The sequence below is a fragment of the Streptomyces sp. NPDC007875 genome, assembly GCF_042868035.1.
Lineage (GTDB): Bacteria > Actinomycetota > Actinomycetes > Streptomycetales > Streptomycetaceae > Streptomyces > Streptomyces antimycoticus.
The window spans coordinates 171,859-229,286 of sequence record NZ_JBIADZ010000013.1; the positions used below are offsets into that span (position 1 = coordinate 171,859).

The 57,428-nt window shown below is 71.8% G+C and carries 46 protein-coding genes and 1 riboswitch (1 of these 47 running past the window's edge); of the genes, 14 read left to right on the plus strand and 32 right to left on the minus strand.

The window, feature by feature from the left end; translation table 11 throughout:
• Positions 1-335: 335 nt before the first annotated feature.
• Together ACFYOY_RS26650 and ACFYOY_RS26655 are read right to left on the minus strand one after the other, a co-directional pair.
• Positions 336-1,583: a HAMP domain-containing sensor histidine kinase gene (locus ACFYOY_RS26650; protein WP_351879275.1), complete on the minus strand. Its 1,248-nt coding sequence runs from the start codon at positions 1,581-1,583 to the stop codon at positions 336-338.
• A 6-nt stretch (positions 1,584-1,589) separates the two neighbouring features.
• Positions 1,590-2,243, minus strand: coding sequence for a response regulator transcription factor (locus ACFYOY_RS26655; protein ID WP_014055413.1), 654 nt, complete (start codon positions 2,241-2,243; stop codon positions 1,590-1,592).
• A gap of 359 nt (positions 2,244-2,602) precedes the next feature.
• Here ACFYOY_RS26655 and ACFYOY_RS26660 point away from each other — a divergent pair, with 359 nt between their 5' ends.
• Positions 2,603-2,776, plus strand: a complete 174-nt coding sequence (locus ACFYOY_RS26660; protein ID WP_014055412.1) for a hypothetical protein — start codon at positions 2,603-2,605, stop codon at positions 2,774-2,776.
• A gap of 191 nt (positions 2,777-2,967) precedes the next feature.
• Here ACFYOY_RS26660 and ACFYOY_RS26665 read toward each other — a convergent pair whose 3' ends face one another.
• Positions 2,968-3,768 (minus strand): inositol monophosphatase family protein, encoded by an 801-nt coding sequence (locus ACFYOY_RS26665; protein ID WP_351879279.1) that lies wholly within the window; start codon positions 3,766-3,768, stop codon positions 2,968-2,970.
• 52 nt (positions 3,769-3,820) lie between these two features.
• Complete coding sequence (locus ACFYOY_RS26670; RefSeq protein ID WP_351879282.1) at positions 3,821-4,972, minus strand: ferrochelatase; 1,152 nt, start codon at positions 4,970-4,972, stop codon at positions 3,821-3,823.
• A gap of 118 nt (positions 4,973-5,090) precedes the next feature.
• On the opposite strand from ACFYOY_RS26670, the gene ACFYOY_RS26675 reads away from it, so the two are divergent.
• Positions 5,091-6,347: an MFS transporter gene (locus ACFYOY_RS26675; RefSeq protein WP_351879285.1), complete on the plus strand. Its 1,257-nt coding sequence runs from the start codon at positions 5,091-5,093 to the stop codon at positions 6,345-6,347.
• The gene (locus ACFYOY_RS26680; protein WP_351879288.1) at positions 6,301-7,626 is read left to right on the plus strand and encodes a D-arabinono-1,4-lactone oxidase; all 1,326 of its coding nucleotides are present in this window, start codon (positions 6,301-6,303) and stop codon (positions 7,624-7,626) included. Before ACFYOY_RS26675 ends, ACFYOY_RS26680 begins: the two co-directional genes overlap by 47 nt.
• Positions 7,627-7,630: 4 nt before the next feature.
• Here the strand turns inward: ACFYOY_RS26680 and ACFYOY_RS26685 are convergent, their stop codons facing one another.
• Positions 7,631-8,464 (minus strand): hypothetical protein, encoded by an 834-nt coding sequence (locus ACFYOY_RS26685; protein WP_388590068.1) that lies wholly within the window; start codon positions 8,462-8,464, stop codon positions 7,631-7,633.
• A gap of 356 nt (positions 8,465-8,820) precedes the next feature.
• Here ACFYOY_RS26685 and sepH point away from each other — a divergent pair, with 356 nt between their 5' ends.
• A complete protein-coding gene (gene sepH / locus ACFYOY_RS26690; RefSeq protein ID WP_388590071.1) occupies positions 8,821-9,888 on the plus strand; it encodes a septation protein SepH in 1,068 nt (355 codons plus the stop codon).
• An 88-nt stretch (positions 9,889-9,976) separates the two neighbouring features.
• Here sepH and ACFYOY_RS26695 read toward each other — a convergent pair whose 3' ends face one another.
• Positions 9,977-10,813, minus strand: coding sequence for a sulfurtransferase (locus ACFYOY_RS26695; protein WP_351879297.1), 837 nt, complete (start codon positions 10,811-10,813; stop codon positions 9,977-9,979).
• A 288-nt stretch (positions 10,814-11,101) separates the two neighbouring features.
• Between ACFYOY_RS26695 and ACFYOY_RS26700 the strand changes: the two genes are divergently transcribed.
• Complete coding sequence (locus ACFYOY_RS26700) at positions 11,102-11,875, plus strand: VOC family protein (protein ID WP_388590074.1); 774 nt, start codon at positions 11,102-11,104, stop codon at positions 11,873-11,875.
• Between the two features lie 47 nt (positions 11,876-11,922).
• On the opposite strand, the gene ACFYOY_RS26705 is transcribed toward ACFYOY_RS26700, so the two are convergent.
• From ACFYOY_RS26705 to ACFYOY_RS26720, 4 genes are all read right to left on the minus strand, one after another.
• A complete protein-coding gene (locus ACFYOY_RS26705) occupies positions 11,923-12,567 on the minus strand; it encodes a thymidine kinase (protein ID WP_351879303.1) in 645 nt (214 codons plus the stop codon).
• Between the two features lie 43 nt (positions 12,568-12,610).
• Positions 12,611-13,852 carry a nucleotide pyrophosphatase/phosphodiesterase family protein gene (locus ACFYOY_RS26710; RefSeq protein WP_351879306.1) on the minus strand — a complete coding sequence of 414 codons (1,242 nt, stop codon included), beginning with the start codon at positions 13,850-13,852 and terminating at the stop codon, positions 12,611-12,613.
• Positions 13,852-14,448, minus strand: coding sequence for a DUF5998 family protein (locus ACFYOY_RS26715; protein ID WP_237511827.1), 597 nt, complete (start codon positions 14,446-14,448; stop codon positions 13,852-13,854). The genes ACFYOY_RS26710 and ACFYOY_RS26715 overlap by 1 nt, the downstream gene beginning before the upstream one ends.
• 62 nt (positions 14,449-14,510) lie before the next feature.
• Positions 14,511-17,351 (minus strand): GNAT family N-acetyltransferase, encoded by a 2,841-nt coding sequence (locus tag ACFYOY_RS26720; RefSeq protein ID WP_351879309.1) that lies wholly within the window; start codon positions 17,349-17,351, stop codon positions 14,511-14,513.
• 190 nt (positions 17,352-17,541) lie between these two features.
• Here ACFYOY_RS26720 and ACFYOY_RS26725 point away from each other — a divergent pair, with 190 nt between their 5' ends.
• Complete coding sequence (locus ACFYOY_RS26725; RefSeq protein WP_020867963.1) at positions 17,542-17,823, plus strand: HPr family phosphocarrier protein; 282 nt, start codon at positions 17,542-17,544, stop codon at positions 17,821-17,823.
• Between the two features lie 184 nt (positions 17,824-18,007).
• On the opposite strand, the gene ACFYOY_RS26730 is transcribed toward ACFYOY_RS26725, so the two are convergent.
• The 4 genes from ACFYOY_RS26730 to ACFYOY_RS26745 all read right to left on the minus strand — a co-directional run bounded on the left by ACFYOY_RS26730 (position 18,008) and on the right by ACFYOY_RS26745 (position 23,047).
• Entirely contained in the window at positions 18,008-18,751 is a 744-nt protein-coding gene (locus ACFYOY_RS26730; protein WP_388590080.1) for a GntR family transcriptional regulator, read from the minus strand.
• 261 nt (positions 18,752-19,012) lie between these two features.
• Complete coding sequence (locus ACFYOY_RS26735; RefSeq protein WP_388590083.1) at positions 19,013-19,807, minus strand: M23 family metallopeptidase; 795 nt, start codon at positions 19,805-19,807, stop codon at positions 19,013-19,015.
• Between the two features lie 12 nt (positions 19,808-19,819).
• Positions 19,820-19,984: riboswitch (cyclic di-AMP (ydaO/yuaA leader) on the minus strand.
• Between the two features lie 298 nt (positions 19,985-20,282).
• The gene (locus ACFYOY_RS26740) at positions 20,283-21,689 is read right to left on the minus strand and encodes a pitrilysin family protein (protein WP_351879318.1); all 1,407 of its coding nucleotides are present in this window, start codon (positions 21,687-21,689) and stop codon (positions 20,283-20,285) included.
• The gene (locus ACFYOY_RS26745; protein ID WP_351879321.1) at positions 21,686-23,047 is read right to left on the minus strand and encodes a pitrilysin family protein; all 1,362 of its coding nucleotides are present in this window, start codon (positions 23,045-23,047) and stop codon (positions 21,686-21,688) included. The genes ACFYOY_RS26740 and ACFYOY_RS26745 overlap by 4 nt, the downstream gene beginning before the upstream one ends.
• 313 nt (positions 23,048-23,360) lie before the next feature.
• On the opposite strand from ACFYOY_RS26745, the gene ACFYOY_RS26750 reads away from it, so the two are divergent.
• Entirely contained in the window at positions 23,361-25,814 is a 2,454-nt protein-coding gene (locus ACFYOY_RS26750) for a DNA topoisomerase IV subunit A (RefSeq protein ID WP_351879324.1), read from the plus strand.
• Between the two features lie 213 nt (positions 25,815-26,027).
• Here the strand turns inward: ACFYOY_RS26750 and ACFYOY_RS26755 are convergent, their stop codons facing one another.
• Positions 26,028-26,378, minus strand: a complete 351-nt coding sequence (locus tag ACFYOY_RS26755) for a sel1 repeat family protein (RefSeq protein ID WP_351879327.1) — start codon at positions 26,376-26,378, stop codon at positions 26,028-26,030.
• Positions 26,379-26,656: 278 nt separating this feature from the next.
• Between ACFYOY_RS26755 and ACFYOY_RS26760 the strand changes: the two genes are divergently transcribed.
• From ACFYOY_RS26760 to ACFYOY_RS26770, 3 genes are all read left to right on the plus strand, one after another.
• Complete coding sequence (locus ACFYOY_RS26760; protein ID WP_351879329.1) at positions 26,657-27,631, plus strand: sucrase ferredoxin; 975 nt, start codon at positions 26,657-26,659, stop codon at positions 27,629-27,631.
• A 202-nt stretch (positions 27,632-27,833) separates the two neighbouring features.
• Entirely contained in the window at positions 27,834-29,504 is a 1,671-nt protein-coding gene (locus tag ACFYOY_RS26765) for a sensor histidine kinase (RefSeq protein ID WP_351879332.1), read from the plus strand.
• Positions 29,501-30,202 (plus strand): response regulator, encoded by a 702-nt coding sequence (locus tag ACFYOY_RS26770; protein ID WP_351879335.1) that lies wholly within the window; start codon positions 29,501-29,503, stop codon positions 30,200-30,202. Before ACFYOY_RS26765 ends, ACFYOY_RS26770 begins: the two co-directional genes overlap by 4 nt.
• Positions 30,203-30,255: 53 nt before the next feature.
• Here the strand turns inward: ACFYOY_RS26770 and ACFYOY_RS26775 are convergent, their stop codons facing one another.
• From ACFYOY_RS26775 to ACFYOY_RS26785, 3 genes are all read right to left on the minus strand, one after another.
• On the minus strand, positions 30,256-31,863 hold the full coding sequence (locus tag ACFYOY_RS26775; protein ID WP_351879338.1) for a cation acetate symporter: 1,608 nt from the start codon (positions 31,861-31,863) through the stop codon (positions 30,256-30,258).
• Positions 31,860-32,312, minus strand: coding sequence for a DUF485 domain-containing protein (locus tag ACFYOY_RS26780; protein ID WP_388590090.1), 453 nt, complete (start codon positions 32,310-32,312; stop codon positions 31,860-31,862). Before ACFYOY_RS26780 ends, ACFYOY_RS26775 begins: the two co-directional genes overlap by 4 nt.
• 219 nt (positions 32,313-32,531) lie before the next feature.
• Positions 32,532-34,655 carry a DNA topoisomerase IV subunit B gene (locus ACFYOY_RS26785; RefSeq protein WP_351879341.1) on the minus strand — a complete coding sequence of 708 codons (2,124 nt, stop codon included), beginning with the start codon at positions 34,653-34,655 and terminating at the stop codon, positions 32,532-32,534.
• A gap of 441 nt (positions 34,656-35,096) precedes the next feature.
• On the opposite strand from ACFYOY_RS26785, the gene ACFYOY_RS26790 reads away from it, so the two are divergent.
• The gene (locus ACFYOY_RS26790) at positions 35,097-35,327 is read left to right on the plus strand and encodes a hypothetical protein (protein ID WP_030842698.1); all 231 of its coding nucleotides are present in this window, start codon (positions 35,097-35,099) and stop codon (positions 35,325-35,327) included.
• A 165-nt stretch (positions 35,328-35,492) separates the two neighbouring features.
• Here the strand turns inward: ACFYOY_RS26790 and ACFYOY_RS26795 are convergent, their stop codons facing one another.
• From ACFYOY_RS26795 to ACFYOY_RS26820, 6 genes are all read right to left on the minus strand, one after another.
• Positions 35,493-36,323 (minus strand): serine protease, encoded by an 831-nt coding sequence (locus tag ACFYOY_RS26795; RefSeq protein WP_351879344.1) that lies wholly within the window; start codon positions 36,321-36,323, stop codon positions 35,493-35,495.
• A 176-nt stretch (positions 36,324-36,499) separates the two neighbouring features.
• A complete protein-coding gene (locus ACFYOY_RS26800; protein ID WP_351879347.1) occupies positions 36,500-38,071 on the minus strand; it encodes an RNA polymerase sigma factor in 1,572 nt (523 codons plus the stop codon).
• 462 nt (positions 38,072-38,533) lie between these two features.
• Entirely contained in the window at positions 38,534-39,487 is a 954-nt protein-coding gene (locus ACFYOY_RS26805; protein WP_351879350.1) for a FadR/GntR family transcriptional regulator, read from the minus strand.
• 186 nt (positions 39,488-39,673) lie between these two features.
• On the minus strand, positions 39,674-41,890 hold the full coding sequence (locus tag ACFYOY_RS26810) for an ATP-binding cassette domain-containing protein (protein WP_388590095.1): 2,217 nt from the start codon (positions 41,888-41,890) through the stop codon (positions 39,674-39,676).
• 130 nt (positions 41,891-42,020) lie between these two features.
• On the minus strand, positions 42,021-42,782 hold the full coding sequence (locus tag ACFYOY_RS26815; protein WP_351879356.1) for an NUDIX domain-containing protein: 762 nt from the start codon (positions 42,780-42,782) through the stop codon (positions 42,021-42,023).
• Between the two features lie 255 nt (positions 42,783-43,037).
• Positions 43,038-44,684: a DUF4192 domain-containing protein gene (locus tag ACFYOY_RS26820; RefSeq protein ID WP_388590098.1), complete on the minus strand. Its 1,647-nt coding sequence runs from the start codon at positions 44,682-44,684 to the stop codon at positions 43,038-43,040.
• A gap of 110 nt (positions 44,685-44,794) precedes the next feature.
• On the opposite strand from ACFYOY_RS26820, the gene ACFYOY_RS26825 reads away from it, so the two are divergent.
• On the plus strand, positions 44,795-46,960 hold the full coding sequence (locus ACFYOY_RS26825) for a RecQ family ATP-dependent DNA helicase (protein ID WP_388590101.1): 2,166 nt from the start codon (positions 44,795-44,797) through the stop codon (positions 46,958-46,960).
• Between the two features lie 227 nt (positions 46,961-47,187).
• Positions 47,188-47,805 carry a hypothetical protein gene (locus ACFYOY_RS26830; RefSeq protein ID WP_351879364.1) on the plus strand — a complete coding sequence of 206 codons (618 nt, stop codon included), beginning with the start codon at positions 47,188-47,190 and terminating at the stop codon, positions 47,803-47,805.
• Positions 47,806-47,959: 154 nt separating this feature from the next.
• Here ACFYOY_RS26830 and ACFYOY_RS26835 read toward each other — a convergent pair whose 3' ends face one another.
• From ACFYOY_RS26835 to abc-f, 5 genes are all read right to left on the minus strand, one after another.
• Complete coding sequence (locus ACFYOY_RS26835) at positions 47,960-48,619, minus strand: hypothetical protein (protein WP_351879367.1); 660 nt, start codon at positions 48,617-48,619, stop codon at positions 47,960-47,962.
• A 68-nt stretch (positions 48,620-48,687) separates the two neighbouring features.
• Positions 48,688-49,389, minus strand: a complete 702-nt coding sequence (locus tag ACFYOY_RS26840; protein WP_119991718.1) for a ribonuclease HII — start codon at positions 49,387-49,389, stop codon at positions 48,688-48,690.
• Positions 49,390-49,582: 193 nt separating this feature from the next.
• Entirely contained in the window at positions 49,583-50,476 is an 894-nt protein-coding gene (locus tag ACFYOY_RS26845) for an ADP-ribosylglycohydrolase family protein (protein WP_388590106.1), read from the minus strand.
• A gap of 11 nt (positions 50,477-50,487) precedes the next feature.
• Positions 50,488-51,147 (minus strand): histidine phosphatase family protein, encoded by a 660-nt coding sequence (locus ACFYOY_RS26850; protein WP_351879373.1) that lies wholly within the window; start codon positions 51,145-51,147, stop codon positions 50,488-50,490.
• A 9-nt stretch (positions 51,148-51,156) separates the two neighbouring features.
• Positions 51,157-52,803 carry a ribosomal protection-like ABC-F family protein gene (gene abc-f / locus ACFYOY_RS26855; protein WP_388590109.1) on the minus strand — a complete coding sequence of 549 codons (1,647 nt, stop codon included), beginning with the start codon at positions 52,801-52,803 and terminating at the stop codon, positions 51,157-51,159.
• A gap of 121 nt (positions 52,804-52,924) precedes the next feature.
• On the opposite strand from abc-f, the gene ACFYOY_RS26860 reads away from it, so the two are divergent.
• Positions 52,925-53,551 (plus strand): TetR/AcrR family transcriptional regulator, encoded by a 627-nt coding sequence (locus tag ACFYOY_RS26860; RefSeq protein WP_351879379.1) that lies wholly within the window; start codon positions 52,925-52,927, stop codon positions 53,549-53,551.
• Positions 53,552-53,629: 78 nt separating this feature from the next.
• Here the strand turns inward: ACFYOY_RS26860 and ACFYOY_RS26865 are convergent, their stop codons facing one another.
• From ACFYOY_RS26865 to nrdR, 3 genes are all read right to left on the minus strand, one after another.
• On the minus strand, positions 53,630-54,238 hold the full coding sequence (locus ACFYOY_RS26865; protein ID WP_351879382.1) for a YdbC family protein: 609 nt from the start codon (positions 54,236-54,238) through the stop codon (positions 53,630-53,632).
• Between the two features lie 156 nt (positions 54,239-54,394).
• A complete protein-coding gene (locus ACFYOY_RS26870) occupies positions 54,395-57,256 on the minus strand; it encodes a vitamin B12-dependent ribonucleotide reductase (protein WP_388590113.1) in 2,862 nt (953 codons plus the stop codon).
• Positions 57,257-57,370: 114 nt separating this feature from the next.
• Positions 57,371-57,428: the 3' portion of a transcriptional regulator NrdR gene (gene nrdR, locus ACFYOY_RS26875; RefSeq protein ID WP_351879388.1), read on the minus strand. Its footprint extends 464 nt past the window's final position; the window shows 58 of its 522 coding nt (coding positions 465-522); the start codon falls outside the window, past its right edge; it ends in the stop codon at positions 57,371-57,373.

Genomic DNA, 57,428 nt, shown 5'->3' on the forward strand with positions numbered 1-57,428 from the left:
ACCCGAGGCGGAGATTTTGCCTCACATCAAGGTCTGTTACTCAATCGACACCCAACCGCACCCCTGAAGAGGTGATCGGGTTGGATGGCCATCGGGACCGTACACGGTCCGAATGTCGCACTCGCATGCGCCATGACGTGTACTTCCCGTGATCACGGTCCCCGAAAACCCGGATTTTCCCGGCTTTCCGTCAACCGCGACGATCACGCAGAGTATATGGCCGGAAAATCGCCCATGTGATCGATCACACAGCCTACCTCGGGTGGGCGGATCACGAAAATTCCGCCCAAAGCGAACACCTCCCGGGCAGGCCCCCGGCCTCGGATTTCCCGGCGTCAGACCGGGAGCACCACCCGCATCACCAGGCCACCTCCCTCGCGCGGCTCCGCCGCGATCCTGCCGCCGTGAGCGCGCGCCACCGACCGCGCGATCGACAGCCCGAGACCGACGCCCTTGTCGCTGCCGGTGCGCTCGGTACGGAGCCTGCGGAAGGGTTCGAAAATGTTGTCCATCTCGTAGGCGGGGACCACCGGACCGGTGTTCGCCACCACCAGCACGGCCTGACCCGGCCGGCTCTCGGTGGTGACCTCGACCCAGCCGTCCTCCGCGATGTTGTACCGCACCGCGTTCTGGACGAGGTTCAGCGCGATCCGCTCCAGCAGCACTCCGTTGCCCTGGACCACCGCCGCAGCGCGCTGTCCGCGCAGCTCCACGCCCTTGCCCTCGGCCTCCGCCCGGACCTGCTCCATCGCCTGGGAGGCCACCTCGGCGAGATCCACCGGCTTGCGGTCGACGATCTCGTTGTCGCTGCGGGCCAGCAGCAGCAGGCCCTCCACCAGCTGCTCGCTGCGCTCGTTGGTGGCCAGCAGGGTCTTGCCCAGCTGGACCAGCTCCGGGGACGCCTGCGGGTCCGAGAGCTGCACCTCCAGCAGGGTGCGGTTGATCGCCAGCGGGGTGCGCAGCTCGTGCGAGGCGTTGGCGACGAACCGCTGCTGGGCGGTGAATGCCCGGTCCAGGCGCTCCAGCATCTCGTCGAAGGTGTCGGCGAGCTCCTTGAGCTCGTCGTCCGGGCCGTCCAGCTCGATCCGGCGGGACAGGTCCGAGCCCGCCACCTGGCGCGCGGTCCGGGTGATCCGGCCGAGCGGCGAGAGTACCCGCCCGGCCATCGCGTAGCCGAAGGCGAAGGCGATCACGGACAGGCCCAGGAGGGCTATCAGGGAGCGGCGCAGCAGCCCGTCCAGGGCCAGCTGGCGCTGCTCCTTCATGCAGGTGTTCAGGACCGCGTTGAACTGGTCCGGGCTGCTCTGGCCGATGATCTCGGGGCAGGTGTTGTTGGTCGGCTGGACACTGCCGCCGACCAGTTTGAACGGCAGCTCGTTGCCGACGTGCAGGGCCTGGGCGGCCAGCAGGTAGATGATCGTCAGCAGCACCACCCCGGCGATCAGGAACATCCCGCCGTACAGCAGGGTGAGCCGTATCCGGATCGTGGGGCGCAGCCAGGGATTGGGGCGCGAGGCGCCCTGGGGGTCCCAGCTGGGCTTGGGCGGTGCCGTGGGCGGCAGCGGGGTCGGAGTCGTCGCCATGCCGGATCAGATCCGGTAACCCGAGCCGGGGACGGTGACGATCACCGCGGGCTCGCCCAGCTTGCGGCGCAGGGTCATCACGGTCACCCGCACCACATTGGTGAACGGATCGGTGTTCTCGTCCCACGCCTTCTCCAGCAGCTGCTCCGCGGAGACCACGGCGCCCTCACTGCGCATGAGCACCTCCAGGACCGCGAACTCCTTCGGCGCCAGCTGGATCTCCTTGCCGTCCCGGAACACCTCGCGGCGGTTGGGGTCCAGCTTGATCCCGGCGCGCTCCAGCACGGGCGGCAGGGCCACGGTCGTCCGGCGGCCGAGCGCACGCACGCGCGCGATCAGTTCGCTGAAGGCGAAGGGCTTGGGCAGATAGTCGTCCGCGCCGATCTCCAGGCCCTCCACGCGGTCGCTGACGTCGCCGGAGGCGGTGAGCATCAGGACCCGGGTGGGGATGCCGAGTTCGACGATCTTGCGGCAGACGTCATCGCCGTGCACGAGGGGCAGGTCCCGGTCGAGGACGACGACGTCGTAGTCGTTGACGGCGATGCGCTCCAAGGCGGCGGCTCCGTCATACACGACGTCGACGGCCATGGCCTCCCGGCGTAGTCCGGTGGCCACCGCATCGGCGAGCAGCTGCTCGTCCTCGACGACGAGTACGCGCACGTCGTTAGTCCTTCCTTGATTGCCGCACTGGGCATGATCTCGCCAAACTCGATGATTGTTCGGCGCCTCCATCCTGCCTCGAAGTCTCATAAACCGGCGGTAAGAGGGATCGCCCCCGGGATCCCGGGGACCGATCATGGACGCGGCGGCGGGGACGGATGCGGCTGGAACGCCGAATTCAGATTCTTTCGGGACCCGAGGTTTCCGCCCAGGACGGGGTGGGGAGGACGACTGCACACCCGCGATCACGCCTTGTCTCCGGCATCTCTCACTGTCATTGCCGTCGGCAAGGGCCACGCACGTGATCGTCCCGCCGTCGGCACACCCCCGTGCCACCGACCCACGACGAGGGGGCGCACATGGACGCGTTCACCGCAGGCATTCTGCAGCGCATAGAGAACACCAAGACCGATCTCATTCGCGCCCGTGAGACGGGCGACGACTTTCTTGTGGACGTGGAGCAGTCGGAGCTGGAAGACCTCCGTCGCCTCGCCGCCGAGCACGGTGTCGAAGTAAGCGCCTCGTTTGCTTGATCCCTTGTGGATTCCGGACCCGATCCAGATCCGGTTTCCCTCCTTGTAGCCGATTCCCATTCACCTCCGGATGGTGATCCAGAAAACATCCGGTAACCACGCCGAAGCGCCCCGGTGTCCTCATGACGCCGGGGCGTTTCCGCGTGTGGACGGGGGGTGTGGGCCGGGGGCGTGCGGACCCGGGGGCGGGATCAGTCGTGCCAGGCGCCCAGGTCGTCCAGAAGCCCCCTCAGCGGCTCGAAAAGGCCGGGGGCGGCGGCAATGGTCAGCTCCGTGGAGACAGGGACGCCAGGCCGCCCTCCGGTGAGCGCGCCCGCCTCCCGCGCTATGAGCGCACCGGCCGCGAAGTCCCAGGGGTTGAGTCCGCGCTCGTAGTAGCCGTTCAGCCGGCCGCAGGCCACATCGGACAGGTCGATGGCGGCCGATCCGCCGCGCCGGATGTCCCGCACCCGCGGCAGCAGCCCGCCCAGGACCCTGGCCTGCCCGATGCGGCGCTCGCGCACGTACCCGAAGCCGGTGCCGATCAGCGACTCCTCCAGCGGGGCCGCGGGGCGGCAGTGCACCGGCTCCCCGTTCAGCCGGGCGCCTTGGCCCAGGACCGCCTGAAAGGTCTCGCCGCGCATCGGGGCGGTCACCACCCCGACGACCGTCTCGCCGTCCTTCTCGGCGGCGATGCTGACCGCCCACGACGGCAGGCCATAGAGGTAGTTCACCGTGCCGTCGAGCGGGTCGATCACCCAGCGCACCCCGCTGCTGCCCTCGCTGTCGGCGCCCTCCTCCCCGAGCACTGCGTCCTGCGGGCGGCGGCGCGCCAGGAGGTCGGTGATCAGCTTCTCGGCGGCGATGTCCATCTCGGTCACGACGTCGATCGGGCTGGTCTTGGTGGCCGCCACCCCGAGGTCGGCCGGGCGGCCGTCGCGCAGCAGGTCCCCCGCGCCACGGGCGGCCTCCAGCGCCGTATCGAGGAGTTCGGTCATGAGCGGGTCGGTCATCGTGCTCCTTAGCGGATTGCCCGGACGGGCAGCGGCGGTGGCGGGGGGACGCTCAGTCCGAGCCCGCGGCGGCGGGGCGGGGCGAGCGGGCCGGACAGCAGCCCACCGGGCACACGTCATGGCTCGGGCCGAGAGCGCCCATGGCGCAGCGCTCCGGGGCAGCCGCGGCCCGGTCCTCGGCGAAGCGCTCGGTGGCCGCGCGCTCCAGCACCAGATCGCGCACGCCCGCGGCGAACCGCGGATCGGCGCCGACGGTCGAGGCGCGGGAGACCGGCAGACCGAGCTCGGCGGCCTTGGCCGTGGCCTCGGTGTCGAGGTCGTACTTGACCTCCATATGGTCCGAGACGAAGCCGATCGGGACCATGACGACGGCGGGCACGCCCTCGCCGTGCAGCTCCTCGAGGTGATCGCAGATGTCCGGCTCCAGCCAGGGGATGTGCGGCGCGCCGCTGCGCGACTGGTAGACCAGCCGCCAGGGGTGGTCGACGCCGGTCTCCTCGCGCACCGCGTCGGCGATCAGCCGGGCCACATCGAGGTGCTGGGCGACATACGCGCCCCCCTCCCCGTCCTCCGTGTGCGCCGCCACCGGGCCCGAGGTGTCGGCGGCGGCGGTCGGGATGGAGTGCGTGGTGAAGGCGAGGTGGGCCCCGGCGCGGCGCTCCTCGGGCAGCTCGGCGAGGGCGGCCAGCGTGGCGTCCACCATGGGCCGCACAAAGCCGGGGTGGTTGAAGTAGTGCCGCAGCTTGTCGACGCGCGGCAGCGGCAGCCCCTCGCCCTCCAGGGCGGCGAGGGCGTCCGCGAGGTTCTCGCGGTACTGGCGGCAGCCGGAGTACGAGGCGTAGGCGCTGGTGGCCAGCACCAGGATGCGGCGGTGGCCGTCGGCGGCCATCTCGCGCAGAGTGTCGGTCAGATACGGCGCCCAGTTGCGATTGCCCCAGTAGACCGGCAGGTCCAGGCCGTGCTCGGCGAAGTCCTTGCGCAGCGCGTGCAGCAGCTCGCGGTTCTGCGCGTTGATCGGGCTGACCCCGCCGAAGAGGAAGTAATGCCGGCCGACCTCCTTCAGCCGCTCGCGGGGGATGCCCCGCCCGCGCGTGACGTTCTCCAGGAACGGCACCACGTCCTCGGGGCCTTCAGGCCCGCCGAAGGAGAGCAACAGCAGTGCGTCATAGGGGTCGGGAGAAGGCTGTACTGACTGATCCGGCATGCTTCCGATCCTGCCACCAGCCGCTGACAGGCGGGAAACGGCCCTGCGCGAACCAGGGGCATGCCCGTAATCTGTATCAGCTCGTACGATCCTTACCCTGCTCACGGCGGAGCCTGCCTTGCCCAGTACCAGCCCCTATCGTGCGATCTTCGCCGCCCCCGGCGCCAAGGAGTTCTCCGCGGCCGGCTTCCTCGGGCGGATGACGCTGTCCATGGCGGGCATCGGCGTGGTCACCATGGTCTCCGAACTCACCGGCCGGTACGGGCTGGCGGGCGCCCTGTCGGCCACGCTGGCGCTCTCCGCCGCCTCCATCGGCCCGCAGATCTCCCGGCTGGTCGACCGGCACGGCCAGCGCCGGGTGCTGCGCCCGGCGACCCTCGTGGCGCTCACCGCCGTCTGCGGGCTGCTGCTGAGCGCGCACCGGGGCTGGCCGGACTGGACGCTGTTCGTCTTCGCCGCCGGGGCCGGCTGTGTGCCCAGCGTGGGCTCCATGGTGCGGGCCCGCTGGGCGGCGATCTACGGGGACTCCCCGCGCGAGCTGCACGCCGCGTACGCCTGGGAGTCCATCGTCGACGAGGTCTGCTTCATCCTCGGGCCGGTCATCTCGATCGGGCTGTCCACCACCTGGTTCCCGGAGGCGGGCCCGCTGCTGGCCGCCTGCTTCCTGGCGGCCGGGGTCTTCTCGCTGACCGCGCAGCGGGCCACCGAGCCCGTACCGCATCCGCGCGGGCAGCACACCGGCCGTTCGGCGCTGCGCTCGCGCGGGCTCCAGGTGCTGGTGGCCACCTTCGTGGCGACCGGCGCGATCTTCGGGGCGATCGACGTGGTGACAGTGGCCTTCGCCGAGGACGAGGGCCACAAGGGCGCGGCGAGCCTGGTCCTGGCGGTGTACGCGCTGGGCTCCTGTCTCGCGGGCGCGATCTTCGGGCTGCTGCGCCTGAGCGGATCGGTGTCCCGTCGTTGGTTGTGGGGTATTTGTGCGATCGCCGTGAGTATGATCCCGCTCCAACTGGTCGGGAACCTGCCGTTCCTGGCCGTGGCGCTCTTCGTCGCGGGCCTGGCCATCGCACCCACGATGGTCACCACCATGGCCCTCGTCGAACGCCACGTACCACGCGCGCATCTGACCGAGGGGATGACCTGGGTGAGCACCGGGCTCGCGGTCGGGGTGGCGCTCGGCTCGTCGGCCGCCGGATGGGTGGTGGACGCGGCCGGCGCCCGGGCGGGGTACGCGGTGCCGGCCGTGGCCGGGGTGTTCGCGGCGGCGGTGGCGTTCCTCGGGTACCGCCGGCTCCGGCCGGCGCCACAGCGGGAGGGGTCGGGTGCGGATGGCCGTCAAGACCATGAAGACCGTACGGAGCAGCGTGTGGCGTAACTGGGCCGGGAATGTGACGGCCCGCCCGGTGCGGAGCGTCGCGCCGTCGTCCACTCAGGAGCTGGCCGAGGTGGTCCGCCGGGCCGCGGCGGAGGGGCTGAAGGTGAAGGCGGTGGGCTCCGGGCACTCCTTCACCACCGCGGCCGCCACCGACGGGCTGCTGATACGCCCCGACCGCATGGCGGGCGTGCGCGGGCTGGACCGCGAGGCGGGGACCGTGACCGTCGCCGCCGGCACTCCGCTCCGGCAGCTCAACGAGACGCTGTCGGCCCATGGGCTGTCACTGGCCAATATGGGCGACATCATGGAGCAGACGGTGGCCGGGGCGACCGCCACCGGCACCCATGGCACCGGCCGGGACAGCGCCTCGATCGCCGCCCAGATCAAGGGCCTGGAGCTGGTGACGGCGGACGGTTCAGTGCTGCGCTGCTCGGCGACGGAGAACCCGGAGATCTTCGCGGCCGCCCGGATCGGGCTCGGCTCGCTCGGCGTGGTCAGCGCGATCACCTTCGCCGTGGAACCGGAGTTCCTGCTCACCGCGCGCGAGGAGCCGATGCCCTTCGACCGCGTCATGGCCGATTTCGAAAGGCTCGTGGCCGAGAACGAGCACTTCGAGTTCTACTGGTTCCCGCACACCGGCAACTGCAACACCAAGCGCAACAACCGCAGCACCGGCCCCGCCGCCCCGGTGGGCCGGGTCAGCGGCTGGGTGGACGACGAGCTGCTGTCCAACGGCATCTTCCAGGTGGCCTGTTCGGTGGGCCGGGCGGTCCCCGCCACCATCCCCGGAATCGCCAAAATCTCCAGCCGCGCCCTGTCTGCCCGGACCTACACGGACATCCCTTACAAAGTCTTCACCTCTCCGCGCCGAGTGCGCTTCCTGGAGATGGAGTACGCCGTGCCGCGCGAGGCCGCGGTCACGGTGCTGCGCGAGCTCAAGGCGACCGTCGACCGGTCCGGACTGCGGGTCAGCTTCCCGGTGGAGGTGCGCACCGCGCCCGCCGACGACATCCCGCTGTCCACCGCCTCCGGGCGCGAGACCGCGTACATCGCCGTGCATCTGTACCGGGGCACCCCGCACCGGGCGTACTTCACGGCGGCCGAGCAGATCATGATCGCCCACGGCGGCCGCCCGCACTGGGGCAAGCTGCACAGCCGCGACGCCGGCTACCTGTCCGGGGTCTATCCGCGGTTCGGGGAGTTCACGGCGGTACGCGACCGGCTGGACCCGGACCGGCTGTTCACCAACGACTATCTGCGGCGGGTGCTGGGCGACTGACGCGTCACGGCCCGCCGGTGGCGCCGGGCGTGGGCGTGGCGTCACCGGAACCATCCGTTCCGCCCTCCGTGGCACCGCCGGACGGGGTCCGGGAGGGGCCGGGGGCGGCGGGCGCGGAGGTGCCGGGCGCGGTCGTGCCCCCGGTGCCGCCCTCGGTCCCGGAGTCCTTGCCGGACTCGGACGATCCGGACGAACCGGGCGTCGGCGCGGTCGATGCGTCGGCCGTGCCGCCCCCGCGGGAGGTGCGCGGGGACGGTGCCGGATCGCCACCGCCCCGGGAGGCGCCGGGGCCATGGGACGGGGCGGCCGGGCCGCGGCGCGAGGGGCCGGGGGTGGACTTCGACCCCGAGGAGCCGCCCACGCTGTCGCTGACGGTGGTTCCGCTCCGGCTCTCCCCCCAGACGTTGGACACCGGGCCCCCGGAGAACATCTCGATCCCCGTGATGACGCTCATGGCGAGGACGAAGACCGCCAGCGCCCCGAGGACGTGGCGCCGCCTCCCGCGCAGCCGGGTGCCGTGCGTGGTCGGCTCGCCGTACTCGCCGGCCGACCCCTTCCGCCGGAGCGTGACGGGCCCGGCGGGCCGCCGGGGCCCCGTCTGGACCCGCACCTCCTTGATCTGCTCACCGGTGCGGTGGAACAGATGCTGGAAGACGGTGCCGCCCGCGGTCGCCACCACGCTCATCACACCGGCACCCAGGATCGTCCCGTAGACGCCCAGTTTGGAGGCGAGGACCGCGGCGGCGATGGCCGCCAGCGCGCTGCCGGCCACATGGGCCACGCTCAGCTCGATCCGCCCGTTCTTGGGTTGTCCGTCGCCGTCGGCCTTACCGTGCATCTCCCGCCTCGCTTGGACATTCGTTCCAGCCTGCAGGGAGAAGTGACCGATAAACGAAGCAGATCGTTCCGATTCTGTCGTTTCTGTGAAACTTGCCACCCAAATTGGGCCTCACTTCGAAGGATTCAGGCTCCGATCCCCCTTCCGGCCATGAACTCGGCTGGCGTGCCGCTCCACCCGAGCGGCCCGAATGGAGTACTGTGGCGAGCCCTGGCCCCGCTTTCCCGTCCGGCCGCCCGGACCCAGCGGGAGGGGTCAGAGGGCGGCAACCAACCGGCCCGGGCAACTCGGCAAAGTTGTGGCAGGCTGCACCCGGGCAGGCCACACTCGTCTAGCGGGAGAGCAGCGACGCAACCGTGACGTCGGCAGGCACCACCCGGGAGGTCCCCATGCCCGAACTGCGTGTCGTGGCCGTCAGCAACGACGGCACACGGCTGGTGCTCAAGGCTGCGGACAGCACGGAGTACACGCTTCCCATCGACGAGCGACTGCGCGCCGCGGTGCGCAATGACCGCGCTCGGCTCGGCCAGATCGAGATCGAGGTCGAGAGCCATCTGCGGCCCCGTGACATCCAGGCCCGTATACGTGCCGGCGCCACCGCCGAAGAGGTCGCGCAGATGGCGGGCATCCCCGTCGACCGCGTGCGGCGCTTCGAGGGCCCGGTGCTCGCGGAGCGCGCCTTCATGGCCGAGCGCGCCCGTAAGACTCCCGTGCGCCGCCCCGGCGAGAACACCGGACCGCAGCTCGGCGAGGCCGTAGCGGAGCGGCTGCTGCTGCGCGGCGCCGAGAAGGACACCACGCAGTGGGACTCCTGGCGGCGCGACGACGGCACCTGGGAGGTGCTGCTGGTCTACCGGGTCGCCGGTGAGCCGCACTCGGCGAGCTGGACCTACGACCCGCCCCGGCGGCTGGTCCAGGCGGTGGACGACGAGGCGCGGGCGCTGATCGGCGAGGCCGACGACACGCCCGAGCCCAGCTTCCCGTTCGTGCCGCGGATCGCCCGGCTGCCGCGGGACCGCGACCGGTCGTCCGAGCGCATCGACGACGACGCCCCGGCGGCCACGCCCGCGTCCGCCTCGCTGGACGACGGTCTCGGTGAGCGGGACTCGCTCACCAGCCTGCTGGAGGCCGTGCCCAACTTCCGGGGCGACATGGTCGTGCCGGAGGCGCCGGTCGCATCGGCCGCTCCGCCGGAGGAGCCCGCCGAGGAGCCGGAGGCCGTCGAGCCGCCCGCCTCCGCGGCGAGCGCGGGTTCGGCGTACGCGGATGTGCTGATGCCGCGTTCGGTGGCGGGCCACCGCGATCGGCTGACCGGTACGACGGACCGGCAGGCGGAGGCGGACGGCGTCCGCCCGGGCCGCCGGGCCGCGGTGCCGAGCTGGGACGAGATCGTCTTCGGCACCCGCCGCAAGAAGCAGGAGTAGCAGCGGAAGTAGCCGTCGGCCGCACCACGGCCGGCGGCGCCGATCCGGGCCCTGCCACCGCATGCGGTGGCAGGGCCCGTCGGCGTGTTCAGCCCCGCTCGGGTCCCGTGGCCACCGGACGGCCGCCGTCCGAGGACCATTCGCTCCAGGAGCCGACGTACAGCGCCGCCGGAACGCCCGCGACGGCCAGCGCCAGGACCTGGTGTGCGGCCGAGACCCCGGAGCCGCAGTACACCCCGACCTCGGCGTCCTCGGTGGCGCCCAGGGCCGCGAACCGCTCGGCCAGCCGGTCGGCGGGCAGGAAGTGACCGTCGGCGGTGACGTTCTCCACCGTGGGGGCGGAGACCGCGCCCGGGATATGGCCGCCGACGGGGTCGATGGGCTCGACCTCGCCCCGGTAGCGCTCGGCCGCGCGCGCGTCCAGCAGCACCCCGCGCCGCGCGAGTGCCGCCGCGTCGTCGGCCTCCAGCAGCGGCAGGGCCCCGGGCCGCGGGACGAAGTCGCCCTCGGGCCCGCCCGGTTCATCGGCGGTCAGGGCGCCGCCGACCGCCGTCCAGGCGGGCAGACCTCCGTCGAGCACCCTTACGGACGGATGCCCCGCCCAGCGCAGCAGCCACCACGCGCGCGCCGCGGCCCACCCCTGTCCGCCGTCGTACGCCACTACGCGCCGGTCCTGGCTCACCCCGGCCCGGCGCATCGCGGCCGCGAACGCGGAAAGATCGGGCAAGGGGTGGCGGCCGGTCTTCCCGGGCGGGGCCGCGAGCTCGGTGTCGAGATCGACGTAGACGGCACCCGGCAGATGCCCCGCCTCGTATGCGGGGCGGCCGGGCGGCCCGCCGAGCTGCCAGCGCACATCGAGCAGGAGCGGAGGCCGCTCCTTCGCCAGCTCACTCATGAGATCGGATGCGGTGATGATGGCATGCATAGGAACCATCCTTGCGTAGATATCTCTGCGTCGATTGGACCACCCGGTCACCCGGTGTACGGCTGGGTGACACCAGAGCGCAATGAAGCCGAAACAGACAAGCGGTAGTAATTCAGGCATTCTGCTGCGGGACACGGCGAATTGCGGTTCCGCCAGGGCGCCATGTGCGACAGGTGGTGAAAACATCGGTCGGGCCCCCCGCATCAGCACCTCCGCACGACCGCCCCGCGCCGCCGACCGGCCCGGGGCCGCATGTCCCACCACGATGGTCCGAGGAGAGAATGACGTATGACCGAGGCAGCGACTCGGCGCACACCGGGCACGCCCTGCTGGACGAGTCTGATGGTGCACAGCCTTGCCGCGACACAGGACTTCTACCACTCCCTGTTCGGCTGGGAGTTCACACCGGGCCCACAGCAGCTCGGCGCGTATGTCCGCGCGGTCCAGGCCGGCCGGCCGGTCGCCGGGTTGAGCGAGCTGCCTCCGGAACGCCATTTGCCCGTGGCCTGGACGACCTATCTGGCGTCCGACGACGCCGATGAGACCGCCGAGATGATCCGCGCCTGTGGCGGCACCGTGGCGGTGGGCCCGCTGGACGCCGACGAGGCCGGCCGGATGCTGATCGCCGCAGACCCCGAGGGCGCGGTGTTCGGGGTGTGGCAGGAGTCCACGTACGCGGCGGAGGAGACCGGGGCGCCGGGCACCCCGGTCTGGCACGAGCTGCTGACCCGTGAGGGCACCGGGGTCCACAAGTTCTACCGGATGGTCTTCGGCTACCAGGCGGAGACGGCGGCCGGGGAGGAGCCGGGCTGCCGCACCCTGCACCTGGACGGCCGGCCGGTCTGCGCGATCCAGAGCGTGGGCGACGCCCTGCCGCGCGACCGGGGCCCGTACTGGATGACGCACTTCGCGGTGGACGACGTGGACGACACGGTGCGCCGGGTGACCGAGCTGGGCGGTCAGGTGGTGCGGCCGCCGTCGCGGGGAGCCACCGGCCACCGGGCCACGGTGCGGGACCCGGAAGGGGCCGCCTTCACCGTCGTACGACGCGCCGAGGGATAGTCGGGAGCGCCGGCCGGAGGGCCAGGGGCTGATCCACGGGACACCCCTCAGTCGACGGGCAGCACTTCCGGTGACAGGGCGGCGGCGCGCGCTCCGGCGGCCGTCACCCGGCGCCGGTGGTGACGTCGGCACAGCACCTCGTAACCCACCTCGCTCTCCGGCCGGTTGACGTCGCCCACGACGACTTGGGCGCCCTCGACGACCATCTGGCCGCCGACGGTACGGGCGTTGTGCGTCGCCCGGGCGCCGCACCAGCACAGCGCCTCCACCTGCAGCACCTCCACCCGGTCGGCGAGCTCCACCAGGCGCTGGGAGCCGGGGAAGAGCTTGCTGCGGAAGTCGGTGGTGATGCCGAAGGCGAAGACGTCCAGCTCCAGGTCGTCGACCACCCGGGCGAGTTGGTCGATCTGCGGCGGGGTCAGGAACTGCGCCTCGTCCACGATGACGTAGTCGACCCGGCCCCCGGCGGTCAGCGCTTGGACCACATGGTCGTAGAAGTCGAGGTCGTCGGCGACCTCGACCGCCTCGGTGGCCAGCCCCAGCCGTGAGGAGAGCTTGCCCTCGCCCGCCCGGTCGTCCCGGGTGTAGATCATGCCCTGGAGCCCTCGCGCCGAGCGGTTGTGCTGGATCTGCAGAGCGAGGGTGCTCTTTCCGCAGTCCATCGTTCCGGAAAAGAACACCAGCTCGGGCATGGGGAGGCGGAGCCTTTCGTAGGGCGGGGGTGAACGGGGTTGCTCAGGAGCGTACTTCGAGGAGCGGCACCAGCTGCTCCACGGGGGTCATCGAACCGTGCAGCCCGACCATGGCGGACTCCTTCGGCTCGGTGTGCGAGGCGACGATCGCGACGTCGTCGCGCGCGGCGGCCACGATATCGCCGATCCGCCGGTAGACCCGGTCGTCGACGCCCTTACCGCCGCCATCGGCGCCGCCGGGCCCGCCGAACCAGCCCGCCTCGATGGCCTCGTCACGGCCGGCCACCCACATCCGCTCCCCCAGCACCTCACGCCAGACGGCCAGCACATCGCCCGCGGCGCCGGGGACGGCGTACACATGGCGGGCGCGGCCCTCGCCGCCCAGCAGCGAGACGCCCGCGCGCAGCTCCCAGTCCTCGTCGAAGTCGATGCGCGACTCCGGGTCGAAGGGGATATCGATCATGCCGTGGTCGGCGGTGACATAGAGCGCCGAGCGGGGCGGAAGCTGTTCGGCGAGCCGCTGGGCGAGCCCGTCGACATAGCGGAGCTGATCACGCCACTCGGGCGAGTCCACGCCGAAGCGGTGCCCCTTGCCGTCCACCTCGCTGTAGTACGTGTAGACGAGCGAGCGGCCCGCGGCGCCGAGTTGCTCGGCCGCGAGGTCCATCCGCTCCTCGCCGGTCAGCCGCCCGTGGAAGGTGCCGCCGCTCAGCGCGATCTTGGTGAGCGGGGTCTCGGCGAAGGTCGGCGCGGAGACCTGGCAGGTGTGCACGCCCGCGGCGTCCGCGAGCTGGAAGACGGTCGGATACGGCTGCCAGGCGTGCGGATCCGTCCAGGGCTGCCAGCGCAGCTGGTTCATCAGCTGGCCGGTGCCGGGGTCCCGGACCGTATAGCCGGGCAGGCCGTGGGCGCCGGGAGGCAGCCCGGTGCCCACCGAGGCGAGCGAGGTCGCGGTGGTGGACGGGAAGCCCGCGGTGAGCGGCTTCCCGGCACCGCCCAGCGAGCTGGGCAGCAGCGAGGTCAGGAAGGGCGCCTCGCCGGGGTGGGCGCGCAGCAGCTCCCAGCCGAGGCCGTCGACCAGGAAGACGCAGACACGGTCGGCGGGTGCGAGCGCCAGATCGGAGGAGAGCCCGGGGACCTCCTGACCCGCGGCGATGGCCGGCAGCAGATCGGCGAGCGAGCCGGTGCCGTACTTCGGCAGGGGGGCGGAGCGGGGGTCGAGCGGGGTGGGCTCGGGCCAGAAGGAGGCGGCGGAGGGCAGCGGGCCGGTGGTGGAGCCGGACATCAGCGGCCGGTGTCCGGCGTGGCCGCGGTGGCCTCGGAGAGCGCCTGGGCGAACGAAAGGGTCTGGCGGACGGTGTCGGGGCCGTCCCCCGCCTCGCTGACGCGCAGGCTGAGGTCGTCGGCGGTGGACGAGCCCGTGTAGCCGTGGTCGGCCTCGCAGTTGGGGTCGCCGCAGGCGGCGGGCTCCAGGTCGAGGCGGCTGACGGCCCCCCAGCCGATGGTCAGCACGACCTCGCGGGGCAGCGTGCCCGGCGTGTACGACTCGGGGTTGGCGACGACCCGGCTGAGCACGACCGAGGAGATCCGCTGGAGCTTCACGGACTCGGTGGAGGTGGTGGCGTACGGCGAGGGGGAGGTACCGTCCGCGGCCTGCTCGTCGGTGTGGCTGACGATGAAGCGGTTGCCGGTGAGGACCAGGACCGTGACATGGCGGCGGACCTCGTTGGCGTCGAAGGTGGTCTCCTGATGGACCAGGTACGACACGATGGGCTCACCGCCCACGGCGGCCTCCACCGCTTCGGCCACGAGTGCCGGGTAATAGCCGCTGCGCTCGATCGCCGCGCGCAGCCCCTGGGTCGTCGTACCGGTCTTCGCCATGTGCACCATCCTACGGGGCCGCGCCGACACCGGCGCCGGTGCCCGCCAAGGCGCCGGACGACTCAGTAGGCGGGCATGTGGCGGGGGCCCAGGTCGGTGCGCGGGGGCGGCGGGGCGAGCCGCGCCGAGGCGCCGAGCACGGAGAGGCCCTGCTGGGCGACCACGACGGGTTCGAGGTCGACGGCGACCATCTCGGGATGGTCGTCCACCAGGCGGGACACCCGCAGCAGCAGTTCCTCCAGGGCCGCGGTGTCCACCGGCTTGGAGCCGCGCCAGCCGAACAGCAGCGGCGCGGTCCGGATGGACCGGATCAGCTCGGCGGCGTCCCGGCCGGTGACGGGGACGAGGCCGTGGGCGGTGTCGCCGAGCAGTTCGGAGGGGGCGCCGGCGAGCCCGAAGGAGAGCACGGCCCCGGCGGCGGGGTCGATGGCGGCCCGTACGACGGTGTCCACGCCGCGTGGCGCCATCCGCTGCACGACCAGCCCCAGTTCCTGGGGCCGTCCCAGGTAGTCGGTCAACTCGGCGTAGGCCCGGCGCAGTTCCGTCTCGCTGCCCAGCTCCAGCCGTACCCCGCCCAGGTCGGCGCGGTGGCGCAGGTGGGCGGCGGTGGGCTTGAGCGCGACCGGGAAGCCGAGCCGCTCGGCGGCCCGCACGGCGGCGTCGGGGTCGGGCGCGGGGAGGGCGGGCAGCACGCTGACGCCGTAGCGGGCCAGGAGGCGCTGGGTGTCGGCGGCGGACAGCTCGACGCCGAGGCCCGCGTCGTCGCCGGTCCCGCCGCCCGCGCCGTCGCCCGGGGTGCCGTCGGCCGGGGCGAGCAGCACCTGGATGTCGGCGGCCGCACCCGCCTCGTCGATGTCGTCGTATTCGGGGACCCGCCCGGGCTCGGCGGCCTCCTGCCGCCAGCGCGCGTACCGCACGGCCTCGGCGAGCGCGCGCACGGCCCGCTCGGCGGCGGGGTAGGCGGGGATCCGGCGGGTGCCAGGGGCGGGCTCGCCGCCGGTGCCGGCCAGGGCCTCCGCGAGCTCCTGGATCTCCAGGTGGACCACGGCCACCGGCTTGGCCGGATCGGGCCCGGAAGCCTGGGCCGCCTCCCTTACGGCCGTGGCGAGGGCCTCCGCGCTGCCGTCGCCGTCCCCTGGGCCGGTATTTCCGTCGCCGACCCAGGGGATGGCGGTGACGACGACGGCGTCGCAGGCGTCGTCGGTAAGGGCCTCGGTCAAGGCGCGCCGGAAGTCCTCCGGGGCGGCGGCCGTGGTCAGGTCCCGGGGCGGCAGCGGGCGGAGCCCCTCGGTGAGGCAGGCGTCGTAGGTGATCAGGCCGAGCGACTCGGAGTTGCCGAGGATGGCGACGCGCGGACCGGCGGGCAGCGGCTGGGAGGCGAGCAGCACCCCGGTGTCGGCGAGTTCGGTGACGGTGTCGACCCGGATGACGCCCGCCTGCCGCAGCAGATCGGAGACGGTGGCGTCCGGGATCTGGGTGGTGGGCACGGCATGGCCGGTGGGGGCGCTGCCGGTGTGGCGGGCGCCCTTGACGACGACCACCGGTTTGACGGCGGCAGTGCGCCGGGCGAGCCGGGTGAACTTGCGGGGGTTGCCGATCGACTCCAGGTACATCAGGACGACATCGGTGCGCGGATCGTCGTACCAGTACTGGAGGAGGTCGTTGCCCGAGACGTCGGCGCGGTTCCCCGCGGACACGAAGGTCGATATCCCCGCGATCCCGGCGAGGCTCGCCAGCCCGGCGCCGCGCCGGTGCAGCCCGGACAGCAGCGCGATGCCGATCGCCCCGGACTGGGTGAACAGGCCCAGCCGCCCGGGGTTGGGCAGCTGCGGGGACAGGGAGGCGTTCAGCCGGACGCCGTCGGCGGTGTTGCTGACGCCGAAGGCGTTGGGGCCGATGAGGCGCATGCCGTAGGACCGGGCCTGGCGGACGAGGTCGCGCTGCCGGTCGCGGCCCTCGCTCCCGCTCTCGGCGTATCCGGCGGAGAGCACGACGAGGCCCTGGACGCCGTGCTCGCCGCATTCGGCCACGACGGCGGACACCCGCTCGGCGGGAACGGCGACGACGGCCAGGTCCACGGGCTCCTCTATGGCGCGCAGCGAGCGGTGGGCCGGGACGCCCTCGGGCTCAAGGCGCGCCATGTCGTCGGGGAAGGCGTGGTTGACGGCGTGGACGCGCCCCGTGAAGCCGCCGTCCAGGAGGTTGCGCAGCACGGTGCGGCCGACACCGCCGGGCGTGCGGCTGGTGCCGATGACGGCGACGGAGCCGGGCGCGAGCAGCCGCTGGACGGATCGGGCCTCGGCCCGCTGCTCGCGGGCGCGCATGACGGCCAGGGAGCGGTCGGTGGGTTCGAGGTCGAATTCGAGGCGGACGACGCCGTCCTCGAAGCTGCGCTTCTGGGTGTAGCCCGCGTCCGTGAACACCTTGATCATCTTGGTGTTGGCGGGCAGCACCTCGGCGGCGAACCGGCGGATGTCGCGCTCGCGCGCGACCGCGGCGATGTGTTCGAGGAGCGCCGAGGCCACCCCGCGGCCCTGGTGGGCGTCCTGGACGAGGAAGGCGACCTCGGCCTCGTCGGCGGGGGCCGCGGCCGGCATCCCCCGTCCGTCGATGCGGTCGTAGCGCACCGTAGCGATGAACTCATCCCCCACGATGGCCGCCAGGCCCACCCGGTCGACGTAGTCGTGGTGGGTGAAGCGGTGGACGTCGCGGTCGGACAGGCGGGGGTAGGGGGCGAAGAAGCGGTAGTACTTCGACTCGTCCGAGACCCGCTCGTAGAAGCTGACCAGCCGCTGGGCGTCATCAGGGGTGATGGGACGGATCTGTGCCGTGCCGCCGTCCCGGAGCACCACATCGGCTTCCCAGTGGGTCGGGTAGGCGTGATGGTCCGACGGGCTCCGCATGGGGCCCAGGGTACGGGCCCGCCCGGTCCGGATGGTGGACACCCTTGCGTCGGGGCCGAGTGTCGGGGGAAGGTCCGTATCGGGCCAGTCCGGGCACGCCCGGGCCCACTCGGACATCGACCGGGTGAATCCGGACACCGTATGATTTTGGTCTAGACAACAGCACCCGTCACACCTGAAGGGCAACACCATGGCTGAGCGCCGCGTCACCATCGGCTGGGCCGAGGGCCTGCACGCCCGCCCTGCGTCGATCTTCGTCCGGGCGGCCACCGCCGCCGGCGTCCCCATCACGATCGCCAAGGGCGACGGCACCCCGGTCAACGCCGCCTCCATGCTGGCCGTGCTGGGCCTGGGCGCCCAGGGCGGCGAGGAGGTCGTCCTCGCCTCCGACGCGGACGATGCCGAGGTCGCGCTCGACCGGCTGGCGAAGCTGGTGGCGGAGGGCCTCGAGGAGCTTCCCGAGACCGTCTGATCCACCGCCCGATGCACATGTGATTCCCGTGTGATTCAAAGGTTCGGCACGGCGGGGCCGCGGTGACCATTTACGGCCACCGCGGCCCCGCTATTTTTCCGTTTCCACCCGGACTCGGCGCCCCGAAAACCGGGCGCCGCGAAACCACGCAGAGAATTCCCGAGAGTTGTATACGGGATCGCTGTTAATTCCGGCCGCTCGCCGTGTTTACGGAATGTTTCGAAGCCCTCACCGGGATGGGGCGGCGCGACCGGTATTCCGCCAGCGCGCGCTCGGTGTGCGCGGCGGCGAGCGCCCGCGCCCGGTCGGCGTCGCCGCGCGCCACCGCGTCCACCAGTGCGCCGTGCTCCGCCCAGGACTCCACGGCCCGCGCGCCCGGGTCGGGGTGCCGGGCGCCCCCGGGCGGTGCGGGCTGCGGTACGGGAGCGGCCGCGTACACCCACGCGGTCTTGCGGCGCAGCTGGACGAGCATCGCGGCCAGGCTCGGGCTGCCGGACGCCTGGGCGAGGGTCTCGTGGAACCAGTCGCCCAGCGGCCGCAGCTCGCCCAGCCGACCGTGCTGGGCCCGCTCCCGGCCGAGCCGGACCAGCCCGCGCAGCACCTTCAGATGGGCCTCGGTGCGGCGCTGTGCGGCCCGCGCGGCGCCCAGCGGCTCCAGGAGCGCCCGGATGTCCAGCAGATCGGCCGCCTCGCGCTCGGAGGGCTGGGCGACGCAGGCCCCCGCGTGCCGCCGGGTCGTCACGAAGCCCTCGGACTCCAGGGTGCGCAGGGCCTCGCGGACCGGCACCCGCGAGACGCCGTAGCGCCGGGCGAGAAGTTCCTCGGTGAGCCGGCTGCCGGGCTGATATGTGCCGGAGACGATGTCGTCGCGAATCGCCGTGCACACCGCATGCGCCGAAATCCGGCGACCGCCCTGGACCGCGGTCATATCCCCGCTCACTTCCGGTCCCACATTGTCGAACCTCCGCCTTAACGCCCGCGAAACGCACCCATGGAACGCGCGTTGAACGACTCTATTCCAATCGGACGTCATTTCCGATGGCGGAGTGCATTTCATGGATATTTTTTGGTCAGCGGGCGGCGGCACGCCGAAGGCCCCGTCCGGTGGACGGGGCCTTCTCGGAGTCTCACGGGACCGCGGGCGTGCGCGGAGCCTCGCGGGGTCGGACGTTCGCGGAGTCCCGCGAGGTCAGACGTTGACGCCGTGCGAGCGCAGATACGACAGGGGGTCGATGTCCGAGCCGTAGTCCGGGCTGGTGCGGGCCTCGAAGTGCAGATGCGGTCCGGTGACGTTGCCGGTGGCGCCCGACAGGCCGATCTGCTGGCCGGGGGTGACCTTCTGGCCGACCGAGACGCTGATCGACGACAGATGGCCGTACTGGGTGTAGGTGCCGTCGTTCATCTTGATGACGACGTTGTTGCCGTAGGAGCCGCCCCAGCCCGCCTCGACGATCTCGCCCATGCCCACGGAGTGCACCGAGGTGCCGGAGGAGGCGTGGAAGTCGATGCCGGTGTGGCTGCCGGAGGACCACAGCCCGCTGGCCGCCTCGTAGCCGGTGGAGACGTAGGAGCCGCTGATCGGCGATTCGAAGGTGTTGAGGCGCTTGCGCTCGGCCTCGCGCGCCGCGCGCTCCTTGGCCTCGCGCTCGGCCTTGGCCTTCTTCGCCGCGGCCTCCGCCTTTCTGGCGGCCTCCTGGCGGGCGATCGTCTCCGCCTTGGCCTTGGCGGCGGCCTGCTCGGCGGCGGTCTCCTGGGACTGCGCCTGCTCCTCGATGTGGTCCGCGATCCCGTCGCCGATCACGATCGCCTGGGTCAGACCGGTCTGCTGGGAATTGGGGCCGGTGTCGGCTGCGAACGCCTGTCCGGTGATCCCGGCGACGACACCCGAGGCGACGGTGGTGATGCCCACGACGTTCGCGCCGGTGCGGACGTTGACCTTGGTGGTGCGGCGGTGTTTCCCGGTGGCAGTGCGGGTGGACGCCATGCTGAGGCGCACTCCTTCCTTCCTTCTCGCCTACCGGGTTAGCTGACGGGTTCGGAGCAGGAAGGTCTCCTACGGACTCCTCCCCCGGCCGGGGAAGGCGCCCGATTCACCCCTGGGGACGTGTGGGTCCCCGGCTCCCCTGGCTCGCGCCGTACGGGGACTCGGCGATGACTGTCCGTGCCGCGGGTGCGGCGGGTTGCCGGCGAACAGCCGGACTGACGCTAAACGGGCCCGCTTTCGATCACCAAACGGTTCCGGTTTTTTGTTGCTCTCCCCACAAACCAAACAAGCCGTCACTGCCGCAAATCGGGCATGAAGGAAGGACCCCGGCACCCTTACGGGGGCCGGGGTCCTTCCGTTGCGAGCTCGTCGAGCGGACCGTCTGCCGGATCGGCAGCGAACTCGGATCGTCAGTGAGTCGGCCAGGTGGTCGGCTCCTCGGCCAGATCCAGCCAATCGGCCAACTCCGGGCGGCTCAGCCGGAGATGACGCGCACCTCACCGATGCCCAGCGCCCTGACCGGCTCCTCGATCACCGAGGCATCCCCGACCAGCACCGTGACCAGCCGGTCCGCCGGGAAGGCGCTCACCACCGCGGCGGTCGCCTCCACCGTGCCGGTCTCCGCGAGGCGGGCGTACAACTGCGCCTGGAAATCGTCCGGAAGGTGCTGCTCGACCTGGTCGGCGAGGGTGCCCGCGACGGACGCCGCCGTCTCGTACTTCAGCGGGGCGACGCCCACCAGGTTCTGCACCGCGACATCGCGCTCCTCGTCGGTGAGCCCCTCCTCCTTCAGCGTGCGCAGCACCTTCCAGAGGTCCTCCAGCGCGGGTCCGGTGACCTCGGTGGCCACCGAGCCGCTGATCGCCAGCATCGCGGCGCCCGCGGAGCCGCCCGAGGGAGCCGGGGGCGCGGAGCGCAGCACCTGGCCGAAGGCGCGCACCCCGTAGGTGTAGCCCTTCTCCTCGCGCAGCACACGGTCGAGGCGGGAGGTGAGGGTGCCGCCCAGGCAGTACGTGCCGAGCACCTGCGCGGGCCAGATCCGGTCATGGCGGTCGGCGCCGACGCGCCCGATGAGCAGCTGGGTCTGCACCGCGCCCGGCCGGTCGACGATCACCACACGGCCGAGGTCGTCCGCGACGATCGGGGGAACCGCGCGCGGCGCGCCCGCCCCGCCCGTCCAGGCACCCAGGGTGTCGGCGAGCGCCCCGTCGAGGTCGACCCCGGTGAGGTCGCCCACGATGACGGCGGTGGCCGTGGAGGGGCGGACATGCGCCTCGTAGAACGCCCGCACGGCCGCGGCGTCGATGCCCTCGATGGTCTCCTGGGTGCCCTGGCGCGGCCGGGACATCCGCGACTCGGCCGGGAAGAGGGCCGCGGAGAGGGCCATCGAGGCGCGGCGGGCCGGGTTGGCCAGCTCATGGGGGATCTCGTCCAGCCGGTTGCGCACCAGCCGCTCGACCTCGCCGTCCGGGAAGGCGGGGGCGCGCAGGGCGTCGGCCAGCAGACCGAGCGCCTTGGGCAGCCGGGAGACCGGGACCTCGAGGGAGACGCGGACGCCGGGGTGGTCGGCATGCGCGTCCAGCGTGGCGCCGCAGCGCTCGAGCTCGGCGGCGAACTCCTCGGCGTCGTGCTTGTCGGTGCCCTCCGACAGGGCGCGCGCCATGATCGTGGCGACGCCCTCGAGCCCGGCCGGCTCGGCGTCCAGCGGCGCCTCCAGATTGATCTCGACGGCGACGACCTGCTGGCCGGGGCGGTGGCAGCGCAGCACGGTAAGGCCGTTGGGCAGCTGACCGCGCTCGGGGGCCGGGAACGCCCACGGCTTGGGCGCGCCGCCCTTGGGCTGCGGGTGGAAGGTCATGGTCGCGGTGACGGCGTCGCTCACTGGGCCGCCTCCCCTTCTGCGTCGGTCTCGGCGGTGTCGGCTGCGTCCTCGGCGCCCTGGACGGGCTCGTAGACCAGCACGGCACGGTTGTCGGGGCGCAGCCGCGCCGCGGCCACGGCCCGCACCTCCTCGGCGGTGATGTCGAGCACCCGCTCCACCGCGGTCAGCGCCAGCTGCGGATCGCCGAAGAGCACGGCGTACCGGCACAGCTCGTCGGCCCGGCCGCCGACCGTGGCCAGCCGGTCCAGCCACTCGCGCTCGATCTGCGCCTGCGCCCGCTCCATCTCCTGCGGCGTCGGCCCCTCCTCGGCGAAGCGGGCCAGCTCCTCGTCGACGGCGGTCTCGATGGCCGGCACCTCGACACCGCCGGAGGTCTTCACGTCCAGCCAGCCCAGCGAGGGGGCGCCGGACAGCCGCAGCAGGCCGAATCCGGCGGCCACGGCGGTGCGGTCGCGGCGCACCAGGCGGTTGTGGAGCCGGGAGGACTCCCCGCCGCCGAGGACGGTCAGCGCCAGATCGGCGGCGTCGGCCTCCCGGGTGCCGTCATGCGGCAGCCGGTAGGCGGCCATCAGGGCGCGGGCCGGGACCTCCTCCTCCACGACCTCGCGCAGCTGGCCGCCGATCACCTCCGGGAGCGTGCCGTCGCGGGGCGGCCGCTTGCCGTCGTGGGAGGGGATGGAGCCGAAGTACTTCTCGATCCAGGCGAGCGTCTGCTCGGGGTCGATGTCGCCGACGATCGACAGCACGGCGTTGTTCGGCGCGTAGTAGGTGCGGAAGAACTCCCGCGCGTCCTCCAGGGAGGCCGCGTCCAGGTCGGCCATGGAGCCGATCGGGGTGTGGTGGTACGGGTGGCCCTCGGGGTACGCCATGGAGACGAGCTTCTCGAAGGCGGTGCCGTACGGGACGTTGTCGTACCGCTGGCGGCGCTCGTTCTTGACGACGTCGCGCTGGTTCTCCAGGCTCTCCTCGTCCAGCGCGGTCAGGAGGGACCCCATCCGGTCGGCCTCCAGCCACAGGGCGAGCTCGACCTGGTGGGCGGGCATGGTCTCGAAGTAATTGGTGCGCTCGAAGCTGGTCGTGCCGTTGAGCGAGCCGCCGGCCCCCTGCACCAGCTCGAAGTGGCCGTTGCCGGCCACCTGCGCCGAGCCCTGGAACATCAGGTGCTCGAAGAGGTGGGCCAGACCGGTGCGCCCCTTGACCTCATGGCGCGATCCGACGTCGTACCACAGACAGACCGCGGCGACCGGGGTCAGATGGTCCTCGGAGAGCACCACGCGCAGGCCATTGGCCAGGCGGTGCTCAGTCGCTTTCAGGCCGCCGGAGCCGGCCTGCTGCGTGGCCGTGTGACCCATGGGCATGTACGTCCCTTCGATCGCGTGATGGAGCGCGTGCCAGCCGCATGCGCAGCGCTTCTGTCACTGTATGCAAGGGGACGGACATCTGGCGAAGTTCCGGTCCGTTCCCGTCCTCCCGAGCTGCCCCGAACCGTTTCGGCGGCCTCTCGGGCGCCGGACCCCGCCCTTCGAGGGCTCGTCGCACGGGGCCGCCGCACCCCGTTTCGGGGCCCGCTCCGGCCCTTGCCGCCCCGGCCCGTTCCACACTTGTCGGCGGCCCGGGCCACAATGGTCCGCGTCAGATCCCGTATCGGCAGTTGAAGGAGCCGCAAGCGCGATGGTCCGCCGCCGCACGAAGACCCCGCCGCCGGACGACTTCGAGGAGCGCATCCTCGACATCGACGTCGTCGACGAGATGCAGGGCTCCTACCTCGAGTACGCCTACTCGGTCATCTACTCGCGCGCGCTGCCCGACGCCCGTGACGGGCTCAAGCCCGTGCACCGCCGCATCCTCTACCAGATGAACGAGATGGGGCTGCGCCCCGAGCGCGGCTTCGTCAAGTGCGCCCGCGTCGTCGGTGAGGTGATGGGAAAGCTCCATCCGCACGGCGACGCGTCGATCTATGACGCGCTGGTGCGCATGGCGCAGCCGTTCTCCATGCGCCTGCCGATGGTCGACGGCCACGGGAACTTCGGCTCGCTGGGCAACGACGACCCGCCCGCCGCGATGCGGTACACCGAGTGCCGGATGGCGTCGGCGACGTCGCTGATGACCGAGTCGATCGACGAGGAGACGGTCGACTTCTCGCCGAACTACGACGGCAGTGAGCAGGAGCCGGTCACCCTCCCCGCCGCCTATCCGAACCTGCTGGTCAACGGCACGTCCGGGATCGCGGTCGGCATGGCGACCAATATGCCGCCGCACAACCTGGGCGAGGTCATCGCCGCCGCCCGCCATCTGATCCGGCACCCGGGCGCGGACCTCGACACGCTGATGCGCCATGTGCCGGGCCCCGACCTGCCCACCGGCGGCCGGATCGTGGGCATGAGCGGCATCCGGGACGCGTACGAGACCGGTCGCGGCACCTTCAAGATCCGCGCCACGGTGGCCGTGGAGGACGTGACGGCCCGCCGTAAGGGCCTCGTCGTCACCGAGCTGCCCTTCGCCGTGGGGCCCGAGAAGGTCATCTCCAAGATCAAGGACCTGGTCGGCGCGAAGAAGCTGCAAGGCATCGCGGACGTCAAGGACCTCACCGACCGCGAGCACGGGCTGCGGCTGGTCATCGAGATCAAGAACGGCTTCAACCCCGAGGCCGTGCTGGAGCAGCTCTACAAGCTCACGCCGATGGAGGAGTCCTTCGGCATCAACAACGTGGCGCTGGTGGACGGCCAGCCGCTCACGCTGGGGCTCAAGGAGCTGCTGGAGGTCTATCTCGACCACCGCTTCAACGTGGTCCGGCGGCGCAGCGAGTTCCGCCGCACCAAGCGGCGCAACCGGCTGCACCTGGTCGAGGGTCTGCTGGTGGCCCTCCTCGACATCGACGAGGTCATCCGCCTCATCCGGCAGAGCGACAACGCGGCCGAGGCCAAGCGGTCCCTCATCGAGCGCTTCGGCCTCTCCGAGGTCCAGACGCAGTACATCCTGGACACTCCGCTGCGCCGGCTGACCAAGTTCGACCGGCTGGAGCTGGAGTCGGAGCGCGACCGGCTCAACACCGAGATCGAGGAGCTGACCCGGATCCTCGACTCCGACGCCGAGCTGCGCAAGCTGGTCTCCGGCGAACTGGCCGCGGTGGCCAAGAAGTTCGGCACCCCGCGCCGCACGGTGCTGCTGGAGTCGTCGAACGCGCCGGTGACCGCGGTGCCGCTGGAAGTCGCGGACGACCCCTGCCGGGTGCTGCTGTCCTCCACCGGGCTGCTGGCCCGTACCGCCGACGGCGAGCCGTTCCCGGTCGAGGGGAAGGCCAAGCGCGCCAAGCACGATGTGATCCTCTCGGCGGTCCCGGCGACGGCCCGGGGATCCGTGGGGGCGGTGACCTCGACCGGGCGGCTGCTGCGGCTCACGGTGATCGACCTCCCGATGCTCCCGGAGTCGGCCGGGCCGCCCAATCTGGCGGGCGGAGCGCCCATCGCCGAGTTCCTCTCCCTGGAGGAGGGCGAGGAGCTGATCTGCCTCACCACCCTGGACGAGTCCTCACCGGGGCTCGCCATCGGCACGGAGCAGGGCGTCGTCAAGCGCGTGGTCCCCGACTACCCCGCCAACAAGGACGAGTTGGAAGTCATCGGCCTCAAGGAGGGCGACCGGATCGTGGGCGCGGTGGAGCTGCGCACCGGCGAGGAGGATCTGGTCTTCATCACCGACGACGCCCAGCTACTGCGCTACGCGGCGAGCCAGGTGCGGCCGCAGGGCCGCGCCGCGGGCGGTATGGCGGGCGTCAAGCTCGCCTCCGGCGCCAAGGTGATCTCGTTCACGGCCGTCGACCCGGCGAGCGACGCGGTGGTCTTCACGATCGCGGGCTCGAGCGGCACGCTCGATGACTCGGTACAGCAGTCGGCCAAGCTCACCCCCTTCGACCAGTACCCGCGCAAGGGCCGGGCCACGGGCGGGGTGCGCTGCCAGCGGTTCCTGAAGGGCGAGGACATCCTGGTCCTGGCCTGGGCGGGCGCGACCCCGGCCCGCGCGGCGGGGGCGAACGGAACCCCGGTGGCGCTGCCGGACATCGACCCGCGCCGGGACGGCTCGGGTGAGCCGCTCGCCAAGCCGGTGACGGTGGTGGCCGGGCCGGTGTAGCCCGGCACGAGGAGGACGAGCGCGCGGCAGGGGCGCGGCACCGCGAGGGTGCCGCGCCCCTCGCCGTTCACGGGCCCCTGCGCCTTTCGCGGGCACCCTCCCGTTCACAGTCCCCCGCGGCGTTCACGAGCGCCCGTGGCGCTCACTCCCCCGGCCCCGGGACAGCCGGAAGGCCCCGACCCTCGCGGGCGGCGGAAGGCCACGGCACACGTGTCAGTGGCCGCTCCCGTTGCGCCGGGCGCGCAGCTGCCGGAGGGCGAGGCGCGCACCGGCGTGGCCGCGGTCCGCCGCCCGCCGGAAGTGCCGCTCCGCCTCGCCCAGCTCACCATGGTCCAGATGGACGGTGCCGAGCACCACCATGGCCGAGAGGTCACCCGTCGCGGCGGCCTTGCCGAGCCAGTGGACGGCCTCGGCGTACGCGCCCCGCTCGCCCAGCCCGATGCCGTAGACAGTCATCCCCCGCGGATCACCGGCCTCGGCCGCCTTACGGGCGAGCGATTCGGGAATCGGTCGCCCCTCGTCGTAGGCCGCCCTCACCATCGCCCTCAGCCCGGGGTCCAGCACGCGTGCCCCTCGTCTCCCCCGGCGCCTGCGCCACCGCGCCCATAAACCACCCATATCCGCCCCCTCCACCCCCGAAGCGCCATTGTCGCGCCTGGCTCCCACCCCATGGAACGGCAGACGCGCGGCGGGATGCGGACTGCCGCCCTCCGCCGCATGCAGACCGTAAGGCGCCCATGCGGCTCCCGCCACGCGTTCTTCCGGGGCTCCGGTGCACACGCACGGCGCGCGCTCACGGCTCCAGCGCGCACTATCGATCAAGAGAGGTTAGGCTTACCTTCGTGAGCACGTGTGCGACCGCTTCCCGCGACCTGTCCGAGCCGCTCGCCGGGACGGCGGCCACCGCCCCCACCTGGCTGCTGGTGGAACAGCCCGGGCCCTGGGGCACCGAGGCTCTTACCGCCAGCCGGCTCGACAGGGCCCTCGGACGCGCGCTGGAGCACGCCGCCGAGGACACCGGCGTACGGGTCGCGCTGATCCGCCGCCCCGGCCGTCACGCCGATCTGCACACCGGCGCCCGGCACCGGGTCTTCGTGGCCCACACCCGGCCCGGCCGCTCCTGGATCCGCACCACCGCCCTGGACGACCCCGCACGGCTGCTCGGCCTGGACTTCGCCGCACTGGGCGCGGGCGACCCCGGCGGGCTCACCCTGCGCCCCCACGACCCCGCGGCCTGGGAGGAGTACACCGGCGATCCGCTGGTGCTGGTGTGCACCAACGGCAAGCGCGACCGCTGCTGCGCCCTTCTCGGCCGCCCGCTGGCCGGTGAGCTGACCGCCTCCGGTGTCCATGGCACCTGGGAGATCACCCATATCGGCGGCCACCGCTTCTCCCCCACCCTCGTCGTGCTGCCGCACGGCTACACCTACGGCCGCGCCACCGCCCAAGGCGTCAAGGACGTCATCGAAGCGCTGCGGCAGGGCCGGGTCGTCACCGAGGGCTGCCGCGGCCGCTCCGCCTGGGAGCGCCCCGGCCAGGCGGCGGAGCTGGCCGTCCGCGAACTGACCGGCGAGGACGGGGCCGACGCGCTGACCGTCGCACGGACCGACGGAGAGGCCCCGGTCTGGTCCGTGACCGTCGCGCACCGCGACGGCCGGGTCTGGCGGGTGAGCGTCGCGCAGGTCGCCGCGGCGCCGCCGCGGCCCGAGAGCTGCGGCTTGCCCCTGGGCTCCCCGGCCCGGATGGAGGTCGTCGGGATCCGGACCGCCCGGCGGCCCGCATCCGGCGTACACGCGATGGCCGCCGGCCGCCTCTGAGCCCACGCCCCGGCCGCGCGGCACTCCGAGATCGCCGCTCCTGGGCCCCTCTCTGCGCCCACATCCACACCCCGAGCCCGTGGCCCCCGGGATGGCCGCCCCCACTCTGTAACCCATGCCACCCCGGGATCGCCGCTCCCGGCCCCCTCCCCCGGGTCCTGACGCGGCTCCTCCGGCCCGCCCTTGGTTACCCTTCGTTGCCATGAGCGCCGCGATACCGCCGGGGCAGGCAGCCACGGCCACAAGGTGGCGCATCGGCTGGCCCCGGCGCGTCTTCTCCCAGGTCCTGCTGATGCAGCTGGCCATCGCCACGGGTGTCACCGTGCTCGCGACCGGCCTCTTCCTCGCGCCGCTCAGCGACCACCTCGACGACCAGGCCATGCGCCGCGCCCTCGCCATCGCCCAGACCACGGCCGCCGAGCCCCGGCTGGCCGAGGCGCTCCAGCACACCCGGCCCACCCCCGACGGGCCCGTGCAGACCGAGGCGGAGCGCATCCGCCGGGCGACCGGCGCCGAGTATGTCGTGATCATGGATCGGCGCGGGGTGCGCTGGTCGCACACCTCCCCGGGCGAGATCGGTAAGCATGTCTCCACCGACCCCACCGAGGCCATCGGGGGCCGGGAGATCATGGAGATCGACGAGGGCACCCTCGGCCGCTCGGCCCGCGGCAAGGTGCCGCTGCGCGCCGAGGGCGGCCGTATCGTGGGCGCCGTCTCGGTGGGCATCTCCTACGAGAGCGTGCGCGCCCGGCTCGTCGCCTCGGTCCCGGAGATGCTCGCCTACGCGGGCGGCGCGCTCGCCGTCGGCGCCCTGGCGGCGTATGTGGTCGCCCGCCGGCTCCAGCGACGCACCCATGACCTGGCCTTCTCCGATATCTCCGCCCTGCTCGCCGAGCGCGAGGCGATGCTCCACGGCATCCGGGAAGGCGTCGTCGCCCTCGACGCCCACGGCCGCATCCGGCTGATCAACGACGAGGCGCAGCGGCTGCTGGATCTGTGCCCCGAGGACACCGGCCGGCCACTGGAGGCGGCGCTCGCCCCGGGCCGTACGACCGATGTGCTGTCCGGCCGGGTCACCGGCGCCGATCTGCTGACCGTCAGCGGCGGCCGGGTGCTGGTCGCCAACCGGATGCCGACGGACGACGGCGGTGCGGTGGTCACGCTCCGCGACCGCACCGAACTGGAGCGGCTGGGCCGCGAGCTGGACGGCACCCGGGGCCTGATCGACGCACTGCGGGCACAGGACCATGAGCACGCCAACCGGATGCACACCCTCCTGGGCCTGCTCGAACTCGAACTGCACGACGAGGCGATGGAGTTCATCACCGAGACGATCGGGGTGCACCGGGCCACCGCAGAGCAGGTCACCGAGCGGGTGCACGATCCGCTGCTGGCCTCCCTGCTGGTCGGCAAGGCCACGGTCGCCACCGAACGCGGGGTCTCGCTGTCCGTCGCCGAGGACAGCCTGCTGCCCAACCGGGTGGTGGACCCGCCGGGGCTGGTGACGATCGTCGGCAATCTCATCGACAACGCCCTGGACGCGGCGGTCGGTTCGCGGGAGCCGCACGTCGAGGTGGAGCTGTGCGCGGACGACCGTACGGTTCTGCTGCGGGTCTCCGACACCGGCCCCGGGATCCCCGCAGACCGGCGCGATGTGGTCTTCACCGAGGGCTGGTCGACCAAGGAGCCGCCCGCGCACGGCAAGCGCGGCATAGGGCTCGCGCTGGTCCGCCGCCTGGCCGAACGCCAGGGTGGCAGCGTACGGGTGTCCGACCGCGAGGGCGGGGGCGCGGAGTTCACCGTCGTCCTCCCCGAGGCACTGGCCGAACAACCCGCCGGGGCGCCGCTGACCGCGACAGGAGAGCCACGATGACCCTTGGATCCGGACCGGGCGGGCTCCTGGAAGTGCTGGTCGTGGACGACGACGTCCGGGTGGCCCGGGTCAACGCCGCCTACGTCGGAAAAGTGGCCGGTTTCCGCGTCGCGGGGCAGGCGCACTCCGCCGCCGAGGCGCTGGCCGTCCTGGAGACCACCCCCGTCGACCTGGTGCTGCTCGACCACTATCTGCCGGATGAGACGGGGCTGTCCCTGGTGCGCCGACTGCGGCAGCTCGGCCACCACACCGACATCATCATGGTCACCGCGGCCCGCGATATCGCGACCGTCCAGGCGGCGATGCGCCATGGCGCGCTGCAGTACCTGGTCAAGCCCTTCGCCTTCGCGGGGCTGCGCGCCAAGTTGGAGGGGTACGCGGCACTGCGCCGTGCGCTGGAGGGCGACGGCGAGGCCGGGCAGGACCAGGTGGACCGGATCTTCGGCGCCCTCGGCGGCGCCTCGGCAGGCCCCGCGGAGCTACCCAAGGGCCACTCGGCGCTCACCGCCGATCTCGTACGGGAGGTGCTGCGGGGCGCCGAGGGCCCGCTGTCGGCACAGGAGGTGGCCGAGCGCTCCTCGCTCAGCCGACAGACCGCACAGCGCTATCTGAAGCTGCTGGAGCGCACGGGGCGGGTGCGGCTCAGCCTCAAATACGGCGAGACCGGCCGCCCCGAGCACCGGTATGTGTGGGTCTGAACCCCGGCCGAGCATCGCCGTGCGTGGGTCTGCCCCCGCCCTGTCCTTGCCTGTCAGGCCGCGCCCGCCCCAGTGAGGGCCCGCACCTCCGCCTCGGCGTGCTTGGCGGCATGGCCGGGGACGTCCGTGGGCGCGGGTGAGGTGACCGTCCCGAACCAGCCCGCGAGGAACCCGAGGGGCACCGAGACCAGGCCCGGGTTCTGCAGCGGGAAGAGGTGGAAGTCCACCCCCGAGAAGATCGCGTCCGGGCCACCGGAGACCACCGGGGAGAGCACTACCAGCACCACCGCCGGAAGCAGCCCCCCGTAGACCGACCACACCGCGCCGCGCGCGGTGAACCGCCGCCAGAACAGCGAGTACAGCAGCACCGGGAGGTTCGCCGACGCGGCGGCGGCGAACGCGAGCCCCACCAGGAACGCCACATTGAGGTCGTCGGCGAGCAGCCCGAGCCCGATCGCGGCCGCCCCGATCCCCACCGCGGCGAACCGCGCGACCACCACCTCGCCGCGCGGTGTGCGGCCCGCCCGCCGGCTCAGCGCGCCATACAGGTCATGGGCGACGGAGGCCGAGGAGGCGAGGGTGATACCGGCGACGACGGCGAGGATGGTGGCGAAGGCGATGGCGGCGACGACCGCGAACAGCACCGTGCCCCCGGTCGATCCGGCGCCGCCGCCGAGATCGAGCGCGAGCAGCGGAACGGCCGTGTTCCCGGCCGCGTTGGAGGCTCGTACGGCATCCGTGCCCAGCACGGCGGCCGCGCCGAAGCCGAGCACGATCGTCATCAGGTAGAAGCCGCCGATCAGCCCGATCGACCAGATCACCGAGCGGCGGGCGGCGCGGGCGGTGGGCACGGTGTAGAAGCGCGAGAGGATGTGCGGCAGTCCGGCGGTGCCCAGCACCAGGGCCAGGCCGAGGCTCATGAAATCCAGCCGGGCGGTCCAGCCGCCGCCGTATGTGAGGCCGGGGGCGAGGAAGTCCGCGCCATGTCCGCTGTTGCGCGCCGCGGTGCTGAGCAGGGCGTCGAGATCGCCGCGGAAGCGGACGAGGACCAGGGTGGTCAGCGCGATCGCCCCGCCCATCAGCAGCACGGCCTTCACGATCTGGATCCAGGTCGTGGCGCGCATCCCGCCCAGCGCCACGAAGACCACCATCAGGGTGCCCACGCCGATCACCGTCCAGGCGCGGGCGCGGCCGCCCGTCTCCCCGATCAGCAGGGCGACCAGACTGCCCGCGCCGACCATCTGGGCCACGAGGTAGAGCACACAGACCATGACCGAGGAGATGCCCGCGGCGATCCGGACCGGGCGCTCCCGCATCCGGGCGGCCAGCACATCGGCCAGGGTGAACCGCCCGCAGTTGCGGACGAGTTCGGCCACCAGCAGCAGGACCACCAGCCAGGCCACGAAGAAGCCCACGCAGTAGAGCACCCCGTCGTAGCCGAAGAGCGCGATGAGCCCGGAGATGCCGAGGAAGGACGCGGCGGACATGTAGTCACCCGCGATGGCGAAGCCGTTCTCCATCGGGGAGAACAGCCGCCCGCCCGCGTAGAACTCCTCTGGCGAGCCGTGCCGTCGGCGCCCCGCCCAGGTGGTGATCCCCAAGGTGGCCGCCACGAAGAGGCCGAAGAGCACCAGCGCCAGGCTCTGCTGATCGCCGGTCACCGAGCGCGCCCCCGCATCATCTCCTGTGTCACCCAGCGCAGTTCGAGCGCGACCCGGTCCCGGCGCAGCCGTGCGTGCCGGGCGTACGCCCAGGTCAGCAGGAAGGTGGTGGCGAACTGCCCGAGCCCCGCGACCATCGCCACATTGAGCGTGCCCACGACCGGGCGGGCCATCAGACCGGGGGCGGTGGTCGCCGCGACGACATACGCGAGGTACCAGAGGAGGAACGCGGCGACCGCCGGGAAGACAAACCGGCGGTAGCGCCGGCGCACTTCCTGGAACGCGGCGCTGCCGTGCACCTCCGTGTAGACCTCCCGGGCGGCGGGCGGACGCGCGCGCCGGGCTCCGCTGTCCGTGTCATCCGGCTCGCCCCAGCCGGACGCGAGAGCGTCGTACCACGGATCTTCCACCCGCGCCGCTCCCGTATCGCGAGCGTTGTGCATGTCCACCCCGAACACTCCTTGTTCACTGCCGCATTCGCGGCGTGACCAAGGATGGGCAGATCAGAAAGATCCAGGACCCTTCAATGCCGGACGTTCACCCCATCAGGTGACTCAAGTGATGAACGGCCCGGAATCGGCACTCCAGAAGGAGGCCGGGCGGGAGAACGCCGACGGGGCCCCCGGATGGGAGACCCCGTCGAACCGGCCGTGGCGACGGGCCGGGCGTCAGACGTCGATGCGCGACCGGTCCAGGGTCGCCGCCGAGTTGGTGATGAACTCCTTACGGGGCGCGACCTCATTGCCCATGAGCAGGTCGAAGGCGCGCTCGGCGGCTTCCAGGTCGCTGATGTTGATGCGCCGCAGGGTGCGGTGGCGCGGGTCCATCGTGGTCTCCGCGAGCTGGTCGGCGTCCATCTCACCGAGACCCTTGTAGCGCTGGATGCCGTCCTTGTAGCGGACCTCGCGGCGCTGGAGGTCCAGCAGCGTCTCCTGGAGCTCCTGGTCGGAGTAGGTGTAGACGTACTTGCTCTGCCCCCGCTTGGGGTTCACCAGCTCCACCCGGTGCAGTGGCGGCACCGCCGAGAAGACCCGCCCCTGCTCGACCATCGGCCGCATATAGCGCTGGAAGAGGGTCAGCAGCAGACAGCGGATGTGCGCACCGTCGACATCGGCGTCGGCGAGGAAGATCACCTTGCCGTAGCGCGCCTGGTCGATGTCGAAGGTCCGGCCAGATCCGGCCCCTATCACCTGGATGATCGCGCCGCACTCGGCGTTCTTGAGCATGTCCGAGATCGACGACTTCTGCACATTCAGGATCTTGCCGCGGATCGGCAGCAGGGCCTGGAACTCGGAGTTCCGGGCCAGCTTGGCCGTGCCCAGCGCGGAGTCCCCCTCGACGATGAACAGCTCGCTGCGGCCCACGTCGTCACTGCGGCAGTCGGCCAGCTTCGCGGGCAGCGAGGAGGACTCCAGCGCGGTCTTACGGCGCTGCGCCTCCTTGTGCTGGCGGGCGGCGATGCGCGTACGGGCCGCGGCCACGACCTTCTCCAGGACGGCCCGGGCCTGCTGCTTGGCATCCCGCTTGGAGGAGGTCAGGAACTCCTTGAGCTCCTTGGAGACCACATTGGCCACGATCCGGGAGGCCGCCGAGGTGCCCAGCACCTCCTTGGTCTGGCCCTCGAACTGCGGCTCGGCCAGCCGGACGGTCACCACCGCCGTCAGGCCCTCCATGGCGTCGTCCTTGACGACGTCGTCCTCGGCGACGCGGAGCAGCTTGGCGGTGCGCAGCGCCTCGTTGACCGTCCTGGTGATCGCGCGCTCGAAGCCGGCGACATGGGTGCCGCCCTTGGGGGTCGCGATGATGTTGACGAACGACTTCACGGTCGCGTCGTACCCGGTGCCCCACCGCAGTGCGATGTCGACGCCCAGGTCGCGGGTGACCTCGGTCGGCGTCATATGGCCGCGATCGTCGAGGACCGGCACGGTCTCCTTGAAGGTGCCCTGCCCGGACAGCCGCAGCACATCGCAGACGGCCTTGTCCTGGGCGAGGTACTCGCAGAACTCGCTGATCCCCCCGTCGTAGCGGAAGGTCTCCTCGACCGGCCCCTCCTGCCCCTCCAGGGCCCGCTCGTCCCGGACGACCAGGGTCAGCCCCGGCACCAGGAACGCGGTCTGCCGGGCGCGGGCGTGCAGCGTCTCCAGGGAGAGCTTGGCGTCCTTGAGGAAGATCTGGCGGTCCGCCCAGTAGCGGACGCGCGTGCCGGTGCGGGTCTTGGGGACCCTCTTGCCCTTGAGGAGGCCGCTGGACGGGTCGAACGGAGCGTCCGGCCCGGATTCGGTGAAGATCCCGGGGACGCCGCGGCGGAAGCTGATCGCGTGGGTCTTGGCATCGCGGTCCACCTCCACGTCGAGACGGGCGGACAGCGCGTTCACCACGGAGGCGCCGACGCCGTGCAGACCGCCGGAGGCCGCGTACGAGCCGCCGCCGAACTTTCCGCCGGCATGCAGCTTGGTCATCACGACCTCGACGCCGGACAGCCCCGTCTTGGGCTCGACGTCCACCGGGATCCCCCGGCCGTTGTCGCGCACCTCCACGGAGCCGTCGTCGTGGAGGATGACCTCGATGTGATCGCAGAAGCCGCCCAGGGCCTCGTCGACCGAGTTGTCGATGATCTCCCAGAGGCAGTGGCTGAGTCCACGGCTATCGGTCGAGCCGATGTACATGCCAGGGCGCTTGCGCACTGCCTCGAGCCCCTCGAGGACGAGAAGGTGCCGCGCGGTGTAGTTGGAGCCGCCCCGGTCTGCTCCGGTCAGCAGCGCAGTGGACGGCACGGACGTGTCGGCGGTCACGCGGTTCGCTCCTCGCTGAATTTCTTGTTGGCCCAGCTGTGGGCACGATGGTGGCATGGTCGCCCGTCAGAGCGTACCGAGGCCTGATAGAGCCTTTGTGCCGCCACCCGTTGAAACGTCCATGCTAGTCGCACCGGCCATCGTTTCGCTCGTACGTTCGATACTTCGTGGCGGTGACGCACACATCACGTTCCCTTTCAGGCATGAACCATTTAGGCTCCGGGCACGTCATCATTCACAACCGGCAACCCGGCCGGGAGGGTGAACCAGACAAACGACGCAATACACCGAAGCTAGGCAATACGGCTCATTCGCCGCCAAACGTCACCATCCGGCCTACTCAGAAGCAATTTTTGGGAAAAAGCCACGAGCGGGAACGATTTCAGGCTGGTTGGATGTTGACCCTGGTACGACAGCTCGTCGAGCTAGAGAAGAGGCGACGTGACTACTGTTCTGACCCCCGCGAGCCCGTTGACGGCCGCTGACCGCTGCGACCGCTGCGGCGCCCAGGCGTACCTGCGCGTGGTGCTGATCAGCGGTGGTGAACTGCTCTTCTGTGCCCATCACGGGCGCAAGTTCGAGCCGGAACTCAAGAAGATCGCCGCGGAAATACAGGACGAGACCGAGCGGCTCACCGCGGCTCCGGCGTCCGCGTCCGACGACGAACGCTGAGGCCTCACACCCACGACGACGAGCGACGCCGGCCCAGGGCCGGATTCGGGCGGTCTGCCCCCTGAGTGGGGCGGCCGCCCACGCTCGTTTCGTGGGCCCGTCCGCACTACCCCACGGGCCCTCCGGGGCTCCTGCCGGGATTCACCGCCATCCCGGTGCTCCGCATCAGCCATGGGCGGCCACCAGATCGGCCACCGCCGAGATCCTCGTGTAGACGCCGGGCCGCCCCGCCACAGCGCATCCGCTGCCCCAGGACACCAGGCCCACCAGCCGCCCCCGGGCGACCAGCGGCCCCCCGCTGTCCCCCTGACAGGCGTCCCGACCCCCGCCCGGCAGCCCCGCGCAGACCATGGACCGCGGATCGTAGTCCCCCTCCGCGTTGCCCGGATAGGCGCGCTCACAGACCGTGTCGGCCAGCACCTGCACCGACGCGGTGCGCAGCGCCGACGCATAGCTGCCATCGCCCTCCGTATCACCCCAGCCGTACACCGCGGCCTTTTCGCCCGGCCGGTACGCCTGGTCGCCGCTGCCCGCCATGGGGATGGTGTAGGCCGCCGGCACCGCGACCCCCAGGGTGAGCACCGCGATGTCCCCGGCCCTGTTGTCGCCCTCGTACGCCGGATTGACCCAGACTCGCGCCGTCGGGTACTCCACCCCGTCGCTCTTCCGCAGGTCATTGCGGCCGATGATCACCCTGAGGTCCTTGACCTGCTGCCAGTCCATGCCGAGCACCCCACGGCTCAGACAGTGGGCCGCCGTGATGACCGTCGTGGGCCCCACCACCGCCCCGCCGCAGAACTGGCCCGACCTCTTCTCCCCGAAGAGCGCACGACTGGCCAGGGCCACCGTCCAGGGCGCCTCGACCGTACGGGCCGGATGCCCGCCGATCACGACACGGTCGGCCGTCGCCGGAGCGGGCGCGGTGAGCACCATCGCGAGCGCGGCGGCCAACGGCACCACCAGGACGACGAGGAGCGAGCGGAGCGACGTACGCATGCAGCCTCCTGACCATACGGAGCGTCTCGCACACTCAGAGTTACCCCCTGCGTCGCAAACCGCATCCCGAGTGGGCCAAGCGGGGAACATGGCGCCGATGCAGCGCGAAGGCCGGGCCCCTTCGGGGGCCCGGCCTTCGCGCTGCACCGCTTCGGTTTATGAGGCGGCGGTCCGCATCAGTCCAGGTAGTCGCGGAGGACCTGGGAGCGGGACGGGTGCCGCAGCTTCGACATGGTCTTGGACTCGATCTGACGGATGCGCTCACGCGTCACGCCGTAGACCTTGCCAATCTCGTCGAGGGTCTTCGGCTGGCCGTCGGTGAGGCCGAAGCGCATCGAGACCACGCCCGCCTCACGCTCGCTGAGCGTGTCGAGCACGGAGTGCAGCTGCTCCTGCAGCAGGGTGAAGCTGACCGCGTCGGCCGGGACGACCGCCTCGGAGTCCTCGATGAGGTCACCGAACTCGCTGTCGCCGTCCTCGCCCAGCGGGGTGTGCAGCGAGATCGGCTCACGGCCGTACTTCTGGACCTCGATGACCTTCTCGGGGGTCATGTCGAGCTCCTTGGCCAGCTCCTCCGGGGTGGGCTCACGGCCCAGGTCCTGGAGCATCTGGCGCTGGACGCGCGCCAGCTTGTTGATGACCTCGACCATGTGCACCGGGATACGGATGGTGCGGGCCTGGTCGGCCATGGCGCGGGTGATCGCCTGACGGATCCACCAGGTGGCGTACGTGGAGAACTTGTAGCCCTTGGTGTAGTCGAACTTCTCGACGGCGCGGATCAGACCGAGGTTGCCCTCCTGGATGAGGTCCAGGAAGAGCATGCCGCGGCCCGTGTAGCGCTTGGCCAGGGAGACCACCAGACGGAGGTTGGCCTCCAGGAGGTGGTTCTTGGCGCGGCGGCCGTCCTCGGCGATGATCTCCAGCTCGCGCTTGAGCTTGGGGGCCAGCTTGTCCGAGTTGGCGAGCTTGTCCTCGGCGAACAGACCGGCCTCGATGCGCTTGGCGAGCTCGACCTCCTGCTCGGCGTTGAGCAGCGGGACCTTGCCGATCTGCTTGAGGTAGTCCTTGACCGGGTCGGCCGTGGCACCGGCCGCGGCAACCTGCTGCGCGGGCGCGTCGTCCTCGTCCTCGTCGGAGAGCACAAAGCCCGCGTTCTCGGGCTCGGCCTCGGCGCCCTCGGGACCGGGCTTGCCCGGTGCGGCCTCCTCGATGACCTCGTCGGCCTCGAGAAGCTCGTCGGTGACGTCCTTCTTGGCGGTGGTCTTCTTCGCGACCGTCTTCTTGGCGGCGGCGGTGGTCTTCTTGGCGACCGTCTTCTTGGCCGTGGCCTTCTTGGCGGCGGCCTTCTTCGCGGGGCTCGCGGCCTCATCGGCCGGGATATCGCCGGCGTCCGCCGATGGAATGGCCGGGGCTGCGGGGGCCTTCTTGGCGGTGACCGTCTTGGCCGCGACAGTCTTGGTGGCGGTGCGCTTTGCCGGGCTCTTCGCTGCGACGCTCTTACGGGTGCGCTTGGGCGCTTCTGCGGCACTGACCATCAGCGTCACACCCTCCTCGTCGAGGATCTGGTTGAGGCTGCGCAGTACGTTCTTCCACTGGGTTGGCGGAATCTGGTCAGCCTCGAAGGCCCGGCGCACATCGTCGCCTGCGATCTGCCCCTCAGCCTTTCCCCGCTCGATGAGCGCCATGACAGACTCCGACTCGGCGATCTCCGGCGGGAGCGTACGGGATGTGCTGGCCGACACGAACAACCTCTCGGAACGTTGGAAACGGCTTCCGGCTCAGTCCGGTGGGGACCGGAGCCGGAAGACCGCCGGCAGGGATGAACCGACGGCGCGGGCGGAGTGCGGAGGAGTACAGCGTTACGAGCGACATCCGTATTCCCTCCGCGGCTGCCACCTCTTTAATCATCGCGCTACCCCAAAGAGCGTTACGCCCAATACTCGTGGCCCGAGTCACACCCCATAACGGTCTTAATGCCCATCCAACAGGACAGAAAACTCCCAGTCGCGCACCGATGGGAGTCGCACGGTGCCGACCGATCGGTCGCGCCGCGCCGCCGAACCCGCGGCGCGGGATCCGGCGACGCCCTCTCGTACGCCGTACGGCATCCATCAGGCCGGCCCTCGCCGCCTACCGACACCGCCTTGCCGTACGTCGCACGCGGCACGCTCCGGACGCCCGGCGATCCGGGCACCGGACGCGCCGACGGATCAGTGCTCGCGCGGCGCGGGCACCCCGACCTCGGCATGATCGAGATCCGGATGGACGGTCAGCAGCTGGCGCATCGCCGCCTCGGACGCCGCGGCGTCACCCTCGCCGATCGCCTCGACGATCCGGCGGTGGTGAGTGACTCCCGCCTCGGTGAGGCGGTCGCAGCCGGAGACGGGCGCCCCGGAGACGTGGAGCGCGGCGGCGACGATGCCCGCCAGGTGCTCCAGCATCCGGTTGCCCCCGACCTGCAGCAGCAGCGCGTGGAACTCGGCGTCGGCACGGGAGAAGGTGAGGGTGTCACCTTGCGCCAGCGCATGGGTCATGATCTCGACCATGTCGGCGAGCCGCTGCTGCACCTCCTCGCGGCCGTGCCCGGCGGCGAGCCGGGCGGCCAGCGGCTCGATGGTCCAGCGCAGCTCACACAGCTCGCGGCGCTGGTCGTCGCGCTGTGGGCCGAAGGCGCGCCATTCGATGATGTCCGGATCGAGCAGATTCCAGTCGCTGACCGGGCGGACCCGGGTGCCCACATTGGGGCGGGCGCTGACCAGGCCCTTGGCTTCGAGGACGCGCAGCGATTCCCGTACGACGGTGCGGGAGACCTCGAAGCGCTGTCCGATCTCCTCGGGGACGAGCGGGCGGTCCGCGCCCAGGTCGCCGGAGACGATCATCTGGCCCAGCTGCTGTACGAGTTGGCCGTGCAGCCCGCGGCCCCGGTTGCCGGCCGCGCGCCGGCCCACCCGGCCGATCTCTGCCTCGGCACCGTCCCAGGAGGAGGGGGCGCTGCCGCGGCCGGCGCCGGGGGCGTCGGCGTAGGAGTAGCGGTCAAGCTCGCCCGAACCGGCCAGGCCGGAGTCGGCGGGGCGAGCCGCGGTCATCGTGGTGTGCGCAAGGGTACTCACGCATCCTTTGTCGGCGACGCCTCGGAAGCCCTTGAGGTCTTTGGTGAAAAGCACACGAAAGGGTGATCGCCCATTACCTCATAATTGACGCTCAATCGGACAGAAAGAAGCATGCTGCGGGGACTTGCGGGCAGTTCGCGCTATGGGTGTGCGAATCCACTTCGGACCTGATCCACTGGCTCCGCACGGACCGGGCGACCGGCGGGCCGGGCCCGGCCGGCCGGCCGGTCGCGGTGGGCACTACTGGCGGGTGCTCCTGCCGCGCAGACCGGTGAGGGCGTAGGCGCACAGCAGAACGGCGACCGACAACATCAGTGCCTGGCCGACCGGTTGGGAGGCGAGCCGCAACGCGACCGCCAGCCCTCGGTCGATCATGGACGGCGGCCGGTCCAGCGTCGCCGCGCGCAGCCGGTGCGGCAGCATGGCCAGCGTTCGCAGCGACGGATCCTCCGCCGCACGCTGGACGACCGGCACCGCGAGGATCGGCACGGCGAGCAGGGTGGCCAGCCCCAGGGCGGTGGACCGGAAGACTCCGGCGGCCAGCAGCCCGGCCCACGACGAGCCGATGGTCAGCCCGAAAACGCCGACCACCAACTCCGGCCAGTCGCCCGGCAGCGGTACCGCGCTGCCGCCGACGAGCAGCAGGAGCGCCGCGCTGTCGAGCACGATGACGCCGAGCGACAGCAGGACGGCACCGGCCGCGCAGACCGCGAATTTGGCGGCCAGCAGCCCGAGTCGCCGGGGCACGGCGTCCCGGGTCGCGGCCAGTGCCGGAAAGCGGAACTCGTCGCCGAAGGCGAGAGCCCCCAGAAGGCCAGCCGCGATGGCGACGGGAGGCAGCGGGAGGTCGGCGGGCCAGCCGGTGAGCCGGTGCAGCTCCCCTACGCCACCCGCGCGGGCGAGCAGCACGGAGGCGAGGAGGGAGGCGACAATCGCGGCGACGCCGATCAGCCAGCCGGTCCGTACGCCGGTGGTGCGGCGCAGCTCGTAGCGCATCGGCCAGGCGGGGCCGGGGAAGCGGAGCTTGGGGAGCAGACGCAGCGGGGGTGCCTCGGGGTCGCGGGCGCGGGCGCCCGCGGAGGTGCCCGGGCCCAGATCCGCGGTCTCCTCGACCAGCCGGTGGACCACGATGCCGTGGCGGTAGGCGGTCTCCCCGACAGAGGCGGGGGACAGGCCGTAGACGGAGATGTGGGTGTCGTCGTCCCGAACTACGGAGAAGGGGTCGGCGAGCGCGGCGACCGGCTCCTCCTCGGCCTCGACCCCGGCCACGGCCCCGGTCCGCGCGGCCGCCGCATCGGCGTCGGCAGCGGGGGCGGGGACAGAGGCGGCGGGTACAGGGGCGGGGGCAGCCTTCTTCACCTTGTCCGACTTGGCTGCCTTGGCACCCGAATTGGCTGCCTTGCCATCCGGCTTGGCCGCCTTGTCGTCCGGCTTGGCCGCCTTGTCGTCCGGCCGGGCCGCGTTGTCGTTGGCCGCGGCTTCCGCGGTGGCCTTCTTCGCCTCGGCCCCGGCAACGGCGCCCCGGGCGGCGGACTGGGCCTTCCTGACCTTGCGCCAGATCGCCCTCTTCCTGACCTTCGGCGCGGCACCTTCGCCCTTGGCGGCGTCGCCCCCTTCGGCGACGTCGGGCTGGGCGGCGTCGGCCTTTGCCGCCCCGGCCTTGGCCGCGAGCTCGGCCGCGACCCGGGCCTCCTCCTCCGCCTTGGCCTCGGCCAGTTGTCGGGCGGCGTTGACCTCCTCCTCCAGGACAGCGGCGAGCCGGCCGACGAGCGGGGAGTGGACCACTACACGGGGGCGCAGCCGGGTCTGGGCGAACTCGTCCACCGGCTGATCGGCCACCAGCCGGCCCGACTCCAGGGTGAGCACCTGGTCCGCGACGCGGATGGCATCCTCGGCATCCTCGGTGGCGATGAGGACGGCGCCGCCCTGGGCGGCGAATTGGCGCAGCAGCCCGTAGAGCCAGGCGGTCTCCCGGGCCGACAGGCCCCGTGCGGGCTCGTCGAGCACCAGGGTGTGCGGATCCCCGAGAAGAGCGATGGCGATCCCGAGACGACGCTCCGCCCCGGTCGACAGATCACCGAGACGCTCGTCCGCCAGATCGGTGAGGCCGACCACGTCGAGCACCACATCGGCGCGTGCGGCGGGCACCCCGGCCGCGGCACCGAGCATCCTCAGATGCCCCCGCACGGTGCGGCCGGGGTGCCCGGGGACGTCCTCGAGGAGAACGCCGATCTCATGAGCCGGGCGCCGGATGCGGTGCAGGGGGCGGCCCCGGAAGAAGGCGGAGCCATGGCCCCGGTCGAGCTGCAGCAGAAGCCGCAGCGCGGTGGTCTTGCCCGCGCCGGGGCCGCCGAGCAGTGCGGTGACCCGGCCCGCCGGAGCCTCGAAGGTGAGGTCGTCGACAACGGGCGGCTGGTTGCGGCGGGGGGTGCTGGTCAGTCCGGTGGCCTGGATCATGGCTTCTCCCGCGGGGCATGGAACCGCTCGACGGCACGTGGGGACTGGTGGCGTACCGGAGCACGTTAACCCGCTATGTCCTATTTCTTCGGGACATAGCCCTCCCGTGGATTCGTCGTGTCATGGCTCGTCACACCTCGGGACGGAGCATGGGCGGATTGAGGAGTGTCGCCCCTCCGGCCCGGAACAGCTGGGCGGGACGACCGCCCTGACGGGTCGTCGTACCGCCGGTGGGCACCAGGAACCCAGGGGTGCCGGTGACCTTGCGGTGGAAGTTGCGCGGGTCCAGAGCCACACCCCACACCGCCTCGTACACCCGGCGCAGCTCGCCGACCGTGAACTCCTGCGGGCAGAAGGCGGTGGCCAGCGAGGAGTACTCGATCTTGGAGCGGGCGCGCTCGACCCCGTCCGCGAGGATGCGGGCATGATCGAAGGCGAGCGGGGCGGCCAGATCGCTGTCGCGGCCGAAGGCTCCGTCCTGCTCGAGCAGCGATTCGACGGGGGCCCAGCGCACGCTGTGCGCGTCACCTCCGGCCCGTGGCGCGGGCAGATCGGGCGCCAGTGCGAGGTGCGCCACGCTGACCACGCGCATTCGAGGGTCCCGCTTCGGATCGCCGTATGTGGCGAGTTGCTCAAGATGGGCAGCGTTCGGAGGGACCGGAAGCGTGGGGTCATGGGCGAGCAGCCCGGTCTCCTCGGCCAGCTCCCTGGCAGCGGCGGCGGCAAGATCCTCATCGGCCCGCACGAAACCGCCGGGTAGCGCCCACCGCCCCTTGAAGGGCGCCTCCCCCCGTCGGACGGCCAGCGCACACAGTGAATGCCGCCGCACAGTGAGCACGACCAGATCAACGGTGACGGCGAACGCTGGAAAGGCCGACGGGTCGTAGGGCATGACGCGATCATAGTCGTCTGCCTGACGATAATCAGGCCCTTGAGCATGATCACCAATGTTCGGGAAATCGCTCTCTCAAGCGCTCGCCTGCACGAATCCCGCACCTCCTTCCGAACGCCTCGGAGCCGCCCCAACGCCCCGGACCACCGCACCCCCGGACCACCCACCGACCGTCCACCGTCCACTTCCTGGCCCCGTCCCAGGGCTCCCCTGTCGCCCCTGGCCCCTGCCCCACGGCTGCCCCGCCAGTCCGGGTCAGCGGCGGCTGCGTGTCCCCCGTCCACCGGTCCGGCGCCGGGTGCGCGGCCGCCCTTCCGGACGACGCCGGCCAACCGGGGCGGCCGCCCCGGCCGGGCCGCTCTTCCCACCCGGGCCCACGGTCCCGCCCGGCCACTCCCGCGCAGACTGCGGCTCTCCCTTGGCGTCTGCTTCCGCCAGTTCCACCGCCTCCGCCAGCTCCTCCGTCTCCGCCAGCTCCTCCGTCTCCGCCAGTTCCACCGCCTCCGCCAGCTCCTCCGTCTCCGCCAGCTCCTCCGTCTCCGCCGGTTCCTCTGCTTCCGCGCGGGTGGCCCGCTCGGCGGGCTCAGCCAACTCGACCGGTCCGGCCGTCTCCATGGTGCCGACTGTCTCGGCCGGCGGTCCGACCGTCTCGACCCTCGCGGCCGGAGGTCCGGCCGTCTCCAAGGGCTCCGCGTCCGCCAGGTCGCCGAGCCTCTCCAACTCCGCGTGCACCGCCGCGTGCACAGCGCGGTCCGCACGCTCGGCACGGTCGGCCCCGTCGGAGTCCTCCCGGCGCAGGCATCGGCGCAGCAGCTTCGCCGGAACCCCCTCATTGCACGCCTGGTGCAGCAGCCTGGCGAAGAGATAGTCGGGATCGACCCGCAGGGCACGGCCGAGCGCCACCCGTGCCGTGAGCTCATCACCCGCCGACCAGGCGACCCACCCCGCCAGGGTGAGCGGCGCCGCCGCATGCTCCCCGTACGAGCCGACGCAGCGACGGGCCAGCGCGCGCCACAGCCGCAGCGCCGCATCGGCGTCCACTTCCTCCATCCACCCGGCCGCCCGGTCCCGGGTCCGCCGGTCCTGCAGCCCGATGATCACCGCGGCCGCCTCCTGATCGTCGAGCAGCCGGTCATCGTGGAGATCGGCTGTACACGCGTCGGCGGCCGACGGCGCGGCCTGGAACGTGTCCAGCATCCGGCCCACCAGACCGAGGGTTTGCGCACACACCGTCGCAGACCCGGCACCGTCCAGAATCCTCGGCACGAGCTCGGCTCCGGCCGCGTCCAGCGCCCGCTCCTGCCCGTCGGCCCGGGGTGCGCCGAGCGGGGCGAGCCTGGCCTCCATCTCCCGCAGCGAGCCGCGCACCTGGACCCCCGCGAATGTCGCCGCCGCGGCCATGACCGAGGTGCCGGGCAGGGCGAGCGGAACGCCTTCCGGAGGGCAGCAGCGGCGGTCAGGACAGACATACGACCAGAACCGGCCGCCGGAGATGCACAGCGCTTCGAACACCGGCACCTCCAACCCGCCGCACGCGGTGCGCAGCCGCTGGGCTAGTGGCCGCAGCCGCTCCATCGCCTCCTCCCCCGACTCGCCCTCGGCCGGCTCCTGGCACAGGAACAGAACGACCCCGTCCGGCCGCCCGCCACGCCGCTCGCTGCCGCTGATCAGGCATTCGGCGAGCTGGTCGCAGACTTCGGGCCATTCCTCCGGGATCCGGGGAATCCCGAGCCTGAGCCTGCCGCCGAACCGGCCGCGGGAACCGTGCAGCGCGATCATCACGATGCTGTCGTCCGGCTGAAAGCCCAGGACATAGGGCAGGGCATCGGCGAGCTCGGCCGGGCTGCGGAGGGTGACCTGCTCTTCGCCGGGCAGGCCGGCCGCTTCGTTGTGTCGAGTCATGGCCCGACGGTCCCCCAGCCCCGTCGGCCCCGCCACCCCTGTGGATAACGTTATCCACAGGCTTCCGGGACCATTGGCGCGATGTCGGCGGGATCGGGTTGCATGGGGGCATGAGCGACGAAGATCTGCGTACCTCGGCCGACCGCGTCCTGGCCCGCCTCGTCGGGGACACCACCGGCTCCGCCCGGCTCCGGGAGGATCAATGGCGGGCGATCGAGGCGCTGGTCGCCGAGCGCCGCCGGGCGCTGGTCGTGCAGCGCACCGGCTGGGGCAAGTCGGCGGTGTATTTCGTCGCCACCGCGCTGCTGCGCGAGCGCGGCAGCGGTCCGACCGTGATCGTCTCCCCGCTGCTCGCGCTGATGCGCAACCAGGTCGAGGCCGCCGCGCGCGCCGGTATCCACGCCCGCACCATCAATTCCGCCAACACCGAGGAGTGGGACACCATCCAGGCCGAGGTGGCCGAGGGCGGGGTGGATGTGCTGCTGGTGAGCCCTGAGCGGCTCAACAACCCCGACTTCCGCGACCAGGTGCTGCCACAGCTGGCCGCCACCACCGGCCTGCTCGTCGTCGACGAGGCACACTGCATCTCCGACTGGGGCCATGACTTCCGGCCCGACTACCGCAGGCTGCGCACCATGCTCGCCGATCTGCCCCAGGGCGTGCCCGTGCTCGCCACGACCGCGACGGCGAACGCACGGGTCACGGCCGATGTGGCCGAGCAGTTGGGCACCGGCGAAGGGACCGCGCGGGCGCTGGTGCTGCGCGGGCCGCTGGACCGGGAGAGCCTGCGGCTGGGCGTGCTGCCGCTGCCGGACGCCGCGCATCGGCTCGCCTGGCTCGCCGAGCACCTCGATGAGTTGCCGGGCTCCGGGATCATCTACACCCTCACCGTCGCCGCGGCCGAGGAGGTGACCGCGTTCCTGCGGCAGCGCGGCCACACCGTCGCTTCCTACACCGGCAAGACGGAGAACGCGGATCGCCAGCAGGCCGAGGAGGACCTGCTGGCCAACCGGGTCAAGGCGCTGGTCGCCACCTCCGCGCTGGGCATGGGCTTCGACAAGCCGGACCTCGGCTTCGTGGTGCATCTCGGTTCGCCGTCCTCCCCCATCGCCTACTACCAGCAGGTCGGGCGCGCCGGGCGCGGTGTGGAGCACGCCGAGGTGCTGCTCTTGCCCGGCCGCGAGGACGAGGCGATCTGGCGGTATTTCGCCTCGCTCGCCTTCCCGCCCGAGGAGCAGGTGCGCCGCACCCTCGAGGTGCTGGCGGCGTCGGACCGGCCGGTGTCCCTGCCCGCGCTCGAGCCCCAGGTCGAGCTGCGGCGGTCACGTCTGGAGATCATGCTCAAGGTGCTCGATGTGGACGGCGCGGTGCGGCGTGTGCGCGGCGGCTGGACCGCGACCGGGCAGCCCTGGGCGTACGACGCGGAGCGGTATGCGTGGGTGGCGCGCCAGCGGGAGGCCGAGCAGCAGGCAATGCGGGAGTACGCCACGACGGCCGACTGCCGGATGGAGTTCCTGCGGCGGCAGCTGGACGATGAGAAGGCGGCGCCCTGTGGCCGCTGTGACAACTGCGCGGGGGCCCGGTTCACCACCGAGGTGTCCGACGCCTCGCTGGACGCGGCGCGCGGCGAGCTGGGGCGGCCCGGTGTCGAGGTGGAGCCGCGCCGTATGTGGCCGACGGGGCTGCCCGCGGTGGGCGTCGACCTCAAGGGCCGTATTCCGGCGGATGAGCAGGCCGCCCCGGGCCGGGCCCTGGGCCGTCTCTCCGACATCGGCTGGGGAAATCGGCTGCGGCCGCTGCTGGCCCCGCAGAGCCCGGACGCCCCGGTGCCCGACGATGTGGCCAGTGCGGTGGTGACGGTGCTCGCCGACTGGGCCAAGGGCCCCGGCGGCTGGGCCTCGGGCGCGCCGGACGCCGCGGACCGCCCGGTGGGCGTGGTCACGGTCGCCTCGCGCACCCGCCCGCAGCTGATCGGCACACTCGGCGAACGGATCGCCACCGTCGGCCGGCTGCCCCTGCTCGGGAGCATCGCGTACCACGACGGCGATTTCGACACCCGGGTGCCGCGCACCAACAGCGCCCAGCGACTGCGAGCGCTGCACGGCGCGCTGACCGTGCCTCCTCAGCTGGCGGCGGCCCTTGCCGAGGCGGGTGGGCCGGTGCTGCTGGTGGACGACATGGCGGACACCGGCTGGACGTTGGCCGTCGCCTCCCGGCTGCTCCGCCGGGCCGGAGCGGCCGGAGTATTTCCGCTGGTCCTGGCCGTGCAGGGGTAGGGGCGGCCGGGCCGCGGCAGGGCGTGAACCGGTCAGGAATATAGAACGCACATCCAGGTAAAACGGTCAGTGGGACCAACTGCTCATTGCCGCACGCGGGCGCGACCGCAAGAATTGTCTGCAGCTCCCCCGCCCCCGGTCCGTCCGTGGTCCGACGGGGCTGTGTCGTGGCCCGCGCCCGTGCCCGACCCTTCGCACGGACCGTGGGCGCAGACGAAGGGAGGACCGTGACCTTCGGCTTCGCTCCGCCACCGTCCGCCGATTCCGCTTCCCGGGTCGGCCGGATGCTCCAGCCCGCCGAGTGGGCGGCAGCGGGGATCCCGCTGCTGCGCAATCCACGCGAGGTGGTGACCGGACTGCACAGCCGCCATCTGCCGACGCCCTCGACCGTCGTCGTCGCGGTCCTCGATCCGGACGAACGGCTCAAGGCGAGCGCCTCGTTCGTCCGCCGCACCGCCGCTGTCGACGGCTGGGACTTCCGGAACGCGCTGCTGGCGCAGTTGCGCCGGGTGATCCCACACGATCTGCGGCGCCGCACACCGATCCGCACCGCCGTGCTGCTCTACTGCCGCGAGGGCGAGAGCCGGTGGACGGACGAGGACGGCGCCTGGATGTGGGGATTGCGCGACGCCTGCACCCTGCACGGTCTGCGCTGCGGCGCCTACATCACGCTGACCCGTGACGGATGGCGGGTCCTCGGCGAGGGGCGGGGCGGCCGTCGGCCGCACTCCGCTTCGCTGCCCACCGAGTTGGATGTGGCCGTCGAGGGCGACAGCGATCCGAAGGCACTGCCGCGACCCCACCTCGGAACGCGCACGGCACTGAGCCACTCCGCCGCCGTCTGACCGGTCGCGGAACGCCCGCGTCTGACCGGTCGCCGGGCACCCGTGTCCGAACGGTCGCGGGGCGCCCGTGGCCACCTCCGTCCGTCCGGACGCCGGACAGCTCCGCCACGGGGGCAGAGCCTGCCGGACACCGGGCGTTCGGGGACGTACGGCCTCAGGCGCCCGGACCGATGAGGGCGTTGATGCGCTTCGGGTCGCCGCAGACGATCAGCAGCGTCCCGGCAAGGCCCATCGCCTCGGGCAGCGCGCGGGCCACGGCGTCGTTCGCACCACCGTTGACGGCGACGACCACGACCGGGCGGCCCTTGGCGCGATCGGCATCCGCACCGGCGTAGAAGACATCGTCTCCGGCGTCGTGCTGCGCCCAGTACGACGCTTCGCCGAAGGACAACTCATGCGCCGCCCACGGATGCTGCTCCCCGGTGGTCAGCACCAGGATGTCACCGGGGGCCCGGCCGGAATCCAGCAGCAGGTCGACCGCCTCGTCCGCCGCGTCCAGCGCGCCGTCCACCGTGGCGGGGATGAGCTGGAGCTGGGGACCGGCCTTCGCGGCGGCGGGTGCGGTCTTGGCAGCCGAAGCCGCCGGGGCGGTCGGCACGGGCTTCGTCGCATCGCTCGTGGTGCGCTGCGACTGAGCCGACGAGGTTCCGGCGGAGCCACGGTTGGGACCGGGGCTTCCGGGCCGCCGCGGTGCGGGCCGGGGGCCGGGACCAGGGACAGGACGAGGGGTCGGCGCGGTGCGGCCTGCGGCCGGTGTCGCGCGGGGACCCGGGACACTCTCGTGAATCTGAGGCTCCTCGGGGATGAGAGGCATGGGCTGATGTCTATCAAACGTCGGTGCGAGTCGCATCGGCGGGTGGCGGTTTTGACCGCTTGGTCTGCTCAGAAGTCGAAGCCGAGTTGGCCTTCGTCCTCCAGCCCGACCGGTTCGGGGGTGCTGCGGACCCGCTTCAGGTGCCGCCAGCGGGGCAGCCCGTCCATATAGGCCCAGGACAGCCGGTGGTGGGGCGTGGGCCCCAGTTCCCGCAGGGCTGCTCGGTGCACGGGGGACGGATATCCGGCGTTGTCCTCGAAGCAGAAGTCCATGTGCTCGGCTCCCAGTTCGGCCATCATCGCATCCCGGCGCACCTTGGCGATCACCGAGGCGGCGGCGACGGACACACAGGACTGATCGCCCTTGATGACCGTGCGGACCGCCCAGGGAGCGCCGAGGTAGTCGTACTTCCCGTCCAGGATCACCGCGTCCGGCCGGACCGGCAGCGCGTCCAGCGCACGCGTGGCGGCGAGCCGGAGGGCGGCCGTCATCCCCAGGCCGTCGATCTCCTCGGGAGAGGAGTGACCCAGGGCGTGTGCGGTGACCCACGAGTGCAACTCCTGGGCCAGGGTCGTGCGCTTCTTGGGGCTCAGCAGCTTGGAGTCGGTGAGCCCGGTCGGCGGACGGCGCAGACCGGTGACCGCCGCGCAGACCGTCACCGGACCGGCCCATGCCCCGCGCCCGACCTCGTCGATACCGACGACGATCTTGGCTCCCGTCGTGGCGCGAAGCGAGCGCTCGACACTGTGGGTGGGCGGTTCATATGCCATGACGAGGACAACCTTACGCCGCTCTTACCTGCGTTCGGAACCCGGATCCTCGGCAGCGGTCCCCGGCTCCTCCGGGTGACCCCTCCCTCGGTGAACCGGGTGGCCGATTCCGCTCAACACGGCGCGGTGGAGGGCCGGTTCGCCGGTGGGGCAAACCGGGCGACGCACCGCATCACGCCCGCGCGGGGAGAGGTCAGGCGGCCCGCGCCGGGACCCACTCCGGCAGCGCCTCGGTGCGGTCCTGCCAGTCGGCGGGCGGCGCACCGGCGGCCGCCGCCGCGACCACCCCCCCGACGATGGCGCAGGTGGTGTCCACGTCCCCGCCGGCCGAGGCCGTCCGCCAGAACGCCTCCTCGAAGGAGCCCAGATGGCGGGCGGCCGCCCACAGGGCGAACGGCACGGTGTCATGGGCGCTGGTGCGCCGGCCGCAGCCGAGCACCGCGGCGACGGTCCCGGCGTCCGCATCGTCGAGCATGTCGCGGGCGCGGCGCAGCCCTGCCTGGACCGCACTGCGCGGCACCACCTCGACCACCCGGTCCAGCAGCTCCTCCGGCCCGCCGTGGCCCGCCGGATCCGCCACCAGCGCCGCGGCCGCGGCCACCGCCATGGCTCCCGCCACGGCCTCGCGGTGCTGATGTGTGGTGTACGCCGAGATCTCCGCCTGATGCGTCGCCTGCTCCACATCGCCCGCGTACCAGGCGCCCAGAGGGGCGATCCGCATGGCGGCACCGTTGCCCCATGACCCCTGCCCCTGGAACAGCCCGGCGGCCAGGTCACGCCAGTCGCCGCCCTCCCTGATCAGGCGGAGCATCCGGTTCACGGCGGGGCCGTAGCCCCGGTCGAAATCGTGGTGGTCGGCGAAGGACCGGGCGAGATGGTCCTGGTCGATTCTGCCGTGGGTCACCAGGACGGCCAGGATCGAGCAGGCCATCTCGGTGTCGTCGGTCCACTGCCAGGGGGCGGGCGGCAGCTCGCGGCGCATGAGGAACGGATAGTTGGCGGGGACGAAGAACTGGGAACCGAGGGCGTCGCCCACGGCCAGCCCGCGCAGACTCCGAAGAGCCCGGTGGAAACGGTCAGCGGTCATCGGTGCGCACTCTAACCGGTGCGGCCGTAGGGCTTGGGGGTGCACCAGCGCTCGAAGGGCCGGTCCAGGTGGTAGCGCCCGTCGGAGCCGAGCAGCAGGGCCCGTGTTTCGCCGTTGCCGGGGTTCGACAGCGACTCGAATTCGGCGACGTTCCAATGCAGCCACCGCATGCAGAACAGTCTCATGGTCAGCCCATGGGTCACCAGCAGGACGTTCGGCGGATGTGCCGGGTCCTGGAAGCTGCGCCACAGGCTCTCCAGGAACGCGTCCACCCGGTCGTAGACATCGGCACCCGACTCACCCTGCGCGAACCGGTAGAAGAAGTGTCCGTAGGCGTCGCGGTACGCCATCTGTTTCCGCACGTCCTCGCGGTCCTGCCAGTTTCCCCAGTCCTGCTCCCGCAGCCGCGGCTCCTCCCTGACCCGGGTACGCAAGGGGTCGAGATCGAGCAGCCTCAGGGTCTGGTGGGTGCGGCGGTACGGCGACACATAGATCGACACGCGCTCGTCGCCGAAAGCGGCGCGCAGCCGCTCGCCCGCCTCCGTCGCCTGCCGGCGCCCGGTCTCGGTCAGCTTCAGAGCATGATCGGGCACCCTTTCGTACACCGAGTCATCAACATTCCCCTCTGATTCTCCGTGCCGCAGGAGGACGATGCGCCGGGGTCGTGCCATGGCGCCACCCTAGATCGAGGCCGCGGCCGGTGCCGCATCCCCCTCCTGGGCCATGAGCCGGCCTCCTCGTATTTCGCACCGGCGCCCGGTGAAGCGGCTGCGCAGCAGCCGGTCGTGCGACACCACCACCAGCGCCCCGGTCCACTGGGCCAGCGCCTCCTCCAGCTCCTCCACCAGACCGAGGGCGAGATGGTTGGTCGGCTCGTCGAGCAGCAGCAGATCGGCGGGGCGGGCCAGCAGCCGGGCGAGCGCCAGCCGGCGGCGCTGGCCCGCGGAGAGGGATCCCACCGGGACGTGGAGATCGTCCGTGCGGAACAGTCCGTACGACAGCAGAAGGGCGCCCTGCTCCTCCGCTGTCCCTGGCAGCCCACGGCCGAAGGCCGACAGCAGCCGCTCCCGGGGCATGGCGACCGATATCTCCTGGGCGAGATAGCCGATCCTGCCCCGGCGGGCCGCCCGGCCCGTATCCGGCTTCTCCCACCCCGCCATGACCCGCAGCAGCGTGGATTTGCCCGCGCCGTTGGCGCCGTGGACGAGCAATCTCTCCCCGGCCACCACCGTGAGTCGGTCGACCGCCAGCCGCTCCCCCACGCGGACGTCATGGAGGTCGATGAGCACACCGTCCGCCGTCCCCGCGGCGGGGAGCGCAGAGAACCGCAGCGGCTCCGGCGGGCGCGGTACCGGGTCCTCCTGGAGCCTGCGCAGTCTCTCCCTGGCGTTCCGCACCCTGCTGGACACCGATGACTGCACACGTCCCCTGTCCCGGTCGTAGGCCAGCTTGTTGCCGTCCTTCATGCCGCGGCCGGGGGCGACCCGCCGTGCGACGGTCGTGGCGGCTTCCGTCAGCGCGGCCGTCTCCGCGCACCACTCCTCGTACGCCTGCTCCCAGCGGCGGCGCGCGGCGGTTTGCTCGGAGACGAATCCGGCGTACCCCCCGCCGTACCGCACCAGGGTGCGCCGGTCGGCGTCCACCTCGACGATCGCGGTCGCCACCCGCTCCAGGAAGACCCGGTCGTGGGAGACCGCGAGGACGGTGCCCGAATGCCCCCGCAGCGCCTCCTCCAGCCAGCTGAGCGCGGCACCGTCGAGGTGGTTCGTCGGCTCGTCCAGCAGCATCACCTCGGGGGCGGCGGCGATCAGGCAGGCGAGCCCGAGCCGGGCTTGCTCGCCGCCCGACAGGCTGCCGAGCCGCCGCTCGTACCCGATGCCGCCGAGCCCCAGACCGTGCAGGGCCTTCTCCACCCGGGCGTCCGCCTCATAGCCGCCACGGGCCTCGAAGGCGGTCAGCAGATCGCCGTACGCGGAGAGCGCGCCGGGGGCGCCGCCGCCGAGATCCGCCTCCAGCTCGCGCAGCCCGCGCTCCATGGCGCGCACCTCGGCGAGTGCGGCGTCCACCGCGTCGCGCACCGTGTGGTCCGGGGGCAGCTCGGGCGTCTGGCCGAGGTGACCGATGCCACCGTCGGCCACCGTCACCACGGCGCCGTCGTCCGGTGACTCGCTCCCGGCCAGCAGCCGCAGGAGGGTGGACTTGCCCGCTCCGTTCTCCCCCACGACGCCGACCCGCTCCCCGGGCCGGACCGCGAAGGACACGTCGTCGAGCAGCAGCCGGTCGCCCCGGGACAGCGTGACGCCTCGGAGTGAGATCTGCGTGGGCACAGGGGCGTACCTCCAAGCACGCGAGCACGTGGGCCATCCGGACCGCACGCTCCAAACACAACTACAGTTGCGTTACCCTCATCATGGCACAGGAAACCCGCTAACACAACTGGAGTTGCACTTGCCCGCAGAGAGCGCCGCCCCGACACCGGGCACCGTCCGCCCCGGCGGGCGCACCGCGCGCACCCGCTCGGCGGTGCGCGACGCCGTGCTCACCGGCCTCGCCGAGCACGGCTATCCCGGTCTGACCGTGGAGTACGTCGCCGAGCGCTCCGGTATCCACAAGACGACCGTCTACCGGCGCTGGGGCAGCGTCGAGGGGCTCGTGGCGGACGCGCTCGACCTCGCGGGCGAGGACGCCTGGACACCACCCGACACCGGAAGCCTGGAGGGCGATCTGCGCGCCCTCGCCCGCGAGGTGACCGAGACCTTCGGCAGCGCGCCGGCCGCCACCGCGCCGACCGCCTTCATCGCGGCCGCGTTCCAGTCCGAGCGCGCCGCCGAGGCGCTGCGCGACTTCTACACCGAGCGCTTCGCCCGCTGCGAATCCGTGGTGCGGCAAGCCGTCGACCGCGGTGAGGCCCCGTCCGGCACCGACGCCGCTGCGGTCGTACGCGCCGTCTCCGCGCCCTTGTTCTTCCGGGCACTCATCACCCGTGAGCCCATCGACACGCCGCTCGCCGACCAGACGGCGGCCGCCGTCGCCGCCGCGGTCCGGGCCGGGGCGTATTCCCCCGCCCGCCGGTGATCAGGGCCGCCTCCTGAGCGCAGGGCCGCCTCCTGAGCGCAGGACCGCCCGTCGAGCGGCCGAGGGCTCGTCCCGCCCTCACACCACCGTCCAGGCGGACTCGACCCGAACGACATCGCCGGCGATCGCCGCCACATCCGCTTCCGTCTGCGCGCGCAGGCCGAGCCGCTCGACCCGCTCCACCCGGTACTTCCCGTGCTCGGCCGCCGAATCCCACATCGACAGCACCAGGAACTCGTTCCCTGGCGCCTCGCCGAACACCCCGCGCAGCATCCCGGGCGACCCGGCCATGGCCGGATTCCACACCTTCTCCTGCACCAGCGTGAAGTGATCCACCCGGTCGGGGCGCACCCGGCAGTGCGCCACGCGCACCACGTCCGCGTCGGAGAATCGCGGCTCGAAGCCGACCTTCACATCGAATCGGTGCTCGAACAGCCGGACTTGCATATCCCGGAACGTGCCCGACTGCGCGGCCGCCAGCCGGTCGTGCGAACGCGCCATGAAGGAGTCGTAGAACGCCCGGCTTTCCCAGAACGCGAAGACATGCGCCACATCCGGACGCCCCCGGCTCCAGCCACCGCCCTGCCCCCGGAATCCCGGTTCGCCGGGCAACCCCGCCCACTTCCGCTGCCCCCGCTCGAAACCCGGGCGGTCCACCACGGTGCAGCGAATCCACTTGACCAGCACCGCGCCATCCTACGGCCGTGCGGTGGCCCCCATCACATACCGGAGAGTCCGCCCCCGGTTCGGCATCGCACCGTACGACGCCCGGAGACGACGGCGGCGGGGCGCGAGCCCGAAGGCCCGCGCCCCGCCGCGGATGTCATCCGTAAGGAGCTGCGATCAGCTGCAGCCGCTCGTCGAACCGCAGCCCTCGCACAGGTAGCAGCTGCCCGCGCGGCGCATCTTGGTGCCGCAGGAGAAGCAGAGCGGCGCGTCCGCGTTCATCCCCAGCTGGATCTCGACCAGTTCGGTCGAGCTGTGGGCCTCCCGCGCCGACTGGGGCGTGGTCCGCGGTTGGGACGTGCTGCTCTTCGGGGCGTCCACATGGCGAGGCGCCGACTGGGCCAGGCCCTCGACGTCCATCTCGTCGTCGCTGGGCTCGTAGGACCCCGTCTCCAGGTGGCGCTGGCGCTCCTCGGCGGAGTGGATGCCGAGCGCCGAGCGGGTCTCGAACGGCAGGAAGTCCAGCGCCAGCCGGCGGAAGATGTAGTCGACGATCGACTGCGCCATCCGCAGGTCCGGGTCGTCCGTCATACCGGCCGGCTCGAAGCGCATGTTGGTGAACTTCGAGACGTAGGTCTCCAGCGGCACGCCGTACTGCAGACCGACCGACACGGCGATCGAGAAGGCGTCCATCATGCCCGCCAGGGTCGAGCCCTGCTTGGACATCTTCAGGAAGACCTCACCAAGACCGTCGTCCGGGTAGGAGTTGGCGGTCATGTAGCCCTCGGCGCCGCCCACCGTGAAGGAGGTGGTGATGCCGGGACGGCCCTTGGGGAGCCGCTTGCGGACCGGGCGGTACTCGACGACCTTCTCGACCTCGGGCTCGACCTGTGCCTTCTCCTCCTTCTTCTTGGCGGAGAGCGGCTGGCCGACCTTGCAGTTGTCGCGGTAGATCGCCAGCGCCTTGATGCCGAGCTTCCAGCCCTCGAAGTAGATCTCCTCGATCTCCTCGACGGTGGCCGACTCCGGCATGTTGACCGTCTTGGAGATGGCGCCGGACAGGAACGGCTGGGCGGCCGCCATCATCCGCACATGACCCATCGGCGAGATGGAGCGCTCGCCCATCGCGCAGTCGAAGACCTCGTAGTGCTCGGGCTTGAGCCCCGGAGCGTCGATCACATTGCCGTGGTCGGCGATGTGGGCGACGATCGCCTCGACCTGCTCCTCCTGGTAGCCGAGCCGCTTGAGCGCCTTGGGGACCGTGTTGTTCACGATCTGCATGGAGCCGCCGCCGACCAGCTTCTTGAACTTGACCAGGGCCAGGTCCGGTTCGACGCCCGTGGTGTCGCAGTCCATCATCAGGCCGATGGTGCCGGTCGGCGCGAGCACCGACGCCTGGGCGTTGCGGAAGCCGCTCTTCTCGCCGAGGCGCAGCACGTCCTGCCATGCCTCGGTGGCCGCGGCCCAGACCGGGGTGTCCAGGTCGTCCATGCGCTTGGCAATGGCGTTGGCGTCCGAGTGCTGCTTCATGACGCGCTTGTGGGCGTCCGCGTTACGGGCGTAGCCGTCGTACGGACCGACCACGGCGGCGAGCTCCGCGGAGCGCTTGTACGAGGTGCCGGTCATCAGGGACGTGATGGCTCCGGCCAGGGCCCGGCCGCCGTCGCTGTCGTAGGCGTGGCCGGTGGCCATCAGCAGGGCGCCGAGGTTGGCGTAGCCGATGCCCAGCTGGCGGAAGGCGCGGGTGGTCTCGCCGATCTTCTCGGTCGGGAAGTCCGCGAAGCAGATGGAGATGTCCATCGCGGTGATGACCAGCTCGACGACCTTGGCGAAGCGCTCGGCGTCGAAGCGCTGGTGGCCCGCATCGTCGTCCTGGAGGAACTTCATCAGGTTGAGCGAGGCCAGGTTGCACGAGGAGTTGTCCAGGTGCATGTACTCGCTGCACGGGTTGGAGGCGGTGATCCGGCCCGATTCCGGCGAGGTGTGCCAGTGGTTGATGGTGTCGTCGTACTGGATGCCCGGGTCGGCGCAGGCCCAGGCCGCCTCGGCCATCTTGCGGAAGAGGGACTTGGCGTCGACCTCTTCGATGGACTCACCGGTCAGCCGGCTGCGCAGCCCGAACGAGGAGCCGGACTCCACGGCCTTCATGAACGTGTCGTTCACGCGGACGGAGTTGTTGGCGTTCTGGTACTGGACGGACGTGATGTCGTCGCCGCCCAGGTCCATGTCGAAGCCCGCGTCGCGCAGGGCGCGGATCTTCTCCTCCTCCTTGACCTTCGTCTCGATGAACGCCTCGACGTCCGGGTGGTCGACGTCGAGCACGACCATCTTGGCGGCCCGGCGGGTGGCGCCACCCGACTTGATCGTTCCGGCGGAGGCGTCGGCGCCGCGCATGAAGGAGACGGGGCCGGAGGCGTTGCCGCCCGAGGAGAGGAGCTCCTTGGAGGAGCGGATGCGGGAGAGGTTCAGGCCGGCTCCGGAGCCGCCCTTGAAGATCATCCCCTCTTCCTTGTACCAGTCCAGGATCGACTCCATCGAGTCGTCCACGGAGAGGATGAAGCAGGCGCTGACCTGCTGCGGCTGCTTGGTGCCGACGTTGAACCAAACAGGCGAGTTGAAGCTGAAGACCTGGTGCAGCAGCGCGTAGGTGAGCTCGTGGTCGAAGATCTCGGCGTCCGCGGGCGAGGCGAAGTAGCCATTGTCCTCACCGGACTTGCGGTAGGTGCGCACCACGCGGTCGATGAGCTGCTTAAGGCTCGCCTCGCGCTCCGGGGAACCCACCGCGCCACGGAAGTACTTACTGGTGACGATGTTGACCGCGTTCACCGACCAGAAGTCGGGGAACTCCACGCCGCGCTGCTCGAAGTTGACCGAACCGTCGCGCCAGTTGGTCATGACGACGTCACGACGCTCCCAGATCACCTCGTCGTACGGATGCACGCCGGGGGTGGTGTGGATGCGCTCGATGCGCAGACCCTTGTTCGCCTTGCTTCCCTTGGAGCGGGAGCCTCGTGCCGGGCCGCTCGTCGTCTCTGTCATTCCGCCTCCCTGGTACGGGCGAAAACGCCCTGATGTGCCTATTTCTTCCCCAGGCACGTATCTGTCTTTCACCCGGATGCGGCAAGCGCCCCGGGTAGGTGTGTGGGTCGCCGGTCAGTCGGCGGCGACGGCCGGCGCGGGGGCCTCCGCGGCCCCTTCGACGCCGGACCCG

Excerpts from the sequence above, each read along its gene's own strand:
- ACFYOY_RS26650 (WP_351879275.1), bottom strand. The coding sequence starts at position 1,583 with ATGGCGACGACTCCGACCCCGCTGCCGCCCACGGCACCGCCCAAGCCC.
- ACFYOY_RS26660 (WP_014055412.1), top strand. The coding sequence starts at position 2,603 with ATGGACGCGTTCACCGCAGGCATTCTGCAGCGCATAGAGAACACCAAG.
- ACFYOY_RS26665 (WP_351879279.1), bottom strand. The coding sequence starts at position 3,768 with ATGACCGACCCGCTCATGACCGAACTCCTCGATACGGCGCTGGAGGCC.
- ACFYOY_RS26670 (WP_351879282.1), bottom strand. The coding sequence starts at position 4,972 with ATGCCGGATCAGTCAGTACAGCCTTCTCCCGACCCCTATGACGCACTG.
- ACFYOY_RS26680 (WP_351879288.1), top strand. The coding sequence starts at position 6,301 with ATGGCCGTCAAGACCATGAAGACCGTACGGAGCAGCGTGTGGCGTAAC.
- ACFYOY_RS26685 (WP_388590068.1), bottom strand. The coding sequence starts at position 8,464 with ATGCACGGTAAGGCCGACGGCGACGGACAACCCAAGAACGGGCGGATC.
- ACFYOY_RS26695 (WP_351879297.1), bottom strand. The coding sequence starts at position 10,813 with ATGCATGCCATCATCACCGCATCCGATCTCATGAGTGAGCTGGCGAAG.
- ACFYOY_RS26700 (WP_388590074.1), top strand. The coding sequence starts at position 11,102 with ATGACCGAGGCAGCGACTCGGCGCACACCGGGCACGCCCTGCTGGACG.
- ACFYOY_RS26705 (WP_351879303.1), bottom strand. The coding sequence starts at position 12,567 with ATGCCCGAGCTGGTGTTCTTTTCCGGAACGATGGACTGCGGAAAGAGC.
- ACFYOY_RS26710 (WP_351879306.1), bottom strand. The coding sequence starts at position 13,852 with ATGTCCGGCTCCACCACCGGCCCGCTGCCCTCCGCCGCCTCCTTCTGG.
- ACFYOY_RS26715 (WP_237511827.1), bottom strand. The coding sequence starts at position 14,448 with ATGGCGAAGACCGGTACGACGACCCAGGGGCTGCGCGCGGCGATCGAG.
- ACFYOY_RS26720 (WP_351879309.1), bottom strand. The coding sequence starts at position 17,351 with ATGCGGAGCCCGTCGGACCATCACGCCTACCCGACCCACTGGGAAGCC.
- ACFYOY_RS26725 (WP_020867963.1), top strand. The coding sequence starts at position 17,542 with ATGGCTGAGCGCCGCGTCACCATCGGCTGGGCCGAGGGCCTGCACGCC.
- ACFYOY_RS26730 (WP_388590080.1), bottom strand. The coding sequence starts at position 18,751 with ATGACCGCGGTCCAGGGCGGTCGCCGGATTTCGGCGCATGCGGTGTGC.
- ACFYOY_RS26735 (WP_388590083.1), bottom strand. The coding sequence starts at position 19,807 with ATGGCGTCCACCCGCACTGCCACCGGGAAACACCGCCGCACCACCAAG.
- ACFYOY_RS26745 (WP_351879321.1), bottom strand. The coding sequence starts at position 23,047 with ATGCCCATGGGTCACACGGCCACGCAGCAGGCCGGCTCCGGCGGCCTG.
- ACFYOY_RS26750 (WP_351879324.1), top strand. The coding sequence starts at position 23,361 with ATGGTCCGCCGCCGCACGAAGACCCCGCCGCCGGACGACTTCGAGGAG.
- ACFYOY_RS26765 (WP_351879332.1), top strand. The coding sequence starts at position 27,834 with ATGAGCGCCGCGATACCGCCGGGGCAGGCAGCCACGGCCACAAGGTGG.
- ACFYOY_RS26770 (WP_351879335.1), top strand. The coding sequence starts at position 29,501 with ATGACCCTTGGATCCGGACCGGGCGGGCTCCTGGAAGTGCTGGTCGTG.
- ACFYOY_RS26795 (WP_351879344.1), bottom strand. The coding sequence starts at position 36,323 with ATGCGTACGTCGCTCCGCTCGCTCCTCGTCGTCCTGGTGGTGCCGTTG.
- ACFYOY_RS26810 (WP_388590095.1), bottom strand. The coding sequence starts at position 41,890 with ATGATCCAGGCCACCGGACTGACCAGCACCCCCCGCCGCAACCAGCCG.
- ACFYOY_RS26815 (WP_351879356.1), bottom strand. The coding sequence starts at position 42,782 with ATGCCCTACGACCCGTCGGCCTTTCCAGCGTTCGCCGTCACCGTTGAT.
- ACFYOY_RS26820 (WP_388590098.1), bottom strand. The coding sequence starts at position 44,684 with ATGACTCGACACAACGAAGCGGCCGGCCTGCCCGGCGAAGAGCAGGTC.
- ACFYOY_RS26825 (WP_388590101.1), top strand. The coding sequence starts at position 44,795 with ATGAGCGACGAAGATCTGCGTACCTCGGCCGACCGCGTCCTGGCCCGC.
- ACFYOY_RS26835 (WP_351879367.1), bottom strand. The coding sequence starts at position 48,619 with ATGCCTCTCATCCCCGAGGAGCCTCAGATTCACGAGAGTGTCCCGGGT.
- ACFYOY_RS26840 (WP_119991718.1), bottom strand. The coding sequence starts at position 49,389 with ATGGCATATGAACCGCCCACCCACAGTGTCGAGCGCTCGCTTCGCGCC.
- ACFYOY_RS26845 (WP_388590106.1), bottom strand. The coding sequence starts at position 50,476 with ATGACCGCTGACCGTTTCCACCGGGCTCTTCGGAGTCTGCGCGGGCTG.
- ACFYOY_RS26850 (WP_351879373.1), bottom strand. The coding sequence starts at position 51,147 with ATGGCACGACCCCGGCGCATCGTCCTCCTGCGGCACGGAGAATCAGAG.
- ACFYOY_RS26870 (WP_388590113.1), bottom strand. The coding sequence starts at position 57,256 with ATGACAGAGACGACGAGCGGCCCGGCACGAGGCTCCCGCTCCAAGGGA.